The 56,356-nt window shown below is 68.1% G+C and carries 60 protein-coding genes (2 of these 60 running past the window's edge); 52 read left to right on the top strand and 8 right to left on the bottom strand.

The window, feature by feature from the left end; genetic code table 11:
• A protein-coding gene (locus ACLJWH_RS15745) for a DUF397 domain-containing protein (protein ID WP_411142331.1) crosses the window boundary here: on the bottom strand, nt 1–197 show its 5' portion. The gene continues 10 nt to the left of window position 1, outside the view; the window shows 197 of its 207 coding nt (coding positions 1–197); its start codon is at nt 195–197; the stop codon falls past the left edge of the window.
• 32 nt (nt 198–229) lie between these two features.
• Nucleotides 230–1,096 (bottom strand): helix-turn-helix domain-containing protein, encoded by an 867-nt coding sequence (locus tag ACLJWH_RS15740; protein ID WP_411142330.1) that lies wholly within the window; start codon nt 1,094–1,096, stop codon nt 230–232.
• Nucleotides 1,097–2,228: 1,132 nt separating this feature from the next.
• Here ACLJWH_RS15740 and ACLJWH_RS15735 point away from each other — a divergent pair.
• From ACLJWH_RS15735 to ACLJWH_RS15505, 47 genes are all read left to right on the top strand, one after another.
• Complete coding sequence (locus tag ACLJWH_RS15735; RefSeq protein WP_411142329.1) at nt 2,229–2,444, top strand: DUF5999 family protein; 216 nt, start codon at nt 2,229–2,231, stop codon at nt 2,442–2,444.
• On the top strand, nt 2,441–3,295 hold the full coding sequence (locus ACLJWH_RS15730) for an endonuclease/exonuclease/phosphatase family protein (protein ID WP_411142328.1): 855 nt from the start codon (nt 2,441–2,443) through the stop codon (nt 3,293–3,295). The genes ACLJWH_RS15735 and ACLJWH_RS15730 overlap by 4 nt, the downstream gene beginning before the upstream one ends.
• Before the next feature lie 83 nt (nt 3,296–3,378).
• Nucleotides 3,379–3,975: a hypothetical protein gene (locus ACLJWH_RS15725; RefSeq protein ID WP_411142327.1), complete on the top strand. Its 597-nt coding sequence runs from the start codon at nt 3,379–3,381 to the stop codon at nt 3,973–3,975.
• Nucleotides 3,972–4,571, top strand: a complete 600-nt coding sequence (locus tag ACLJWH_RS15720) for a DUF6624 domain-containing protein (RefSeq protein ID WP_411142326.1) — start codon at nt 3,972–3,974, stop codon at nt 4,569–4,571. The genes ACLJWH_RS15725 and ACLJWH_RS15720 overlap by 4 nt, the downstream gene beginning before the upstream one ends.
• A 304-nt stretch (nt 4,572–4,875) precedes the next feature.
• Entirely contained in the window at nt 4,876–5,052 is a 177-nt protein-coding gene (locus ACLJWH_RS15715) for an FxLD family lanthipeptide (RefSeq protein WP_411142325.1), read from the top strand.
• A gap of 86 nt (nt 5,053–5,138) precedes the next feature.
• On the top strand, nt 5,139–8,210 hold the full coding sequence (locus ACLJWH_RS15710) for a lantibiotic dehydratase (protein WP_411142324.1): 3,072 nt from the start codon (nt 5,139–5,141) through the stop codon (nt 8,208–8,210).
• Nucleotides 8,207–9,478, top strand: coding sequence for a lanthionine synthetase C family protein (locus ACLJWH_RS15705; RefSeq protein WP_411142323.1), 1,272 nt, complete (start codon nt 8,207–8,209; stop codon nt 9,476–9,478). Before ACLJWH_RS15710 ends, ACLJWH_RS15705 begins: the two co-directional genes overlap by 4 nt.
• Nucleotides 9,479–9,500: 22 nt before the next feature.
• Nucleotides 9,501–11,582 (top strand): methyltransferase, FxLD system, encoded by a 2,082-nt coding sequence (gene fxlM, locus ACLJWH_RS15700; RefSeq protein WP_411142322.1) that lies wholly within the window; start codon nt 9,501–9,503, stop codon nt 11,580–11,582.
• Nucleotides 11,583–11,683: 101 nt separating this feature from the next.
• On the top strand, nt 11,684–12,805 hold the full coding sequence (locus ACLJWH_RS15695) for a hypothetical protein (RefSeq protein WP_411142321.1): 1,122 nt from the start codon (nt 11,684–11,686) through the stop codon (nt 12,803–12,805).
• A 51-nt stretch (nt 12,806–12,856) separates the two neighbouring features.
• Nucleotides 12,857–13,288, top strand: a complete 432-nt coding sequence (locus ACLJWH_RS15690; protein ID WP_411142320.1) for a DUF6093 family protein — start codon at nt 12,857–12,859, stop codon at nt 13,286–13,288.
• 80 nt (nt 13,289–13,368) lie between these two features.
• Nucleotides 13,369–13,767 carry a hypothetical protein gene (locus ACLJWH_RS15685; protein WP_411142319.1) on the top strand — a complete coding sequence of 133 codons (399 nt, stop codon included), beginning with the start codon at nt 13,369–13,371 and terminating at the stop codon, nt 13,765–13,767.
• A 574-nt stretch (nt 13,768–14,341) separates the two neighbouring features.
• Nucleotides 14,342–14,635, top strand: a complete 294-nt coding sequence (locus ACLJWH_RS15680; RefSeq protein ID WP_411142318.1) for a hypothetical protein — start codon at nt 14,342–14,344, stop codon at nt 14,633–14,635.
• Between the two features lie 127 nt (nt 14,636–14,762).
• Nucleotides 14,763–15,269 carry a hypothetical protein gene (locus ACLJWH_RS15675; RefSeq protein WP_411142317.1) on the top strand — a complete coding sequence of 169 codons (507 nt, stop codon included), beginning with the start codon at nt 14,763–14,765 and terminating at the stop codon, nt 15,267–15,269.
• Nucleotides 15,266–15,871 (top strand): hypothetical protein, encoded by a 606-nt coding sequence (locus tag ACLJWH_RS15670; protein ID WP_411142316.1) that lies wholly within the window; start codon nt 15,266–15,268, stop codon nt 15,869–15,871. The genes ACLJWH_RS15675 and ACLJWH_RS15670 overlap by 4 nt, the downstream gene beginning before the upstream one ends.
• Nucleotides 15,872–15,897: 26 nt before the next feature.
• Nucleotides 15,898–16,203, top strand: a complete 306-nt coding sequence (locus ACLJWH_RS15665) for a hypothetical protein (protein WP_411142315.1) — start codon at nt 15,898–15,900, stop codon at nt 16,201–16,203.
• A gap of 3 nt (nt 16,204–16,206) precedes the next feature.
• Nucleotides 16,207–20,481, top strand: a complete 4,275-nt coding sequence (locus ACLJWH_RS15660) for a phage tail tape measure protein (protein WP_411142314.1) — start codon at nt 16,207–16,209, stop codon at nt 20,479–20,481.
• Nucleotides 20,481–21,377 (top strand): hypothetical protein, encoded by an 897-nt coding sequence (locus ACLJWH_RS15655; protein WP_411142313.1) that lies wholly within the window; start codon nt 20,481–20,483, stop codon nt 21,375–21,377. The genes ACLJWH_RS15660 and ACLJWH_RS15655 overlap by 1 nt, the downstream gene beginning before the upstream one ends.
• Before the next feature lie 15 nt (nt 21,378–21,392).
• A complete protein-coding gene (locus ACLJWH_RS15650) occupies nt 21,393–22,322 on the top strand; it encodes a hypothetical protein (protein ID WP_411142312.1) in 930 nt (309 codons plus the stop codon).
• 2 nt (nt 22,323–22,324) lie between these two features.
• Complete coding sequence (locus ACLJWH_RS15645) at nt 22,325–23,410, top strand: hypothetical protein (protein ID WP_411142311.1); 1,086 nt, start codon at nt 22,325–22,327, stop codon at nt 23,408–23,410.
• A 2-nt stretch (nt 23,411–23,412) separates the two neighbouring features.
• Complete coding sequence (locus ACLJWH_RS15640; RefSeq protein ID WP_411142310.1) at nt 23,413–24,963, top strand: hypothetical protein; 1,551 nt, start codon at nt 23,413–23,415, stop codon at nt 24,961–24,963.
• Nucleotides 24,964–25,125: 162 nt separating this feature from the next.
• On the top strand, nt 25,126–25,485 hold the full coding sequence (locus ACLJWH_RS15635) for a hypothetical protein (RefSeq protein ID WP_411142309.1): 360 nt from the start codon (nt 25,126–25,128) through the stop codon (nt 25,483–25,485).
• 58 nt (nt 25,486–25,543) lie between these two features.
• Nucleotides 25,544–26,389 (top strand): peptidoglycan-binding protein, encoded by an 846-nt coding sequence (locus ACLJWH_RS15630; protein WP_411142308.1) that lies wholly within the window; start codon nt 25,544–25,546, stop codon nt 26,387–26,389.
• A 30-nt stretch (nt 26,390–26,419) separates the two neighbouring features.
• Nucleotides 26,420–26,674: a hypothetical protein gene (locus ACLJWH_RS15625; RefSeq protein WP_411142307.1), complete on the top strand. Its 255-nt coding sequence runs from the start codon at nt 26,420–26,422 to the stop codon at nt 26,672–26,674.
• A gap of 167 nt (nt 26,675–26,841) precedes the next feature.
• Nucleotides 26,842–27,429, top strand: a complete 588-nt coding sequence (locus ACLJWH_RS15620) for a hypothetical protein (protein ID WP_411142306.1) — start codon at nt 26,842–26,844, stop codon at nt 27,427–27,429.
• 215 nt (nt 27,430–27,644) lie between these two features.
• Nucleotides 27,645–27,989, top strand: coding sequence for a hypothetical protein (locus ACLJWH_RS15615; RefSeq protein WP_411142305.1), 345 nt, complete (start codon nt 27,645–27,647; stop codon nt 27,987–27,989).
• Nucleotides 27,990–28,012: 23 nt separating this feature from the next.
• Nucleotides 28,013–29,104 carry an AAA family ATPase gene (locus tag ACLJWH_RS15610; protein WP_411142304.1) on the top strand — a complete coding sequence of 364 codons (1,092 nt, stop codon included), beginning with the start codon at nt 28,013–28,015 and terminating at the stop codon, nt 29,102–29,104.
• A 31-nt stretch (nt 29,105–29,135) separates the two neighbouring features.
• Complete coding sequence (locus ACLJWH_RS15605) at nt 29,136–30,266, top strand: PD-(D/E)XK nuclease family protein (RefSeq protein ID WP_411142303.1); 1,131 nt, start codon at nt 29,136–29,138, stop codon at nt 30,264–30,266.
• A gap of 89 nt (nt 30,267–30,355) precedes the next feature.
• Nucleotides 30,356–31,336, top strand: coding sequence for a hypothetical protein (locus ACLJWH_RS15600; protein ID WP_411142302.1), 981 nt, complete (start codon nt 30,356–30,358; stop codon nt 31,334–31,336).
• A gap of 99 nt (nt 31,337–31,435) precedes the next feature.
• Nucleotides 31,436–31,864, top strand: a complete 429-nt coding sequence (locus ACLJWH_RS15595; RefSeq protein ID WP_411142301.1) for a hypothetical protein — start codon at nt 31,436–31,438, stop codon at nt 31,862–31,864.
• A gap of 80 nt (nt 31,865–31,944) precedes the next feature.
• Nucleotides 31,945–32,598: a hypothetical protein gene (locus ACLJWH_RS15590; protein ID WP_411142300.1), complete on the top strand. Its 654-nt coding sequence runs from the start codon at nt 31,945–31,947 to the stop codon at nt 32,596–32,598.
• Nucleotides 32,598–32,741 carry a hypothetical protein gene (locus tag ACLJWH_RS15585; RefSeq protein WP_411142299.1) on the top strand — a complete coding sequence of 48 codons (144 nt, stop codon included), beginning with the start codon at nt 32,598–32,600 and terminating at the stop codon, nt 32,739–32,741. The genes ACLJWH_RS15590 and ACLJWH_RS15585 overlap by 1 nt, the downstream gene beginning before the upstream one ends.
• Nucleotides 32,738–32,893: a hypothetical protein gene (locus ACLJWH_RS15580; protein ID WP_411142298.1), complete on the top strand. Its 156-nt coding sequence runs from the start codon at nt 32,738–32,740 to the stop codon at nt 32,891–32,893. Before ACLJWH_RS15585 ends, ACLJWH_RS15580 begins: the two co-directional genes overlap by 4 nt.
• A 58-nt stretch (nt 32,894–32,951) precedes the next feature.
• A complete protein-coding gene (locus ACLJWH_RS15575; RefSeq protein WP_411142297.1) occupies nt 32,952–33,434 on the top strand; it encodes a hypothetical protein in 483 nt (160 codons plus the stop codon).
• Between the two features lie 68 nt (nt 33,435–33,502).
• Nucleotides 33,503–34,999, top strand: a complete 1,497-nt coding sequence (locus ACLJWH_RS15570; protein ID WP_411142296.1) for a DNA cytosine methyltransferase — start codon at nt 33,503–33,505, stop codon at nt 34,997–34,999.
• Nucleotides 34,996–35,454, top strand: a complete 459-nt coding sequence (locus ACLJWH_RS15565) for a hypothetical protein (protein ID WP_411142295.1) — start codon at nt 34,996–34,998, stop codon at nt 35,452–35,454. The genes ACLJWH_RS15570 and ACLJWH_RS15565 overlap by 4 nt, the downstream gene beginning before the upstream one ends.
• A gap of 21 nt (nt 35,455–35,475) precedes the next feature.
• Nucleotides 35,476–35,847, top strand: coding sequence for a hypothetical protein (locus ACLJWH_RS15560; RefSeq protein WP_411142294.1), 372 nt, complete (start codon nt 35,476–35,478; stop codon nt 35,845–35,847).
• 39 nt (nt 35,848–35,886) lie between these two features.
• Nucleotides 35,887–36,219 (top strand): HU family DNA-binding protein, encoded by a 333-nt coding sequence (locus tag ACLJWH_RS15555; protein ID WP_411142293.1) that lies wholly within the window; start codon nt 35,887–35,889, stop codon nt 36,217–36,219.
• A 58-nt stretch (nt 36,220–36,277) separates the two neighbouring features.
• A complete protein-coding gene (locus ACLJWH_RS15550; protein WP_411142292.1) occupies nt 36,278–37,078 on the top strand; it encodes a hypothetical protein in 801 nt (266 codons plus the stop codon).
• On the top strand, nt 37,078–37,512 hold the full coding sequence (locus ACLJWH_RS15545) for a hypothetical protein (RefSeq protein ID WP_411142291.1): 435 nt from the start codon (nt 37,078–37,080) through the stop codon (nt 37,510–37,512). The genes ACLJWH_RS15550 and ACLJWH_RS15545 overlap by 1 nt, the downstream gene beginning before the upstream one ends.
• Nucleotides 37,509–37,853, top strand: coding sequence for a hypothetical protein (locus ACLJWH_RS15540; protein WP_411142290.1), 345 nt, complete (start codon nt 37,509–37,511; stop codon nt 37,851–37,853). The genes ACLJWH_RS15545 and ACLJWH_RS15540 overlap by 4 nt, the downstream gene beginning before the upstream one ends.
• A complete protein-coding gene (locus ACLJWH_RS15535; RefSeq protein ID WP_411142289.1) occupies nt 37,850–38,074 on the top strand; it encodes a hypothetical protein in 225 nt (74 codons plus the stop codon). Before ACLJWH_RS15540 ends, ACLJWH_RS15535 begins: the two co-directional genes overlap by 4 nt.
• Nucleotides 38,071–38,760, top strand: a complete 690-nt coding sequence (locus ACLJWH_RS15530; protein WP_411142288.1) for a hypothetical protein — start codon at nt 38,071–38,073, stop codon at nt 38,758–38,760. Before ACLJWH_RS15535 ends, ACLJWH_RS15530 begins: the two co-directional genes overlap by 4 nt.
• A gap of 255 nt (nt 38,761–39,015) precedes the next feature.
• Nucleotides 39,016–40,080 carry a hypothetical protein gene (locus ACLJWH_RS15525; RefSeq protein ID WP_411142287.1) on the top strand — a complete coding sequence of 355 codons (1,065 nt, stop codon included), beginning with the start codon at nt 39,016–39,018 and terminating at the stop codon, nt 40,078–40,080.
• A gap of 101 nt (nt 40,081–40,181) precedes the next feature.
• Nucleotides 40,182–40,529: a hypothetical protein gene (locus ACLJWH_RS15520; RefSeq protein ID WP_411142286.1), complete on the top strand. Its 348-nt coding sequence runs from the start codon at nt 40,182–40,184 to the stop codon at nt 40,527–40,529.
• Nucleotides 40,530–40,736: 207 nt separating this feature from the next.
• Nucleotides 40,737–41,780, top strand: coding sequence for an N-6 DNA methylase (locus ACLJWH_RS15515; protein ID WP_411142285.1), 1,044 nt, complete (start codon nt 40,737–40,739; stop codon nt 41,778–41,780).
• 87 nt (nt 41,781–41,867) lie between these two features.
• A complete protein-coding gene (locus ACLJWH_RS15510; protein ID WP_411142284.1) occupies nt 41,868–42,056 on the top strand; it encodes a DUF4314 domain-containing protein in 189 nt (62 codons plus the stop codon).
• Between the two features lie 69 nt (nt 42,057–42,125).
• Nucleotides 42,126–42,851 (top strand): hypothetical protein, encoded by a 726-nt coding sequence (locus tag ACLJWH_RS15505; RefSeq protein WP_411142283.1) that lies wholly within the window; start codon nt 42,126–42,128, stop codon nt 42,849–42,851.
• A gap of 547 nt (nt 42,852–43,398) precedes the next feature.
• On the opposite strand, the gene ACLJWH_RS15500 is transcribed toward ACLJWH_RS15505, so the two are convergent.
• Nucleotides 43,399–44,394: a hypothetical protein gene (locus tag ACLJWH_RS15500; RefSeq protein WP_411142282.1), complete on the bottom strand. Its 996-nt coding sequence runs from the start codon at nt 44,392–44,394 to the stop codon at nt 43,399–43,401.
• A gap of 1,814 nt (nt 44,395–46,208) precedes the next feature.
• On the opposite strand from ACLJWH_RS15500, the gene ACLJWH_RS15495 reads away from it, so the two are divergent.
• Nucleotides 46,209–46,853, top strand: coding sequence for a LysE family translocator (locus ACLJWH_RS15495; RefSeq protein WP_411142281.1), 645 nt, complete (start codon nt 46,209–46,211; stop codon nt 46,851–46,853).
• Nucleotides 46,854–47,366: 513 nt separating this feature from the next.
• On the opposite strand, the gene ACLJWH_RS15490 is transcribed toward ACLJWH_RS15495, so the two are convergent.
• The 3 genes from ACLJWH_RS15490 to ACLJWH_RS15480 form a co-directional block, all read right to left on the bottom strand.
• Nucleotides 47,367–48,248 carry an alkaline phosphatase family protein gene (locus ACLJWH_RS15490; protein WP_411142280.1) on the bottom strand — a complete coding sequence of 294 codons (882 nt, stop codon included), beginning with the start codon at nt 48,246–48,248 and terminating at the stop codon, nt 47,367–47,369.
• 315 nt (nt 48,249–48,563) lie between these two features.
• The gene (locus tag ACLJWH_RS15485; protein ID WP_411142279.1) at nt 48,564–49,526 is read right to left on the bottom strand and encodes an SDR family NAD(P)-dependent oxidoreductase; all 963 of its coding nucleotides are present in this window, start codon (nt 49,524–49,526) and stop codon (nt 48,564–48,566) included.
• Between the two features lie 331 nt (nt 49,527–49,857).
• A complete protein-coding gene (locus ACLJWH_RS15480) occupies nt 49,858–51,324 on the bottom strand; it encodes a HEAT repeat domain-containing protein (protein WP_411142278.1) in 1,467 nt (488 codons plus the stop codon).
• Between the two features lie 222 nt (nt 51,325–51,546).
• Here ACLJWH_RS15480 and ACLJWH_RS15475 point away from each other — a divergent pair, with 222 nt between their 5' ends.
• The 3 genes from ACLJWH_RS15475 to ACLJWH_RS15465 all read left to right on the top strand — a co-directional run bounded on the left by ACLJWH_RS15475 (nt 51,547) and on the right by ACLJWH_RS15465 (nt 53,930).
• Nucleotides 51,547–52,071: a DUF1648 domain-containing protein gene (locus tag ACLJWH_RS15475; protein ID WP_411142277.1), complete on the top strand. Its 525-nt coding sequence runs from the start codon at nt 51,547–51,549 to the stop codon at nt 52,069–52,071.
• A 223-nt stretch (nt 52,072–52,294) separates the two neighbouring features.
• Nucleotides 52,295–52,609 carry a hypothetical protein gene (locus ACLJWH_RS15470; protein WP_411142276.1) on the top strand — a complete coding sequence of 105 codons (315 nt, stop codon included), beginning with the start codon at nt 52,295–52,297 and terminating at the stop codon, nt 52,607–52,609.
• Between the two features lie 184 nt (nt 52,610–52,793).
• The gene (locus ACLJWH_RS15465) at nt 52,794–53,930 is read left to right on the top strand and encodes a hypothetical protein (protein ID WP_411142275.1); all 1,137 of its coding nucleotides are present in this window, start codon (nt 52,794–52,796) and stop codon (nt 53,928–53,930) included.
• Between the two features lie 137 nt (nt 53,931–54,067).
• Here ACLJWH_RS15465 and ACLJWH_RS15460 read toward each other — a convergent pair whose 3' ends face one another.
• Nucleotides 54,068–54,823 carry an N-acetyltransferase gene (locus ACLJWH_RS15460; RefSeq protein ID WP_411142274.1) on the bottom strand — a complete coding sequence of 252 codons (756 nt, stop codon included), beginning with the start codon at nt 54,821–54,823 and terminating at the stop codon, nt 54,068–54,070.
• A gap of 53 nt (nt 54,824–54,876) precedes the next feature.
• Nucleotides 54,877–55,725, bottom strand: a complete 849-nt coding sequence (locus ACLJWH_RS15455) for a class I SAM-dependent methyltransferase (protein ID WP_411142273.1) — start codon at nt 55,723–55,725, stop codon at nt 54,877–54,879.
• Between the two features lie 216 nt (nt 55,726–55,941).
• Between ACLJWH_RS15455 and ACLJWH_RS15450 the strand changes: the two genes are divergently transcribed.
• Nucleotides 55,942–56,356, top strand: the start of a protein-coding gene (locus ACLJWH_RS15450; RefSeq protein WP_411142272.1) for a N,N-dimethylformamidase beta subunit family domain-containing protein. The gene runs 1,112 nt beyond the window's last position; the window shows 415 of its 1,527 coding nt (coding positions 1–415); its start codon is at nt 55,942–55,944; the stop codon falls past the right edge of the window.

The following is a 56,356-nucleotide window of genomic DNA, read 5'->3' as shown; positions in this document are numbered from 1 at the left end:
ACGTCCGAGTCGACGCTGCCGGAGCAGACAAGTCCCACGAACGACGCCCAGGCCGCCGTCGGCACGACGAGTGCGGGACCACTCTTGTTCTTGGAATCGCGGATAGCTACCTGGCTGGTCAGGTCCGCGATCTCAACGCATGAGCCTCCGGTGTCGTTGCTGTGCGAGGACTTGAACCAAGCGGACTCTTCGGCCACGTCAGGGGCCGTGATGTGTGTATTGATGGCTACTACCACTCTCGTGTTAGTTCTTGCAGGAACCCGGCCGTACGAGCCGGGGGCTGGGCGCTGTCACGCATGGCGTCGAAGCGGCGGACATTCCTCTGGACCTCGCGCTGCTCGTCCGTGACGCTGATGGTGTTCGGCATGTCCACCTGGACGATGGGGTCGAGGGCGTCGGGGAAGTTGAGAATCGCGAAGTTGCTCTCCGAGCGGTAAGTCACGACATCGTGCGTGAGGATCTGGATGGTTACGTTTTCCAGGCGGCTCAGTTCCACGATCTCGTCGTACTGCTCACGCATGACCTCTGGCCCACCCACCATGCGTCTCACGGCCGTCTCGTCCATGATGACGCGTAGCTCCAACGGGCTCTCAGTCCGGGTGATCAGCTCTTTGCGTTCGAGGCGGAGCCGGACGTTCTGGTCGATGTACTCGGTGGTGGTCTCGTCTACGGGCTTCGCGATCACGAACAGGGATCGGGCATAGGCATCCGTCTGGAGGAGACCGAACACAAAGTTCGGCTGGAAGGCACGCATAACCGTGGCGTCTTGCTCCAGCCCTCGGTATGTCGGCATCTTCGACGGCATGAACGCCTTGTAGGGGGTCCACGGTTCCTTGCTCAGTGACTCACGGTGGAGCTGGAGCAACGTCTCCTGGTCCTCCTTGGGGAGGTCCTCGTCGTAGAGGTCCATGAGGGCTTCGAGATCACCCACCCGAGGCAAATCGTTCTCGCCGATCTCGACACGTGCGAGCTTCGTATGCGAGAACCCCAGCTCCTTGGCTACGTCCTGGAGCGTGAATCCGTTCTTCTCCCTGAGCTTCCTCAGCTCCTTGCCCAGCTCTCGGCGCCTGAACGTGGCTCCCCGCTTCGCTGCCACCTTGTCTTCCTCTCCCCGTCTTGTGGGTGCTCGACTGGCACCGTGTTGGTGCTCAACTTGGCTGCTGTCAGGTGTCGGTGTGCCTCGTGCCCCTGAGTGTGCCACTCCTTGTCTCCCCTCGAACAAGACCTTGTTAGAGGTTGGGCAATTGCCAATTTTCAAGCATGTGTTGTTGCGCTTGCACAGTAACTCGCACATGCATCAAGGTGGTTCTACCGGTCAGGCCAGCGCATCTGAAGAGGGTGAGTTGCCGAGCGGCGCCGGGGTGCTGTCTGCGCTGTGCAGGGGGCGGCCCTCACTGGCCGATGAGGCAGCAGCACCCCGGCTTGAGTCTCCCGTACTACCTACTGTGGCAGGTAAGGAGAAGTCGATGTCTCTGCACCCCTTCAAACCGGTGGGAGCCGGCCCCGCAAAGCGTGATCTGGTCGCCCTGCCGACTGGGTACGTCCTCGCGGTTGAGGGGAGCGAGCCGTCGCCCGTCGCTTCGCCGAAGTTGCGGAATCGGGTACAGATCGGAATTTTGCTCAAGGTCGCTATGGCACTGGTTGCCTTCGCTGCCGTGATGGGTGTCGGGGTGTTTCGCAGTCACTCCGTCGCCCCCTAGACCGTCACCTCCGCGGTGCTGTCCCCACCGTGTCGTGGAGGTGACTTTCAGCAGGGGTTTCTCCGATTCCATGAGGCCGCCACGCGGGGTGGGCAGCGGCAGGCCCGTGGTTCCCGCGGAGGAACGGCGCTGCTGTTCACGCTGTCACCTGCCGACGGCGTGAGCTGCGCGTCCCGGTCGCCCTTTCCTGTGAGGGCGGCCGGCCCGATCGCTCAGTTCCATCACCCCTAAGCCGTCACCTCCACGGTGCTGTCCCCACCGTGCCGTGGAGGTGGCATCCAGACGGGGTTTCTCCGATTCCACGAGGTCGCCACGCGGGGTGCGCGGCACGTGGGTCCTCACGTCGGAGGAATGACGCTGCTGCTCACGTTTTCCACTGGCTGGGCGTGAGCAGCACGCCCGGTCGCCCTCATCTCGGTGAGGGCGACCGGCCCTCAGTCCAGGCAGCCGCCCAGCCGCAGCCCGGTGGGCGGGCGGTCCAGCGCCCCCGCATTCGGCTTGTCCCTCTTCTGTGAAAGGACCTTGGCGATGTGTCAGCATGTACCGCCGTGCCCGGCGGCGGAGTCCTCCGACCGGGAAGCCGCGCACCCTGTGGCTCGCCATCCGGAGCAGGGCTGGAGCCTTCTGTGCAACGGTGTCCTTCTCTTCGAGGACACCGGTGAACTCCTGCCGGGCGGCCGGATCATCGCGCCGCACCGTCCGCTTACCGGCTCCGCCGGGGTGCTCGCGGGGCGGTCGGTATGACGGAGACCGTTCGGTTCGGTTCGTGGAACTTGTTCAACGGCGGCATCGACGGCGTCAACGGCCGTGACGAGAGCCGCCGGCACAGCCAGATCGAGATCCTGGCTGCGCTCCAGTGCGACGTGCTGGCCCTTCAGGAGCTGACGGGGTGGGAGGCGGAGGACTGGCGGCGCCTTTTCGAGCTCGCCAATGCCTTGAAGATGGTCCCGCTGCCGCCGGTCACGTCGCACATCGGCAATGGTCGCAATCATCTGGCGCTGCTGTACCGGCCCGAGAAGGTGCGGGTGGTGGGGTACCGGCCGGATCTGGGCAAGGGAGCTCTCCACCATGGGCTCGCCCGTGCCCGCCTGGCCGTGGAGAGCGAGGAGTTTCTCGCCTTCGCCACCCATCTCGCGTGGAGCGAGGGGGAGACGCGGCTCAAGGAGACGCGCTGGGTCACCGACTACGGCGGAGTCTTCCCCGGCTGTCCGCAAGCCGCGGTGTGTCTTGGCGATCTGAACGTACCGAGTAACCAGGACCCGGAGCCGGACTGGAACTTGGTGCCGCGGAACCTGCATTCGCGCTACCGGCTCATGCGGGCGGACGGCTCTTTCGGCGACGTGGATCGCCGCGCGCTGCGGGTGCTGCTGAACTCGGGCTGGATCGACCCGCAAACCCTCGTGAGCGAGGCGAGGGCGGCGACGGTCGGCTACTGGTACGCCAACGAGCCCGTGCCACTGCACCTGGACCACATCCTGACCACCCGGCAGATCAAGGTGCGGGCCTATCGGACCCACGACACCGCCCAGGCCCGCGCGGCCTCCGACCACCTGCCCATCTACCTCGACGCGGAACTGGGGGAGGTCCGGCAATGACGGCACATTTTCCCGGCCTTTCGGGTTTCGTCCGCGGTGCTCTGGCTCTGCTGGGATCCCCGCGTCGGCGTCCGGCCGCCCCGATGCGGGCTGCGTGCGCACCCGCGGCTTCGGGCCGCGCTCTCGCCGAGCGCCGCGAGGGACAGGCACAGGAGCGCGAGGCCGCCGAGGCTCTGGGCGGGGCGCTGCGGGCGGCCGCCATTTCGTGGCCGGTGCGGGCCGTGGATATCCCGTCCGTGTCCGTGGTGACGGTGGGTGTGGGGGGAGCGGACGAAGCCCACCGTCTCGCCGCATTGATCCGTGAGAACCTGCCGGAGCCCTACGCCGCGGCGGAGGCTCTGCGGGTCGCGCTGGATTCCCTGGGGGTACGCGCTGCCGGCCTGCGCCTGCGGGGCGGGTGGGTGGACATCGGGCACATCACGCTGGCCGACGGGGAAGTCCTGTGCGACGTGCTCGGGGTGCCGCAGCCCGGATGCGATCCGTGGGACTGGCACCAGATCGAGGCTCTGGCCCTGACGCTGGGCAAGGCCGTCCGGTCCGTCGTCGGCCAGTCGATCGATGCCGACTTCACGCCGTCCTGCGACGCCTGTCAGCGCAAACCCGCGATCGAGCTGGGGGGCCTGCCGCCTGAGAGCGCCCGCCGCCTGGCCGCGAAACTCACCGGGACGGCCGCATCATGACCGCGCCACAAACGGCAGCTGGAGGGCAGCGGCCCGACATCGGCCGCGATCTCCTGGCGCGCGCGGAGGCGGCCCGCCGCCACTGGAGGCTCCCCGCGCCCCGCCACGCGCATCTGAGCGACGTCGAGGCGGACGCGATGAAGCACGTCGACCGTGCCAATACCCAGGTGCTGCGGCGGATCGTGGCCGAGCACGGATGGCCGGGGCGCACTCTCGTCGGGGAGGAGGCCGCCCGCGCCGCGTGGCTGATCGCCCTGCACGCCGACGACTACGAGGTCCAGAAGGCCCTGCTGCGAGTGCTGACAGAGGCTGTCCGGCAGGGCGAGGCGACCCAGGCGCAGTGGGCCCACTTCTTCGACCGGTGCTGTGTGCAGGAAGGCCGCCCGCAGATCTATGGCACGCAGCACCGGTACGGGCCCGCCGGCATCGAGGTCCTGCCGATCCACGAGCCGGACCGGCTCGACGCCCGCCGCGCCGGCGTCGGACTGCCCCCCTATGCCGTCAGCTCGCAGGCACTGCACCAGCACCACACCGAACCGGACACCGACCTCGACGCCGGCGACACCGAAACGCCTGCTGAAAGGGGCGCCGCGTGAAGGCCACGAAGTCCCCACAGCCGGGCCTTTCCTTTCGTGCGGGCGACGAGGCAGCAGCCTGACTTCTCCGGCCGACTGCCGCCCACAGACTCCGTCTCGGCGGGCCGGTTGCCTTCGAGCCCGGCTTATCGAGGCGGTCAGTCCCCGCACCGGAACGAGGAGCTGACGCGCCCGCGCGATCAGCGCCGAGACCGGTTCGGGTGGCCGGGAATCAGCCCTGCGGCGTTGTGGTCTCCATACGCTCCGCACGTAGGTCCCGGCAGTACCACCATCCGCAATTCGATTCGAAGACACGGGAGTTCGCATGAGTCCCCAGATCACACACACCACGAAGGCGAAGCCCCAGGGCTCGGGTACGGAGTCGGACGGCTTCGACTTGGACGTCACCCTGGTCGAGGTCTCCGACACCGCCGGTCTGATCAGCCTGACGAACGACAACTGCGGCACCACCTGCGGCGCCTGCACCACCAACGTCGCCTGATCTGAGGCGCACGTCATCTCAGGCCGGTGCCTTCGCGACTCTCCGCGCGAAGGCACCGGCCGCCCATCTGGACCACGGAGGTTGTGATGACTTCGAGCACCGCATTTCGCGCCGGGAAGACCGCTCTCCTCCGTGCTGTCGCTCGGCCGGAACTTACCGTTTCCCCGTGCCCTGACCTTGATGACCCGTCCCCTCGCGGCGCGGCTGCCCGGCTCGCGTGGTTGCGCGAGGTGTGGTCCGAGGAGGACGTTGCAGAGGCTCTGGAGCACGCCAGCTCTGCTCTCGCTTCGCAGGTGCGCGCCCTGTGCTCGTCCAGCGCCCCGGCCGCGCGTGACGTGCGGCGTGCCGTCGCCTCAGTAGCGCGCTACGTGCTGCGTGCCGAACACCGGGCGACTCCGTTCGGCCTGTTCGCCGGCGTGGCCTCGGCCGCCATCGGGCCCAGAGCGCGCATGATCTGGGGCTCGGACCACGCGGTTGTCGGCCGGGCGAGTGCGGAGTGGCTGGCTGCCGTGGTCGAGCTGCTGGAATCGTGCCCCGAGCTGCTGGAACGTCTCCTGGTGGTCGTCAACAACACCACTGCGAAACGCGGTGACCGGATCATCGTGCCGTACAAGTCCGACCCCCAGGGTGACCGTCGGCGTGCGGTCGAGGCATCCGTGGCCCTGACCGGGCCCGTGCGGGCAGTCCTGGACGCAGCCCGGGAGCCGATCCCCGTGGGTGTCCTCGCGGACAAGCTTGCTGCGGAGTTCCCCGCGGCGGGCCCCGGGAAGATTCAACGGCTCGTACGGGAGCTGGTTCAGCACGAGGTACTGATCACGAACCTGCACGCACCGAGTACGGAGACCGACGCTCTGCACTACCTGCTGAGCCAGCTCGACGCGGTGAGCGCCGGCAGCGTGGCGCCGGTCGCTGATACGGTCCGCGATCTGCATGCGGTGCAGGTCGACCTCAGCGGTTGCGGTTCCCGCAGCGGCCGGGCCCGCGCCGCCGCGCGGATGCGGGCTCAGGTCCCAGGGTTGAAGCGGCACCCCCTTGCTCTGGATCTTCGGCTGGACGTCCAGATCGAGTTGCCCGAGGCGGTTGCGCAAGAGATCGAGCGTGCCGCCAGTGTCTTGACCCAGGTGAGCGCCCACCCGTACGGGACTGCGGTGTGGAAGGCGTACCAGCGGCGGTTCTACGAGCGGTACGGCATCGGCACGATGGTGCCGCTCAACGAAGTCGTCGCCGACAGCGGCACGGGCTTTCCCGACGGGTACCCAGGCAACCAGGCCGCTGAGGACCGCTCCCGCCTCTCTGTCCGGGACGACACCTTGGTGCGATTGGCTCAGGCTGCCGCTCTCGACGGACGCGAGGAGGTGGTGCTCACCGACGATCTGATCGCCGCGATGGACCTGGGGCCGGAGCGCCCCAGGGTGCCGCCGCACCTGGAGGTCGGTGTCCGGGTGTACGCGGCCAGCGTCGAGGAGCTGCACCGCGGGCGCTTCCGCCTGGAGCTTGCGAGCGTGTCCCGTGGCGTTGGGGTCACCACCGGCCGGTTCCTCGGCGTGCTGGCCCCCGAGGACCGCGAGGGGCTTTCAGCGGAACTGGCAGACCTGCCGACCGCAGACGCCGGCACCGTCGCCGCCCAGTTGTCGTTCCCGCCTCTGCTGTCCACGAGCGCCCACGTCACGCGTGCTCCGCAGGTGTTGCCCACGGTGATCAGCGTCCAGGAGCACCGCGCCACCAGCAGCGACGTACTCACGCCCGACGACTTGGCGGTGGCATGCGACGGCCGCCGTATGTATCTGGCGGCACCCGAGCTGGGTCACCGCGTCGAGGCAGTGGGGATGCACGCGCTGAACCTCAACACGCACACCCCGCCGCTGGTCCGGTTTCTCACCGAGCTGTCCCGCGCTCAGTGCGCGCAGGTCACCTTGTTCGACTGGGGCGCCGCGAGCGTGATGCCGTTCCTGCCTCGACTCCGCTACGGGCGCACGGTGCTTGCCCCCGCCCGGTGGCGGCTGGAGGCAGCCGACTTGCCCGGCCGCGACCGCCCCCAGGCCCAGTGGGACACCGCCCTTGAGGAATGGAGGGCGCGGCGGCGGACGCCGCAGCGGGTCGTCCTGGCCGAGGAGGACCGGCGCCTGCACCTCGACCTTGGCCAGGCCGGACACCGCGCCCTGTTGCGCCAGCATCTGAACCGCGTCCGTCTGGCCGTTTTCGTGGAAGCTCCGGCCGCCGACGCGTACGGCTGGTCCGACGGCCGTGCGCATGAGGTCGTCATGCCGCTCAAGGCGACGCGACCGCCGGCGTGGCCGCTTCTGCCGACCCCCGCACCGGCCCGCACATTCTCCTGGGCGCAGATCCAAACGCCCGGAGTCTCCTCCCTGCTGCTGACCACCTTGTACGGCGACCTGCGCCGCCAGGACACCCTGCTTGCCCAGCATCTCCCGGTCTTGCTGGACCGGCTCGGCGGCCCGCCGTGGTGGTTCATCCGCTTCCGCGACCCGGATCAGCACTTGCGGGTGCGGATCGCCCTGCCGGATCCCGATGCCTTCGCCGAGACGGCCCGCACGATCGGCGCTTGGGCCGATGAACTGCGCACCAGCGGACTCCTGTCGGACATGCGCTTCCCCACCTCCTACCGTGAGATGGGCCGTTGGGGTTCGGGGGTTGCCTGGAACGCGGCCGAGGAGGTGTTCCGCGCCGACTCGCGTGGCATCGTTGCCCAGCTCTCCCAGTCCCAACGACCGCAGCAGCGTGCCCTGGTGGCCGCACATACGATCGCCATCGCCACCGCGTTCCTCGGTAGCACTGGGGAGGGGATGCGCTGGCTGATCGAACATATTCCGCCGGCCGCGCCCGCAACGGTGCCGCGTCCGCAGTTCACCGAGACCGTACGGCTGGCCGATCCGTCCGGCGACTGGGCAGCCCTGCGCGGTGTGCCAGGCGGGCACACCATCGTGGAGGCGTGGGCCGATCGGAACGAGGCGCTCGCCGCCTACCGGCCGCACCTCCCCGGGCCGGACACCCAGGGCATCCGCCTGGACGACGTCCTCTCCTCGCTCCTGCACGTGCACTTCGTGCGGCACGTCGCGGTCGACTTCGCCGAGGAAGAGATCTGCCTCTATCTCACACGTGCCGCCGCCCTGTCCTGGATGTCCCGGAGGGCACGGTGACCCACCCCCTCGCGCTCAAGACGGTGGACGCCGTCGCCGACCTCCTGGCCGACCCCGCCACCGCACCGATGGGGCCGGATGCGTCCCTGCACCGTCAGCACCTCGCGTACGGGCCGACCGGCATTGCCCTGCTGCACATTGAACGGGCCGCCGCCGGCCTGGGGCCGTGGCAGCGCGTCCATGACTGGCTCGCCGCAGCCGTTCGGCAGCCGTTCACCAGCGGCCCCGACAGCCACCCCTTCTACGGCGCACCCGCCCTCGCGCATGCCATGGCCTGCGTCGGCGACCACCTGCCTGGCGCCTACCAGCGCGCTCGGAGCACCCTGGACCGGCAGATGAGCGCCGACAACCGTCGCCGCTTGGAGGCCGCGCACCGCCGCATCGACACGGGGCGCCTACCGGAGTACGCCGAGTTCGACACGATCCGGGGGCTGGCAGGCTACGGTGCCTACTTCCTGCGCCGCGACCCCACCGGTGCCGACGTGAGCGCCATCCTCGACTACTGCGTACGCCTCACCGAGCCGGTGACCTGCGGCGGCGAGGCCCTGCCGGGATGGTGGACCCTCAGCGGACCGTCCGGCCGACAGGACGACCGCTTTCCGGGTGGTCACGCCAACCACGGCATGGCCCACGGCGTCGGCGGCGTGCTCGCGCTGCTGGCCCTCGCCGCCCGACGCGGCACGTTCGTCAGCGGCCACCGCGATGCCGTCCGCACCATCCTGGCCTGGCTGGACCGGTGGCAGGAGAAGACCGGCCAAGGCGAAGCGTGGCCCTACTGGGTTACGCGAGACGAGCTGCGCACAGGCCGCCCCGATCCGTCCCCGCCGCGGCGACCGTCGTGGTGCTACGGAACCGCCGGCCTGGCCCGTGCCCGGCAACTCGCGGCCCTCGCCCTCGGCGACACCGACCGCCAGGTCGAAGCGGAGAACGCGCTCGTGTCCGCTCTCACAGATCGCGCGCAGCTCAAGGCGACCACGGACAACGGACTGTGCCACGGCTTCTCCGGCCTCGCCCACATCGCTGCCCGGACCGCCGACGACGCGCACCCCTCCACCGCCGGACAGCTCCGAGCGGCGATACCGCCGCTTCTCGCCGTTGCCTGCCCGCCCGGCACCATCCCCAAGTACACGGCGGAGGCGGTCATCCAGAACGAAGAAGCAGGACCCGGATTCCTGAACGGCGCCGCCGGTATGGTGCTGGCGCTCCTGGCCCCCGCCACCACCGCCCCACCCGAATCCGCCTGGGACACCTGCCTCCTCATCGCCTGACCACCGACCGAAGGACCCCGCCATGCCCCCGGACCGCTGGCACCAGCACAACGTCACCTTCGCCGACCGCGCGAGCGGCAAGCGCGCCATCGCCGAACACCTCGGCCCCGCCCTGCTCGCGGCCGAGGAAGACGGACAGCTCACCAACTGGTGGTTCATGAACAAGCAGCCCTGGCCGCTGCGGTACCGCTCCGCTGAGCCGTCCCCGCTGATCGAGTCCGTGTTGAGCGATCTTGCCGACAGCGGCACGATCACGGGGTGGCTGCCCGGCATCTATGAGCCGGAGACCACTGCCTTCGGCGGGACGCACGCCATGAACGCCGCCCACGAGCTGTTCCACCAGGACAGCCGCCACCTGCTCACCTACCAGCCCGGCCCCGGCCGGCTGGGCCGCCGCGAGACCGTCGTCCTACTGATCAGCGCCATGATGCGGGCCGCCCGCCTGGACTGGTTCGAGCAGGGCGACGTGTGGGCGAAAGCCGCCGCCCTCCGACCGGCGCCGGAAGAACTGTCGCCCGACCGGGCCGCCGCCCTGGGCACGGCGATCACGAAGCTGATGACCGTCGACACTCGCAGCCTGTGCCGTCCGACCGGTCCGCTCGAAGGACACGACGAGTGGGTGGCCGCCTTCGAACGGACTGGTGGCACGCTCGCCCGCCTTGCTTCCTCAAGCGGGCTCGCACGCGGCCTGCGAGCAGTCATCACCCACCACCTGATCTTCCACGCCAACCGCGCAGGTCTCCTCCCGGATGACCAAAGCGCCCTGTTCAACATCGCACGAGAGGCAGTCATGGGATCGAGTGACAACACCGCGTCGCCCGCCGAGGGAACGCCCGAAACCACTAGCGTCAGGTTGGTGAATACCGACACGCTTGCCGCCTCTGAGGCTGACGCGGCCCAGCTCCGCAACGCCCTAGTCGACAAGATCCGCGAGTCCGGCTATGCCCGCACCTCCGCGGTCGAGACCGCGCTGCGCACCGTGCCCCGCCACCTGTTCGTGCCCGAAGCAACGCTCGAAGACGCCTACGCCAACACGGTGGTCGACGTCAAATTCGACACCGATGGCACGTCGATCTCCTGTGCCTCCCAGCCCCAAATCGTCGCGATCATGCTGGATCAGTTGGACGCCCAGCCTGGCGAACGCATCCTCGAACTCGGCGCCGGCACCGGCTACAACGCCGCGCTGCTTGCTCACCTCGTCGGCGAGACCGGCCACGTCACCACCATCGACGTGGACGACGACCTCGTGGAAGGGGCTCGTGCGCACCTGGCCGCCGCCGGGTTCACCAACGTCGAGGCGCTGACCCGCGACGGAGCCGTCGGTCACGCGGCGGGTGCTCCGTACGACCGAATCATCGCCACCGTCGGTGCGCACGGCGTCCCCCACGCCTGGATGCAACAACTCGCCCCCGGTGGCAGGCTCGTGGTTCCCCAGCGCCTCAAGGGCAGCGTGTCCCGCTCCATCGCCTACGAGGAGCGCGATGGCCGCTGGACCAGCGTCAGCAGCAAGATGAACACCTTCATGCCGCTGCGAAGGGGTATCGCCGACGACGACCGCCCCGTCATCCCGCTCAGCACCGACGGCACCGTACGGCTCCAGACCTCCGCTGGACAGCCCATCGACGCTGCGGCCCTGGCCGGAGCGATGGAGCAGCCGCGCACCGAGGAGTGGACCGGAATGATGGTCCGCGTCATGGAGTCGCCGGAGTGGATGGAGCTGTTCGTGTCCTGCTCCCTGCCCAGCGGCCTGATGCGGATGCTGTTCCCGAACGACGCCAAGGGGACGCTGCTCACGGAGGACCCCTACCCGTCCTCAACTGCTGTCGTCGACAAGGGCGCTGTCACCTACCTCGCCCGCCGACTGTCGGAGAAGAAGACCCCCCAGGGCGGCAAGCTCTGGGAGTTCGGTGTCATCGGCCACGGCCCCGGCAGCGACGAGCTGGCCGCGCGGGTCGCCGACGCAATTCGCACCTGGGACCGCGAGTACCGCGATCGTGAGGCCACGTTCGAGATCCAGCCCCTCGACGCCCCGGCCATCGAGCGGGCCCCCGGCCTGTTCGCTCTCGACACCCCACTGAACCGCATCGTCGTCGACTGGCGATGACGCCCGCCCGGCTGTGAAGAAGGTGGTGCCCGTCGCGTGGCGGACGGGCACCACCGGTTCGCCCCAGCTCCATCCCGTCACCGCTGCTCCAGAGGGTATACATGGACCCGCACGGCCCGATAGCAAGGCGCTTTCCGCTCGTCGCCCGATTCCGGCCCGCCTGCCTGCCGCTGCACGCCCGTGTGAGGGCTCTGGTCGAACTGGCCGCGAAGGCGGTGAAACAAGGCGACCAGGGCGTCGCCTCCGCCGTCTTCAACCAGGCCGCGCTTCTCACCTCCGACATCGACCTGCCTGACCTCGCCCGCTCCATGTGCCACCGCCACGCACAGGCGTACCTCCGTGCCTGCCCTCTGCCCGCCATGAGCGCCATCCGTGGGCTGGAGCCACTGGTCAACCTCGCACGCTTGCAGATCCGCGCCGGCCACAACGACGACGGCCGCCAACGACTCCTTGACCTGTACGAAGCCGTCGGCGCGGGCCGGGCCGCCGTCTTCGAGGGCATCACCGTGCCAGCGAACCTCACCCGCTCCGACGAGGACCGGCGGGAGGTCCACGCCTGGCTGTGGCGCGTGGTACTCGCCGACGGCACGCGCAGTCTCACCACCACGGGCCGGTGGCCCGAAGCCCTGGCACACATCGAGCAGCACCGCGGCGTGGGCACACGAATGCTCGACGGCCGCCAAGTCGCCGTAGTCGCAGCTCTCACCGCAGGCGATACCGAACGCGCTGCGGAACTGCTCAGCAGCACGGCGCCTGGCGATCCGTGGGAACAGGCTGTCACCGCGTGCCTGACTGCGCTATGTCGCCGCGATGCCGGTCAGGACCTCGACGCCTGCGCGACCGAACTGGTGAGCACCTACCTCAACCACGATGCCCAACCAGGGCTGACAGTCTTCGACATCCGCCTCGGCCTCACGGTCTTGGACGCGGTCGGTCCCCAACATCCTGGAGCACACCGACTCGTCGCGAATCTGGTCCGACGGACAACGGACACGCTCGATGGATACGCGGCCCGCGAAGTCCTGGCGCACGCTCTTTTCAGCACGCTCGTTACAGACAACCAGGCTCAGGACCGGCGGGACTTGGTCCGGTCCTGTGGACTGAGAAGTGGAGTCCTGCCTGACGGCCTGTCCGCCGACCTCTCCGCCGCGCTCGACTCCAGCGAAGCGGTGATCACTCGCTCTCTGAGCGCCGCGACGACGTCGCACGCGGCGACGAGGTGAGCGAAGCGCGAGGAATTCAGTCTGTCGGCGGATGCGGCTAGTCTCGAATGCATGAGCGTGCCTACTGAAGGGCTGACTCTGCGGGCCGTCAGCGCGATCGTCGAGAAGAAGATCCTCACTGCCAAGATCCGTATCTACCGGGAGGGGGTGCCGGTCTTCACTCCCGAGACAGGGCAGTACGAGCCAGGCCCTCCCGTCACGGTGTACGAAGGTTCCGGCGCTATCTTTCCCGTGGGCGGGGCGTCCGTTGTTCTTCATCTGGCCGGTCAGCCGTATGTGGATGACACCACGTCCCGGTATTGGCTTCTCACCCCACTATCCGCACCCGTCGCGTCGCGCGAAGACATGGTGACGGTTCTGGAGGCAGAAGACGAAGCCGCTATCGGACGGAGCTGGCGCGTCCTCGACATCGGCCAGACCTCCACGTTGAGTGTCCTCCGCAAGACCTGGGTAGATCAGAACACGCAAAGAGTCGATGCGTGAGACTGCCGCCGATCACATTCGCGTTGGGCCCCTCTGTTGCCGCACTCAGGGATGTCTGCGCAGCGGTTTAGAGTCGAAGGATGGACTCAGACGCTCAGCATCTCGAATTGAAGCGCGTCCGGATCGTCACCGAGGGAGCGAGGGCTTTCCTGGAGATCGATGGCGTCGACTACTCGACAGTCGTGGCGGGCTACACCATGCACCATCAAGCGGGGCAAGTTCCAGAGTTGGTGGTCCAATACACAAGTGCGAGCGTGGTTCCCGAATTCGACGGGTATGCGCGGGTCGCCGTCGGTGTGCCCTACGAGCCTGGGCCGGCAGCTGCCCACTTCCTTTCCGCAATGGACCCCGGCCTACTGGAAAAGGCGGCACTGGCCCGGTCCGACATGAGTGGGGGGCCGCACGGCTACACCGCTGCGGTGCTCGCCCAGCTCCAGCAGTGGGCCTGCGGAGAGCTCGAAAGCTCCCCGGAGAACTGATGGCATCGCCCCATAATTCTCACCCGAACGCACATCCATCCTCCGGCGCTTACTCCAACGCCCCTCAAATTGCGGCAAGTTTGAACGCACGCGCCGCATCTGCTTCACCGACCGTTGCAGCGGTTGTGCAGCACTACGTCATGCTTTTGGAGACCGCTATCAAGGCCAATGCCAGCGGTCGACCAGGGCCCAACGCGCCGACGGGCGATTACCGGCGCTCGTGGAGTCACGAGGTGACTACCTCTGGGCTGACCATCACCGGCATAGCGGGTACCAACAAGCCGCAGGCGCGTCGTCTGGAGTACGGATTCGTGGGTGCCGATTCACTCGGTCGTATCTACAATCAGTCCCCGTATCCTCATGTCGGGCCAGCAGTTGAACGGGTCCGGCCGCTGTTTATGGCCGCTATCCGTGGGGCGGTGGGGGACTGATGGCCGTGTCTGGAAGAATCCTCAGCCTGGCTATCCAAGCCATGCTCATATCTTCAACGGGACGGTCGTGCGGATATGGCACCGCACCAACGGCGAATAGCCCCCCGACGGGCGCAGCGCCCCCGTACAGCGTTCTCTACCCGGTGGGCAGCACGACCTCCGGGCCGCCGTTCGGAGACGCCGATGCCGATGCCCGTGTGATGTACCAGGTGACCTCGGTCGCGACGACCGCTGAGCAGGCCGAGTGGATGGCCGACAAGGTCCGATCCGGAATGCTCGCCCGCACACCATCCGGCGTTTTTGCCCACCCGATCTCCCCTGCTGGCTACGCCGTCATGTCCCGCGACCTGGACACTGAGGAAGGCGTAGACGCGGCCGGCGGCGTATACAGTTATGTTCAGCGGTTCGCGGTCGAGGTCACCAGCCTCAACAGCTGACCCACTCCTCACCGCGGAGGCCCCTCGCGGACGCCCGGCCAGTCGGCACGGGCCGACTCCCCCGAACTGTAGGGGACCGGGCCTTCAGCACGCAGGGCCGTCTGCGTCCCCAGATAGTGAGAGTCGCGTGGCTACCACGCAGCAGCGTTTCATGCGCCGGGGCACCACCGTCTTCTACTTCTTGAAGACGATCGCCGCCGCAGACAATGTGCCTACTCGCGCCGAACTGGCCGCGACCAACGCCACGAACCTGTCGACTGCCATCTCAGACGTCGAGGGCTGGTCGCTGGAGAACACGCCCATCGATACCCCGGACATGGCGTCCACGTTCGCTACGACTATCCCCGGCGAGGACAAGGCAGACAACTCCTCATTCACCTTTTATGAGGACATGGTCGCCGACGCCATCGAGACGCTCCTGTCCAAGGGCGTCGTCGGCTTCATCGTGATTCTCCGGAAGGGCGATATAGCCGGATCGAAGTCCATGGACGTGTTTCCCGTCCGTGTCGGGAGCCGTTCCCCGTCGTACAGCACCGCTTCCGAAGCCGCGAAGTTCAAGGTGTCGTTCGGCATCACCGACGAGCCTGTTCTCGATGCCGCGGTGCCGACGGCTGCCACGGGGGCCAGCGAGTGAATACCCCGATCGATCCGCCGGCGTCCGCCCTCGCTCGTGATGCCCACTGGGCCGCAAAGATGGCTCGCCTCAAGGCCCGCCAGCTCCCCGAGCGAAGCCTTCGTCTGTGCGACGACGAACACGCCAAGAAAGCTGTCACCGACACCGCACTGGCTCTGGCCAAGGCACGTACACAGGCTCGTTCCGAGTCGATCGAGCAAGGCGTTCTCGAAGCAGAGAGAGAGGAATGGATTCTCTCCCGGCCCGCGGTTGTCGCCGAGCAGCTGGAGCTGGACGATGCTGAGCGCGCACTAGAGGAAGCCACGGTCGTGCTCACGTTCCGTGCGCTGCCCCGGCCCGCTTGGGAGCAACTGCTCCGTGAACATCCGCCGACGGAAGCCCAGGCCGATCAGGGCATGGAGTACAACGTCGAGACCTATCCTGCTGCGCTCATCGCCGCATGCCACATCGAGCGTGACGAGTCGGGTGGCGAGGTCCCTGGGATGAGGGGGCAGGAAGCGCAGGAACTCCTGGACGCCTGGCCGGACAGCGAGGCCAAAGCCCTCTTCACGTGCGCGCTCCTCGTCAACCAGACACTGAGGGCTGACCTGGGAAAAGGCTGATCTCCGACCCGGGCTTCCGCACTGAGATGGAGATCTGTGCCTTGTACGGCATCCCGCACTCGCAGTTCACCGGCGCAGGCGACGGCCGGTGGTCGGGGCTCGACCGCGCGAAGGCCATCTCCTACCTCGCCTACTCGCGAACCGTGTGTGAGTCGTGTGGGACCAGGCCGGAGGAGTGGGACGAGCAGACGGGCGGCGACCGGTTCGCGTACGTCTCCGAGACGCACCGGTGTATGGGCTGTGAGCTGATCGCCATGGAGCAGGAGCAGGTCCCGGATGGTCCGGAGGGGCGTGGGGTGAAGGTCGGGCTTCGGCCCAGGAAGAAGGCGTAGCCAATGGCTGGGGCCTACACCCTGTACGTCCAAATACAGGCCGGTGTGGCCGGCTTGGTTGGTGGCCTGCGCACGGCTGCTGGCCAAGTCACCGCCTTCGGTGGGCAGGTCCGGCATCTCGATGGTGATCTGAACCAGCTCGCTGCCCGCTCGGAGCGCACTCGGCGTGCGATGACCACCGGGTTCACGCTTATGGGTGCGGCGCTTGGCGGCGCATTCATTGCGGGCGTGCGCAACGCCATCGAGCTGGAAAAGCAGATGGCGAACATCATGACGATCTCCAAGGAGATCAACAGCACGAACATCGACAGGTTCACCGACCAGATCATCGAGCTGAGCACCCAACTGCCACAGTCGGCCAGTCAGCTCGCTGAGGGCCTGTACCAGGTCGTCTCGACCGGCTTCGACGGCGCTGACGCGATGACGATTCTGAAGGTGGCCGCCCGCGGCGCCGCCGCTGGCCTGACGACCACCGAGACGTCGGCTCGTGCTCTGCTCGGCGTGCTGAAGGCGTACGGCATGGATGCCTCGCAGGCCAACGACGTCATGGACGTCATGTTCCAGACCGTCAACTACGGTGTGGTGTCATTCGAGGAGCTGGCGCAACAGCTCGGCGACGTCGTGCCGATGGCGGCTGCGGCCGGCGTTAAGTTCGAGGACATCAGCTCCGCCATCGCAGCAGTCACCCTGTCGGGCATCCCGGCGGCGGAGAGCGTCACCGCCCTCAACATGCTGCTGACTCGCATGATGAAGCCCACCCAAGAGCTTTCAGACATGATCAAGGGCTTCGGGTACGAGTCGGCCGCCGCAGCCCTCCAGCAGGACGGCCTATACGTCGTCATGCAGAAAGTCCGCAACGCCACCGGCGGCAGCGCGGACCAGTTGGTTCCCCTCCTGCGGGACATCCGCGCGGTCCGTGCTGCCTTGGCGCTATCCGCAGCGGATGGACAGAACTACGCCGCCTCCTACCAGGGCATCAGCCTGGAGGTTGAGCGGGCTGGGGCGACGCAGAAGGCGTACGCGATCCAGCTCGACACAACCGCGGGCCAGTGGAGTCTGTTTCAGAACCAGGCACAGGCACTCGGCATCGACATGGCGCGTGTGCTGCTGCCCGCCTTGCAAACCCTCGGGGAGTACCTGAACGTCCTGGCCGGGGCGATCAATGACCTCCCCGGTCCGGTGAAGTCGTTGATGGGCATCATGATCGCGCTGTCGGCCGCCGCGCTGCTGGGGAAAGCCGCGTTCCTGCGGTTCGGCGCGCAGCTTACGGCGTTCCGCACAGAGCTCGCGGCAGCACGAGCAGGCGGCGCGATGCTGCCCGCCCTCCTCAGCGGCGCCGGGATCGCAGTGGCAGGACTCACCGCCCTGCTGGCCATCGGCGTCGGTGTGTACGCCGCCTACTCGGCCAGCAAGCAGAAGGCCAGGGCGGCGACCGATGAACTGGTCGACGCCCTGCGCAAGGAGCGGGACGAGGGCGAGCAGGGAGCGGGCCTGCGCACCCTCACCGAACAGCTCACCAACAGCGATGACGTGAAGAAGCTCAAGGACGCCGGCGTGGACGTGGCGACCGCCATCGACGCGATCACTTCCGGTGGACAGAAGCTCCAGCGACTCAAGGACGAGCTGGCGACCAAGAAGGCCGCCTCCTGGGAAATCCTCCCCGGGGGCAGCTACACCTACGACATCTCCTTCGACCGAGCCAAGAGTGTGCTGAACAAGCAGCACACGATCTGGTCCGACGCGGTCAAGAAGGAGAACGAGCTTGCCGCGAACATGGCCATCGTCAACAACAAGATCAAAAACAACCGAAAGGAGGCGCTCGGCGCCTGGGACCTGACCCAGTCTCTGCCGACGGACAAAAACGGGGCCCCGCAGTTCACCGACCAGATGGAAGCGATGGGCAAGTCCCTCGCGTCGATCGTCGATCCGGCAAAGGCATGGAAGGCGGCCCAGGACAAGGTCGCCGAAGCGAACCGCAAGGCAGGGCGCTCCGCCGACGCTTCCAAAGCATCGCTCGCTGACTACGTCGAGGAGTTGCGCAAGCAGCTGAAGGCCCAACGGGACTTCCAGAAGAACCTTGGGCTGCTGGCCGCCGAAGGACGACTGAACCTTGCCGATCACTTCTCCAAGCTCGGCCCTGACTCGGCTCCCATCCTGGGCGAGTTGGTGAGACAGCTCCAGAAGGGCAAAGGCAAGGTCGCCGACGAACTCGAATCGATCATCGAGGAGTCCTCTGCCCGGACCACCCCGGCCTTCCGAGCCGGCCTGGAACAGCTACCAGCCATCTCGGCGAAGTACGGAAAAAAGGTAGCCGAAGCGTGGGCCGACGCCGCAGCGACGAACGACCCGGGCAAGCTCGCTCGCGTCATGCGTGACATGACCGTCGCGGACATGTCGAACGCGGCGAAGAAGCTGCCCAAGGCCGCCTCCGCTCAGCTTGAGCAAGGCATGAAGCTGCTCGCGGATGTCTCCGCCAAGTACGGCAAGGAGGCATCCACCTCGCTCGCGCAGTCCTTCCTCAAGGGCGACGTCGAGCAAATCCGCTCGCAGCTCAGCTACATGTACGGCACAGACATGCCGATCAAGGCCCCGGACCTGACCGGAGTTGTGAACGCCTTCAAGCAGGCAGGCGTCCAGTCGAACTCCGAGTGGTCCGGGATGCTCAGCCTCATCGTCGCTGTGGCCCAGTCCAAGGGAACGGAAGCGGCCACCGCCCTCACCAGCGCACTGCTGTCCGGCGACATGGCCGCCGTGCAGAGCCAGCTCGACGGTATCGGCGCTTCCGTGGGGCGCATCCCCGGAACCAAGACAATCACCGTTACCGTCAACAAGCCTGCCGTGGTGACCATCCCGTTTGTCGCCAAGATCCAGGCCACTTCGTGGGACAAGGACGGCAACGGCGTCCCGGACTTGATCCAGGCCCCCAAGAGACAGGCCAACGGCGGACTGCTTGAGTTCTACGCCCAAGGCGGTGTCCGCCGCGAAGACCACACGGCACAGATCGCACCCGCGGGAGCGTGGCGTGTATGGGCCGAGCCGGAAACGCAGGGGGAGGCATACATACCCCTGGCGGGAGCCAAGCGGGCCAGATCCAAGCGCGTCTTGGAAGAGGTCGCCCACCGCTTCGGCGGCGAGGTTACTTACCATGCTGAGGGCGGCCTATCTGGGTTCACGTACCGGCCGCAGACTCTCTACTCCCTGTCGGGAATCGCCAGCGACTCGCAAGACGCGAAGGGCAACTTCAGCCTCGATCTATTCGCCAAGAAGCTCCACCAATCCGTGTCGACGGCCAAGCGTTGGCGCGCCGACCTGGACACCGTGGCCCGGCGAGCCGGACAGGACGTGGCAGACGCTTTGGGAGATATGGGTGAGGAGGGGGTTGCCCTCACTCGCAAGATGGCCACCGGCAGCTCGAAGTACCTGCGGTCTATGGCGAAGGACCTGCGTGACCTGGCTGCTGCATCGAAGGCGAGCCTCGGCGAGTACACCGGGCAGCTCCGCCAGGCGGTGAAGGACCAAACCGGCTTCGAAGGGAACCTGGCGAAACTCGCAGCCAACGGCTTCGGTGATTTGGCGAAGCGTCTGGCCCAGCGGGGTGACCAGGACGCGGCCGACCTCGCCGCCCAGGCGGTGAAGGACAAGAAGAAGGCGCAGGCGGCGAACGACGCGGCCCGCAGTGCCGGCAAGACCATTCCCAGTGATGACCTGCCGGACCTCGTCGCGGTCATCAGCGCGGTTAAGAACACCACGACCGGCCTGCACGCGGTGGCCGACGCCACCGGACTCGATGAGGACCACATTATCGAGATCGCCAACTTGGGCCTTTCTCGTCTCAAGAGCGCGCTGGGCTCGAAGGGCGCCAAGTTCTTCTCCGACCTGAGCCGTGCCAACAAGGGCTTGTCATACGCCGACGGCGGCATCCTCACGCCCGGCCTCTATGCCACCTCCGGCGGCCTGATCAAGTTCGCCGAGCCGGAAACGCAGGGCGAGGCGTTCATCCCGCTCGGTGCTGCCAAGCGCAGCAGCGCCCTCTCCGTCCTGAACGAGGTCGCCACACGGTTCGGGACGCGTTTGACCAGTGGAGCCGCAGCACCCGCATTGCGGCTTGTCGACGCCCGGCCGCCGACCGCCATCAGGGTCACCGTCGTCCAGCAGCAGCCGAAAGCCCTGGTGGAGAACATGCCGATCACTGTTCAAGGTCGTGACGCCTCGCCGCAGGAGCTGACCGGAGAGATTATGCGGCGGCTGCGGAACGCTCAGCGCGGGGGGCGTATCTGATGCTGCCCCTTGGCGAATGGCAGATTGACTTCGCCGGAGTTCTGATCGGCCACAAGACCGCCGTGCCCATATCGGATGTGGAAGGGCTCGGCCCAGCCGAGCTGCGCACACAGGACGTGGTGAACCCAGCCGACGACGGCGCTTTCCCCGGGGTCGACCTGTACGCGCCGCGCACCGTGCGGATCGAAGCCGGCATCCGGACCCCGGGCGACCCGGCTGCCGCCCTGGACAAACTTGCCGAGATCGAAGCGGTCGCTGGGGACGCATCAGTCCGTCGCACGGCGGGTGCGCTCGCACAGCTGAAGCTGCGTTGGCCCGGACGCAGGACCAAGGTCCTCTTTGGACGTATTCGGCGTGGCGAGGCGGTCTCCACAGCTCAGGTCATCCATGGATGGATACCGCTCGACCTGGAATTCACCGCGCTCGATCCGCGCCTGCACGATGACGAGGTCTCCGGCGTCACCCTGCCCTTGGACATCTCCCACAGCAGCGGGGGCTTCAAGGCGCCGCTCGTGGCCCCTATCACCACTGGCATTGCGACTCCGGAGACCAGGCCGGGATGGGTGATCAACGAGGGCAGCACAGGAGCGTGGCCGTCGGTTCGCATCACCGGTCCCGTCGCCACTCCGCGCATCTTGCATGTCGAGTCCGGGCACGTCCTCGACCTTGACATCGTCCTTGGCGTCGGCGAGCGCATCGACATAGAGACTCGCCCCGGCACGCGCTGGGTGCTGCGCAACGGCAGCGGGAACGCCGCCACGGCCCTCTCCGGAGCTTCCCGTCTGGACCTCTTCCAGATCCCGCCGGGCCGCAGCGAGATCCGTTGGACGGCCGCCGACTACACAAACACCACTCGCCTGACCGTCTCGTGGCGGTCGGCGTGGACCGCTCTGTAAGAAGGAGGACCTGCTGTGACGCTCGTCCAGCCGCCCATGCTCACCCACGGCGGCACCCACCCCGCCCGCGCATTCCGCATGATGGTCAGAGACCTGGCCCGAGGTTCGCAGGGTGTGACCGAAGCCAACGACCTAAAGGTGCGGCAGCTCTCCACGCCCGGTTCCGGCGTACGAGTCGGAGACGGGTCATCCGTCATACGTGGCGCTTCGTGGGGCCAGGGTTCTTACACGCAGTACAACGTCGGCGACGCCATCGTGCCCGTCGCGCCGACCGGGGCCTCAGGTCGTTCGGACCTGCTGATGCAGCGCGTCGAAGACCCGGAGTACGAGGGCAACCGCGACCCGGCCAAAGACGACATCGGCTACTTCCAGGTGCTCCCCAACGTGTCGGCAACCACCACGGCGGTGCCGGCCGGCATGACCGCCATCCCACTGGCCCGACTCGACATCCCGCCGAACACCGCGACCATCACCGACGCGATGATCAAGGACGTGCGGAGCATCGCCAACCCGCGGCGGGACCGTCGCCTCTATACCGCGTTCCCAAGCAGCTCATCGAGCCTCACGTATCAAGACAACAAGTGGCACAACTGGCCCGGCGCCGCGCGCTGGACCATTGCCGTGCCGGAGTGGGCCGTCAACCTCAAGGCGGTCACGACGTTCGCCGGACTGCGCATGGACAGCGCGAACGTATTCGCGTCGATGCAGCAGGTCATCGGCACCATCCAGGGACAGGACACCGTCATCGACGACGACCAGGGCAAGGGCGTCCGCCGCTCGACCATCGTCCTCGCCGACAACATCGGCGTCACTGCCGCCATGCGAGGCACCAACCAGGTCCTGTACGTGCAGACCTACATGTCCAAGATCGAGACCGGCAACCTGTCTGTGGACGGTGCCACTTCGATTGTCTGCGACGTGGAATTCAACGAGGGCGTCATCTGACAATGTCGTACCGCTACCTGACCACGCAGGCTCTCACCGGTGACGTCCGCGCCTGGTATCTGCCGCTCACCGAGGTGGAGTTCGGCCCGGAGCTGTGCGGACCGGGGAGTTTGACCGCGGTCGTCGAGCCACGTTTGGCCAACCTTGCCCTCGAACAAGTCGATGCCGGCACCACCCTCATCTACGTGGAGCGCGACAGCACCCTGCTGTGGGGCGGCATCATCTGGCGGGCGGAGCCCGAAGGACAGAAGCTCCGCCTGGAGGCGAGCGGCTTCGGGTCCTACATGTCCAGGCGGAGCGACCTGCACGGCAACCTGGATGGCCGCGGGCCATGGGTCAATGCCGACCCGTGCGAAGTGATACGTGCTGCGTGGGCGTACTGCCAGTCGCAGCCGGATGGCAACGTCCGTGTCACGGTGGACGGGACCAGAAGCAACGCGAAGGTGGGGACGTCCGCCGAGCCGTACACCACCGCGTGGTGGGAGGCTCCCACCCTGGGGTCCGTCATCGATGACATGGTGGCCGTCGAGGGCGGCCCGGAGTGGTCTGAGACGGTCAGCTGGGCCGGCGGCGTTCCTGTCCAACACATACGGCTGGGCTGGCCGCGGCTGGGCAGCAGGCGACAGGACATCTCCTTCACTTCCGGCATCAACATCGCGGCGACAGCCCCTGTCGAGTACGACGCCGACAACTATGCCCAGGTAGTCATCGGGCTGGGAGCGGGGGAGGGGCGCTCACGCCGACGGGCCGTTGACGCGGCGCGCAACGGCCGCCTGCGACTTGAGCACATCCTTGAGGTGCCCTCCGAGAAAGCGGAAGACCGGCTCGCGTCGAGGGTGCGGACCGAGCGCATCAGCCGGTCGGTGATGGGCGAGGTGACGGAGGTTGTTCTACGCGACCACCCCGCTGCCCCCATCGGCTCGTTCCAGGTGGGTGATGACGTGAGGGTACGCATCGATGACGAGTGGTCGGTTTACGACGGCTGGTGCCGCATCACCGGCTGGACTATTAAGCCTCCGTCCGTGGATGAGCAGGAGCAGGTCACTGTGCAGTTGGCGCGGGCAGATCGCTACACCTATGGAGCCTGAATATGACCGATCAGATTGCCCGCCTCGCCGCCCGCATAGCGACAGTGGAGCGACGCCTCGACAGCGCGAGCCGTACCGCCAAACTCGCCTACTCCTCAATTGAGGGGGGAGCAATCGAAGTCTTCGACGAGGACGGATCGCTGCGCGCTGTCATCGGTCAGCAACCTGATGGCACCACGGGGCTCAGCGTCGTCAACAGCGAACCGCCCCTCGCGCCGTCCGCCCCGACTGTTGAACCGATCCTCGGCGGCCTATCGGTTGGCTGGGACGGAACGTGGGCTGCTGACCCCGCTCTTGCGGTCAGGGACCTCGGACGCATTCAGGTCCACATTTTGCCGTCCGCCGAGACAGAGCCGGATGTCCGCAACCCGACCTGCACTATCGAGAGCCAGAGCGGAGGGACAGTTGCCGTGCCCTGCTTCAGCTACGACCCGGTTTGGATCAAGCTCATGGCGGTCAACACCGCCGGCATGCCAGGCCCACCGTCGGATGCAGTCCAGGGAATCGCACGAAAACTTGTCGACTCTGACGTCCTCTCAGGAACCTTGACGGCAAAAGAGATCAAAGCGGGATCACTGACTGCCGACGCCTTCGATGTGAACTCGGTGCGCGCCGGGATACTCACCGCTGGCTCCATCAAATCCGCGATGATCGACGTGGATGCGCTTAAAGGTAAAGTGATCACCGGCAGTGTCGTTCAGACTTCCGAGTCGGGGCAGCGGATTGCACTGGATCCACAGAATTCGGCTCTGACCTTCTACTCAGGCGTCCCGGAAGAGAAGGGGCCTGGAGTAATGGTGGCAGAAATTACGGATCACGGAAGCTGGCTCCAGCCAGCCCTGTTCTTGCGTGCCCCCAGCATTGGAGGGGACAGGCCGGAGGTCGCCCTTACCTCTGCGCAGGAGGGGAAGGGTAACGCACAGATTTCATTGCAGCCGACGGGCAACCTTGATGCACACTGCTACATGCGCCTCTTGGGCGGTACAGACGCCTCCGACACCGCCAAGGTGGAGATGTACGCCTCGCGCGGAGCCGGGGCGGGGGGCGGGTTCACCTATCTTGAGATGACCGGCGGTCAAATTCAGATGAAAGCCGCTGGCTCGGGAATCTCAGCCGTCACTGTCGAAACAAGTGCGATCACTTTGACCGGAGCGGTCAAGGTTCAAGGGAAGCTGCTTTCGGGGACCGGCAGTGACTTGCTCAGCGGAGATGAATACTGGCAGACGCTCGCCCTTAAGTCGGGCTTTTCGCACAGTGGCGGAAATGCTCGATGGCGCGTGATCAGCATACTGGGGATGCGCTTCCTCCAGATGGCCGGAGTAGTGCAGGTGGATACCTCGGGTGGTCTTCTTGTCGACACTGTATTTGCGTCGATTGCAGCCGAGAAGCCCAAGGATGTGGTTCCGTTCGCCGTGGCCCGCAACAACAATGCCGGCGGAGTGTCTTCAACCCGCGTGGATTTCAACACCGCTGGGAATTTCACTGTCTACACATCGGCTACGTACAAAGTCAGTTGGTTTTCTTTGGCTGGAGTCCTTGTCCCCCTCGACTGACAGGTCACAGACCACCAGTCGTCCGTAAGGGAGGCGGATGCAGGCAGGCGGTGGTGCCGTACCGCGCAACCACTGGTATCAGCCAATGACGACCCCTGAGATTCTGCGGAGTCGTAAAATCAAACTGTGGCGCGGGGCCATCGACTGCCGAGGGAGCACGAGGTGAGCATCCCGCCGCCGGGCGCGGAACCTACGCTGTGGGAGCTGCATCGTGCCGTCGTTCGGCTGCGCGAAGATCAGCGTGACGATCTTGCGCAGCTTCGCGAAGACTTGCGCAGCGACATCGCCGCTCTGGCGAGCCGCTTGAACCAGGTGGTCACCGTGGAGGTGTACCGAGCAGATCAGCGCAACCTCTCCCAGCGCATCGATACGCTCGAACGCGAGCTGGAAGCGGTAAAGGCCGAGCGCGATCAAGACCGTGAACAGACGAGCACCAACCGTCGACTGATCCTCTCCGCGTTCATCGCACCCGTATTGCTGACGGTGCTGCAACTCGTGCTCGCTGCCCGCGGCAGCCCATAGATCCAGCTCTACTCACTGAAGATCACTCATGGCGCGGGGGAGAAGCAGGACGCGCCTCATGTCCGATCTCTGGCTGCCCGGAGCCGAGCGACACCCGCTCGGCGACACGGCACCGACCGACACCCACTACGCCCCGCGCGTGATCTGGCACATCACATGGGACAAGAACGGCACGGCGGCCAAGCCCGCCGACCTCGTCCCGTTCGACCAGCTTGTGCGGTACTTCACCGGCGGCGGCAGTGGGGCCGCCCCGCATCTGCTGTGGGACCCGTTCACTGGGAGGACCGCCCAGTTCTACCCGGCCAACAGCCGGTCGAAGTCGCTCGTCGACGCCCCCGGCGGCACCCGGACCAACCGCACGGGGCGGGTCTGCCTTCAGGTCGAGACACTGTTCTTCCCCTACTGCCGGGTGAACGGGAAGTCCTACGCGACCGTTCGCGATACGCCGGCCAGGGGTCTGGGCAAGCTCCTGGACTGGGCCCGGAGCTGGGGAGTCCCCGACACCTGGCCGATGGGCACGCCGACCTGGAACGCGAACCGTAGCGAGCGCACCTGGGAGACCCAAGGCGGGCACTACGGCCATAGCCAGGTGCCTGAAAATCAGCACACTGACCCTGGCCCGATGCCGAAGTGGGCCACTACGGGCCCCGCACCCAAGCCGGGACCGCCGCCGTTCCCCGGCCGTAGCGCCTTCGGGCCCGGCAAGTCGAACGCGTCGATCCTCCTCCTGGGCCAGCAGCTCGTCCGGCGCGGCTTCGGCAAGCACTACCGCGTGGGCCCGTCCCGCGACTGGGGCGAGGCCGACCGCCTGAATATCCGGGACTTCCAGCTCGCTCAGAAGTGGAGCGGTTCCGACGCCGACGGCTACCCCGGCCCCGAGACCTGGCGCCGGTTGTTCATCTGATCCGAGAGCCCAAGCAAGGAGTGCACTTTTATGAACCTCTACGCCTCGCTGCTGCGTACCGGTGTCCCGGCCGCGGTCGGCTGGCTCGTCGCGGTGGCTGTCCGTCACGGCCTCGATCTGGATCCGACGGCCGTAACCGGTGTCCTCACCCCAATCGCGACCTTCGTCTACTACGGCGTCTTCCGTTTTGCGGAGGAGCACTTGTCGCCGAGCTTTGGCTGGTTGCTCGGCTACGCTCGGCCGCCGAAGTACGAGGGATCCCAGCTCCCGCTGCCGAGGACCTGAGCAAGTCGGAGTGATGCCGAGCACGCAAGGAAGAAGGCCCCCATCTCGCGATGGGGGCCTTCGACCTCTTGGAAGCACCCACAGTACCTGCTCTTCGGGGGATCCGGATCCACTTCCATGCTGGTTACAATCTATATGCATACGTACCGTGTTCTGGAGGCACCGGAGTGGCAGGGGATCAAAGGCCGGCGGCAAGGAAGCCGTACCTGGCCGGCGGGGCCGAGTTCGCCGCGTTGTACGGCGTGAAGCGGATCCAAGTCAGTCAGTGGATCAGTCGTGACCATACGCTCGATTACCGATACGCCAAGATCATTAGTGGGTCGCCTTACTGGCTCTTGCAGTTCGCGAAGGGCTTCGGGGAGACCACTCCGCGGCGCAGGAACCTTAATGAGGTCGAGTTGGCGCGAGTGATCAAGGAGCAGGACCCGGGGTACTGGGTCGCGGAAGTGACCCAGCTTCCGCCGCTGGTGGGTCTGGCCGAGGTGGAGGCACTGTTCCAGTTGCCCTCCAACGCGCTGTTGAGGAACGCCATCAGCACGGGCCGGTTCCGACCCGCCGACTACACCTTGTCCGGATCGCCGATCTGGCTTCTTGGGCCAGTGGTGGAGGAGGCGCCCGCGCTACAGGCGGTGGCGCGCGGGGTCGAGTGGGCGATCGATGAGAAGGTCCTGGACGCGCTGTCCGACGGTAGCTATGACGGGCCTGGGGCAAGGATCGTGGCGCGCGGCAAGGCCGCAGGTCGGTCTTCCAAGTAGCCATAGATCGGGGCGACTTGTTCTTGAATCCACCCCTGATTGCATATAGAATAGAAGTGCACTCAAGGGGGTGCGCTTCTTATTCGTTGGGGGTGTGATGCGATATCCCAGAGGGCCGCCGGGTGGCCGTCGACGGTGCTGTCGATCGACAATCGGCTTCGCCAAAGATAGATTCCAACACTCCAGGGTGTGTGTTCTATCTCTAAGGGGGAGCCTTGCTGATCGACCAACCGCCGTTGTTCGGCACTATCCAGCCCGTTCGCCACCCCGCCGACGTTGGCAACCTGACCATCCAGCAGCGGTTCGAGGCATTCCACGCACTCAACCCCTGGGTTCTCAGGGCGCTGGCCCGAATGACCGCTGACTGCGCGGGAAAGGGGTTCGGCCGCATCGGCATCGGGATGCTCTTCGAGCTCCTGCGCTACCAGTACGGCGCGGCGACCCGAGGCGACGAGTTCGCGCTGAACAACGACTACCGCTCCCGGTACGTCCGGCTCCTGCTGGTCGAACACCCGGAGTGGTCCCCGCTCTTCGAAGTCCGTGCCCTGCGCGCGGACTGACCACGACCTCTTGGAGCCAGATCGTGAACGCGCCAGCGGGCGCCGCAAAGCCGCCCGCCATCAAACTCAAGACCCGCAAGCCGACAGGCATCGTCCCGTGGCCCCTCCTCCTCATCGAGGGCGAGGAAGGCGCCGGCAAGACCTACTCGGCGGCACAATTCTCCAGCAGCGACTGCATCGGTCAGATGTACTGGATCGACCTCGACGAGGGATCGGCCGACGAATACGCCGCCATCGCGGGCGCCAACTACCTGATCGTCGAGCACGACGGAACCTACCGAGACATCCTCGAACAGGTCGAAGCCGTGCACGCAGAAGCCCGGCGCGCGGCGGCAGCCGGGGAACCGCCCGTCGTCCTGACCATCGACTCGGGGTCGGCCCTGTGGCGGATGCTCACAAACTGGACGTACGAGCGGGGCCGCAGGACGAGGAAGAACCGGGCACTGCTCCAAGAGGACCCGGACGCCGCCTACGACATCGGCCGGAATCTGTGGAACGACGCGCTGGAGCGGTGGAACAGAATCATCTACCTGCTGCGCACCTTGCCCGGCATCTCTATCGTCCTGGCCCGCGGCAAGCAGGTCAGCGCAACGGACGACAACGGTCAGCCAATCCAGAACAAGAGCGAGTGGAAGGTGGCGGCCCAGAAGGACTTGGGCTTCGACTCGACCTGCTGGGTGCGAATGAAGCGCAACGCTGACCCGCAGATCATCAAGGTCCGGTCGCTGCGGATGCGTGTGGAGCAGAAGAATCCGCTGCGCCTGCGGGACTTCAGCATCGAGGACCTGGTCTTCAACAAGCTCGGCTGCTCTGTCGAATCCCAGCCGCGCATCATGCCCGCGCTCTCCGGTGACCTCGTACAGCCGTGGCTGACCCGTATCGGTGAACTCAAGGACAAGGACACTCTCGGCGCGCTGTGGCGCTCCGTGCCGGACCCGGCCAACCGCCTTAGCCGCGAGGAAGTCGCCACTGTCCGGGCCGCCGCGGAGCAGAGGGCGGCCGAACTGGACAACCCACGCTCGGAGATGGGCGAGGGCCCACTGACCGATGCCGACAAGCTCCGAGCCGCCGCCAAGCGGAAGGCCACGGAGCAGGACGCGGACGCCGAGCAGTGACCGGCCCGTACTCACCTCTTGGAGAACTCCCATGCCCGTAGCCACCATCGTTGACGGTGTCGCGCCTTCTATCTGGGACGCCGCCCACGACGTCGACGCCCGACGCCCTCGCTCCCTTCAGGCCCAGCTCGGAGCATCCGACACCGTGTGCGGCCGACGAGCCGCCTACATCCTGTATGGCGTCACCCCGACCGATCACGCCGACAAGCGCGCCGCGATTCTCGGCACGTTCATCCACTACGGGCTCCTGGAGTCGGCACGCACGGAGTACGGATGGCTGGTGGAACGCAGCGTCCAGGACGACCTGATCCGAGGGCACGTCGATGTCGTCCAGCTCGACGCGGTGACAGCCGCTCGCTTGCCGGCCCGGCACAGACCGGCGATACCCGCCGACACCCTCACTGTGGAGGACGTGAAGACGAAGTCCACATACATGTGGGACCGGGTCCTCCGCTACGGGGCCACGGCCGCCGAGCTGCGACAGGTCCACCTGTACGCCGGAGCACTGTCCGAGGTCGGCTTCGAGGACGTGCCCGGTCAGCGGTATCTCGCTCGTCTCGGCCCGCTGGAGGTGCAGCGGATCCGCTTTCGGTTCATCAACCGCGACAGCGGCGCGGAGCACATCCAAGAGATCGGCTTCGACCCCCGGCGGGCTGCCGAGGCCCAGTGGTGGGTAGAGCGCGTGCGCGAGGCCAGTGACCCCGAAGAAATGCCGCGCGACTTCAACGGGCCGGGCCTGGACGTCATCTGCGACTACTGCCCATTCCGCTCCCTGTGCTGGCCGGGGACGGCCCCTGGCGTACCGGAGCAGACGGCGCTCATTCACAACGACGCGGACCGCGAGCAGGCGCTTATCGACTACGTGAAGGGACACGAACTCGCCAGCGAGGGTGACCGGGTCAAGAAGTTCGCACGCAAGAAGCTGGACCAGTCCCCGGCCGGGGTCTACGGGCCCAACAGGCTCTCCTGGCGTGGGGGGAAGGACGAGGAGAAGGACGACGTGGAGGCGATGGTCGACCTCCACGAGGTCGCCGGCATTCCGGTGCCGATGAAGCCGGACGCCGATCGCATGGTCAAGAACCTCAAGGCGGCCGGGTTGTCCGTCCCGCGGCGGAAGACCGGCAAGAAGACGGCCCCGGTCATCAACGTCGGGCCGGCCTGACCCGGAACCCATGATTCCTCAGCCCCGCCCGCGGACGACGGGCGGGGCGACCCGTCCTGCCGCCGTGCTCGTACCGCCCAAGGGGAACCGTGTCCATCCAACTGATGATCGCTGCGGCGTATTTGCCGCCTGACGTGCTCAGCCAGAGCCAGAAACTCGCCCTCATGAAGATCGCGGACAGTGCCGACGACGAGACGCGCCTTGCGCGGCCCGGCCTGACTCGCCTCGCTGCCTGGGTCGGTGTGACCGACAAGCGCGCCATCACCATCGTCACCGAGCTGATAGCCAAGGCGCTCGTCGAACGTGTGGAGACCGGCAAGGCAGGCCGTGCTGCGGTGTACCGGGTCTTCCCGCTCGGTGTACCGGCCACGCCGACCACGCCGGAACTCAAGGCGGCTGCGGAGGCCCGTAAGGCCGCCCCCAAGAACCCCCGCAAGGCCCGGTCCGGAGTGGCGCGTTCGGCTCCGGCCAAGCCCGTGATGACGTATCAGGACGTTGAAGCCCGTGAGGCTGAACGGCAGCAGAGGACTGAAAAGCCGCAGGCGAAGACAGGGTTCCACGCCGGGAACCCAGGGGGAGAGGCAGGGTTCCACGAGGGAAACCCGGGTGGGCCAGAAGGCAGGGTTCCGCCGGTGGAACCCGATGAGTTTCATGAGGGGAACCCACTGGGTTTCACCACTGGAACCCCTTCCTTTCCTGGTTCTTCCTCTGTCCTTCCTCTCCCCCCTACCCCCACGGCTGACGCCGTAGGGGGCCCCTCGCCCGCTCCGACAGACACCCCGACGCCGGGCCGGGAGGAGCCGAACAAGGGCTGTGCGAGGCACCGTGGGCGCCCCGCTGCCTCCTGCCGTGGCTGCGGCACCAACCCGCGTGCAGGACGCGAGAGGGAGCGGGAGGAAGCCAGGGCAGCGGAGCGCGAGGCGCACGGAGGCTTCTGGGATGAGTGGCACGAGGATGCGGCCAAGCGCCGCCAACAGGTCGAGGAGCGCCCGGAGTCCGTGGACGCCTCCCGCAGGGCTGCGCGTGAGGCGGTGCTCCAGTCCAAGGCCCGCAGGCAGCAAAAAACTTAGGCCCCTGAACGAATATTCCGTCAGGAATCTGGACATGCCCGGCATTGCATATAGAATAGAAGTAGAAGGGGGAAGGTCCCCTCGGACTGAAAGGACGACATGAGCTACCTGCCCACCCTGCGCCGCGAACACAAGGGCGCGCTCGTACTCGACAGCAGCGCCGCGGCTCACGAGCAGATCCGCGCCCTTGCCGACCTCTATCGCGAAGACCCTGAGGGTGTCGGCGACATGCTCATCCGGGTCGCCGACCTCAAGGACCGGGCCGAGCGTGAGCGTGCCCTCGATGGCCTCGGTCATGCCGAGCATGTGCGCGACGAGATCGTCGGCGAACTCCTCAGCGAGATCGGCGGCGGGGAGATCCACCTCGACCCCCGCGACAATCACCACGCCCTCATGCAGGCGCGTAGCCTCGCCCACCAGGCGCGGTGCATCGCCAATGCGGCCCAGCGCCGCGCCGACGAGCTGGCGGTTCTGACTGCCGTCGCCCGAGGGGTGCGAGGGGAGGGGTGGAGGCCCTCCGCCTGCTAGTCAAAGGCGTTTCAATCCATTTCGAAATAGATCCCAACTCTGTACTGTTGGGCGCCTCAAGACCTCTTGGAGAGAAGACCGTGAGCAACGACCCCGCGCAGATGGCCCCGATGCCCGTGCACGGCAACGCCGAAGACCCTCTGTGGCGCAAGCTGTGGAACGCCTACGAGCCGGTCATCACCGCGCTGCGGCGCATCCCGCTCGTCGCCGACGTCGAGATCTCCGGCGGCCTGTTCGGCATCACCGTCCAGCTCACCGACGGTTCGTACCTGTGGATCTCCTCGGTCGAGGAACTGCCCCTCGACCCGACGGAGGTCGAGGGCTGGCACGTCAGGCGCGCCCACGAGGACAATCCGACCGTCGACGAGATGGTCTACAACTCCACCGAGGACGGCGAGCACTCGCAGCACGGCAACAACGTCGTCCCCCTCGTCCAGGCGATCGCTGCCTTCGTCGCCAAGCGGCGCCTCGCGCCCGTGCTGATCGACCTCATGTCCGTCCAGCTCGACGGCGTGACGAAGGACCACAGGCGCATCAGCAAGCTCGTCCAGGGACCCTTCGATGACCGCCACACGGCGGTCAAGGAGTACGGCTACGCCACCCATGAGCTGATGGAGCGCGGCTGGCGGTGCATCTACGAACAGGGCGGCACGGACTGGCCGCTGACCGTCTGGGAGCTGAACGGCGAGATCGTCACCGTCTACCTCGCCCACGTCGGTCAGGTCAGCGTCTGATGCCCAGTGCAGAAGCAGGCCAGCCGGGCGTGGCCGAGAAGTCCACGGAGTGCCCGTGCGACTGCGTGATCAGCCACGTGCTGATCGCCTGCATGCAGCTCATGCAGCCCTGCCCGGCGCGCGACGAGCTGGGGACGAGATGACTGTCACGCTCGCGTTGCTCGCGCTCGCCCTCGGTGCTGCCGCCGGTCTAGCCGTAGTCGTCGTCGACGAACTGCGCTGGGAGGCCCGTGACCGCCTCCCGCGATGCACCACCTGCGGCGAACAGCACCACCGTCACGCAGCCCACCGCTGAACGCTGTCCGGCCCGCTTGCCCCGGGCCGGACAGCCGCAGACCTCTTGGAGAACACCTGTGGGATACGACATGTACATCCAGACGCCCGACGGCAAGCCCGCCGAGGGCGACGAGAACTGCTTCCGCTTCGCGTGGACAGCACTGCCGCGAACCCTCGACACGATGGCCGACTTCGGAATGCTCACCGAGCTGCCCGTTCCCTCCGCCCCGACCCTGTCCGCCTACGGACTGGCGATCCAGGACTTCCACCCCGGCACGCGGCCCGACCAGGCAACGGCCAACCGCATCGCCGAGTACCGCGCCGCGTACCAGGCCGTCATGGATGCTGCGGAGTCCGAGCCCGCCGGCATCCCGGCCTACAAGCTTGTGAACAACGACGGCTTCCTCGTCACCGTGGCCGAGATCAGCGCCGCCCTGACCACCTACGAGTCCCACCCGCACGTGGACATCGCCGAGATGCCCGTGGGCAACCCGACGTGGCGGCACTGGACGGCATTCCTGCGCCGCGCCAAGACACACGGCGGATTCCGCACCCACTGATCCCAGCCATCGCCCGGCCCCGTCACGCGGGGCCGGGCTCCACAGACCTCTTGGAGAACGACCACACCATGGCAACATTCATCGACCTGCTGTGCGGCGCAGGAGGCAGCAGTACCGGGCTTGTCGAAGCCGGGCACGATCTGGTCCTCGGCATCAACCACTGGCAGCTCGCCATCGACACGCACGCCGCCAACCACCGCAACGCGGACCACGCCTGCATCGACATCTCCGGCTTCCCCATGCGCTACCTGCCCAACGCCGATGTCCTGTGGGCGTCGGTCATCTGCACCGAGATCAGTCCCGCAGGCGGGCGGCGGCGCGAAACCCACCAGATGGACCTGCTCGACCTTCTAGAGGAGGGCGAGGACTGGGAGGCCCTGACCAAGGACGCCTTCGAGCGGACCCGGGTCACCGGCTGGTGCGTCGTCCGCGCAGCCGAGGCCAAGCGGTTCAAGGCCATCGTCGTGGAGAACGTGGTCGAGTTCGGTCTCCACTGGATTCTGTTCCCGAAGTGGCTCGAAGCGATGGAACTGCTCGGCTACCAGTACCAGATCGTGTGCGTCAGCAGCGCCCACATCGGCGACGACGTCAACCTGCGCGCCCCGCAGTGGCGCGACCGGATGTACGTGGTCTTCACCCTCAAGACCATGCGGAAGCCGGACCTGGAGCCGAGGCCCCTCGCGCCGTGCGTGGACTGCGGCGAGGACGTGCACGCCGTCCAGTCGTGGAACGTGGCGGGCGTACGGATCGGGAAGTACCGGCGCGACTACATCTACCGCTGCCCCAACAGCCGTTGCCGCCACGCCATGGTCGAGCCGTACGTCCGCCCGGCCAGCGACATCATCAATTGGGACGACCTCGGCACACGCATCGGCGACCGCAAGAAGCCCCTCGTGGACACCACGATGGACCGCATCCGCGCGGGCCTCCTCAAGTTCCCCTACCAGCCCAGCTCGATCACCCTCACGCACGGCAAGGAGGGCGGCGACCGGGCGTACGCTGTTGAGGACCGGCCCCTGCCGACCCGCACGGCCAAGCAGGGTGACGCACTGCTGGTGCCGACCGGCGGCTCGTGGAACACCGACGCCGTTCCCGTCGACGTGCCCCTGCGCACCCGCACCACCCGCGAGAGCGAAGCACTCCTGACGGTGGACCCGTTCATCGTCGAGTTCCGCAACCACGCCACCGCCAGCCCCGCGGCCAATCCGCTGAGCGGAGTCACCGCACAGGGCAATCACCATGGCCTGGTCACCCACGCCGGCCGAGTGCCGGAGCGGGCGAGGAACACCCTCGTCGTGCCGTACCGCAAGGCCGCGGTGAAGACGGCCGCCGAACCCGTCCACACCCTCTCCACCCGCGACTCGGCCGCCTTGGTCCGCTCCGCGCCGGACATCAACGACTGCCACTTCCGGATGCTCAAGCCCCGCGAACAGCTCGAAGGCCAGCGGTTCCCGGCGAAGTACGTCGTCTACGGCAACCAGGCCGAACAGACCATGCAGGCAGGCAACGCGGTCTCCGTCAATGTCGCGCGGTGGATAGGCCAGCGATTGGAGCCCGTCCTGTGACCGGAACTCGCAGTGCCCTCCCCGGCACACACGTCACCCACCACGCCCCCTGCTGGGGCGATTCCGACTTCGCTGTGGCCGACAACCGGTGGAAGACCGGTAAGGACCTGGTCGCCATCTGCGAACCCGTCCTCTACGTCTGCGGCGGCTGCCCCTACCGAGCCGCCTGCATCCGGCAGGTCCTGCCCGCCAAGAACGAGTTTGACGGCGTCTGCGGCGGCCGGATCTGGCTCAACGGCGTGATCGTTCACGCCCTGCCGGACGCCGACCCCTCGGAGCTGCCGCCGGCGGTCATCCGCAAGTCGTGCGGCACCGCCGCCGGGTCCCGCGCCCACCGCCGCGCTGTCGAGCAACAGTGCCCCGACTGCCAGCCCTTTTACCAGCCCGGCCCCAATCCACTCGACGCCGAGGACGAGCCGGACGCGCAGCAACTCGAACTCCCCGACGTCGCCTGATCCACCGAAGGAGTAGGACAGATGAACAACCGATCGATGCGCGAACTCCTCGGCCCCATCGCGGCCGTGGCGCTCATCGCACAGCTCAACCCAGACCTGCCCGCGCCGGGCATCGAGTTCGCCGCCATCTTCTACGACGGCGTGGACTACGGCATGGGCGTCCGGCTGCACATGCACCGGCCCCGGGAGGGCGTCTACGAGCGGTGGGTGCACCTGATCGGCAGCAACGACCCGGACTCCCACACCAACCCGGCCACGACTGCCCAGGGCAACCCGTGCTGCCGCACCTACGGCAGCTACGCGGACATCCCCGTCGAGGCCGTCGCCTACGTACCGCACGCACCCCGAGCCGCCAACCACTGGGTGTTGGCTCTCGGCGAGCCCGCCGCCTGATCTCGGCCGCTTCCCACCCCAACCCACAGAAGGACAGTCATGAACAAGAAGCTCCTCATCGAGGACGTCGCCGCCAAGATCGGCTCCCGGACCGTCGCCGCAGAGGCGGTGGAAGCGGTCTTCGACTCGATCGTCCGCGCGGTGACCGAGGGGAAGCGGGTCAGCGTGACCGGCTTCGGCTCGATCGCACCCGTGGAGCGTCCGGCGCGACTCGCGCACAACCCGCTGACGGGAGAGCGGGTGAAGGTGGAGGCCACCCGGGCGGTCCGATTCCGCCCCGGAGCGTCCTTCAAGGCCCTGGTCGACGGCACCAAGTCGCTCCCGGAAGAGGGCAGCGCCATCAAGAAGGCCCCGAAGACGCCTCGCACCTGACCTGCACGCCGTTGTCGCCCCGGGAGGGACCCGGGGCGGCCCAAACCCGGAGCGCAAAGTGATCGCTCACGTCGTGCAGTTCAGCGGCGGCATCGGCAGCTTCGCAGCCGCCGTGCGCGTCGCCGAGAAGCACGGAACCGACGACCTCACCCTCCTCATCGCCGACACGGGCATTGAGGATGACGACCTGTGGAGATTCGCTGACGACACCAGCCGTCTGCTGGGGGTGCCGCTGACCAAGGTGGCGGACGGGCGCACGCCCTGGCAGGTATTCCGAGACAAGAAGTTCCTCGGGAACGGCCGACTCGCGCCAGGCACACGGGCGTTGAAGCAGATTCCGTGCAGCGCGTGGATGGAAGAGCACGGGGCTCCCGCCCACACGCTCGTGTACGTCGGCATCGAACCCACGGTGCGTGACAGGGCCCGCATACCCGCCATCGCCCGCGCCTGGAAGTCCTGGCGCACCCGCTTCCCCCTGTGCTCGAAGTGGGAACCTCCGCGCACCAAGAACGAACTGTTCCAGGAGGCGCGCGCACTGGGCGTCGCCCGGCCCCGCCTGTACGAGCTGGGCTTCTCCCACAACAACTGCGGGGGGACATGCGTCCGGACGGGGATGCGTCAGTGGAGGCACCTTCTCGACGTCATGCCCGACCGGTACGCCTACGCCGAGGTGCAGGAAGAGGACCTGCGCCGGCTGCTGGGGCCCGTCACGATCCTTCGGCAACGACGCAAGGGCGTTGCCCGCCCACTGCCCCTGGCCGAGCTCCGACGAGCGCACCAGGCGGCGCCCATGCTGCCCGACGAACGAGAAGCGACCACCGTCGACCGCGACGAGCTGATGAACGAAGAGGTGTGCTGATGTGCGAGGAGATAGCCGAGCGAGTCTGGGAAGCGGTCGGACGCTGGGTGGAGGGGCGGCGCGAGGAGTCCGTGCAGATCCTCGCCACGCTGTCGGAGACGCAGACGCCGTCGATGATGTATGGGGTGGCCTTGGGCATCGCCACCGTCGCCAAGGCCGCGCTGACGAAGATGCACGGAAGTCATGGCCACGCCTGCTTCTGGGGGATCAGGACTGCTGACGGGTCGCGGCCGGAGGACACCGTCCCCCCGCATCACCTGTTCGCCGCGCGCTTCATCGCCGCCTACCTCAACGACGACACGGACACCACGCTGGCTCTCTACGACGCCGCCTACAGGTCCGATGACCCGGACCTCTGGCCCGCGTGCATGCACACGCTTCTCGCCGCGACCGGGGAAGCCGTGATCGCGGCCACGCCGGGGGCTGACCGGTGAACGGCGCCACCACATACTCGGCGGACGGGCTGCGCGATGACGTCGCCGACCCGGCGACCTGGAGCGTCCGGGTGTGCGCACACCGCTGCTCGACGTGCATCTTCCGGCCGGGCAACCTCATGAACCTGGAGCAGGGCCGGGTCGCGGGCCTGGTCAAGAAGGCCGTGGCGAACGAAGGGCACATCGTCTGCCACAAGACGCTCGGCACGGACACGCCCGCCATCTGCGAGGGGTTCGCCAACCACCCCAAGGGGCGGGTGACCTCCCTGGCGCTTCGACTCGCCCGAGCCGGCGTGCTGAGGATCGTCCCCGTGGAGCCGGACCAGGAGAGCGGGTCGTGACCGGACTGCTCTGCGCGCTCGTCCTCCTCGGCTGGCTGGCCGGGGCGGTCATCCTGACTGCCGCACTCACCGTGCTGCTCGCCGACGAACCGCTGCTGCGCCTGGCCGCGCAACTGATGCCCGTCGCCGTGGCGCTGTACCTCGCTGTCGTCATCGTCTTCTGGCCTGCGGCCGTCGCCGTCAGGGCCGTCGACGCACTGGTGAACCGGGACCGCTCATGACCCACATACGAACCGGCCGCATCTTCGCGGCCTGCCACCCGCAGGACACCGCTCGCATCCGTATCGTGGAGTACGAAGAGGGGGACACTCGCGCCCTGGTCGCCGACGTGGCCACCGGGCTTCGCCAACGCCTCATCCTCGTGTCGAGCTTGCACCCCACGGCGGTCACCGGGACGGGAAGCAGACGCAAGAGCGGATACGCGCCCGAGGACGTGCCCGCGGTGACCAAGCCGCCGGCGCTGGTCCAACGCGGAGAAGCCGCTGCCGAGACGACGGAATGGTTCGACGGGATGCCGGGGCGCCGCTTCCGCGTGGCGCTGCCCCCGCGGCTGCTGCTCCTCAACTCCAACCAGCGGCTCCACCACCACAGTCGCGCCGACATCACCAGAGTCCTGCGGCGAGCCGCCTGGGCGGCTTCGCGGGCAGTGCCGCATCTGGAGAGGGCTCACATCGTCGGCGTGCTGCACCCCGAGGACCGGCAGCGGCGCGACCCGGCCAACTGGTATCCCAGCTTCAAGGCGTGCGTGGACGGACTCGTGGACCAAGGAGTCCTGGACGACGACGACCACACGCGAGTCGTCGGTCCGGATATGAGGCTCGGGCACGTGGTCAGAGGGTCGCGCCTTGTCCTCCACATACGGGAACTCGCAACGGATGACACACCTCCCGCTGAGCTGCGGAAATAACTCAGGCGCTTAACCAGGAATTTCGCCTAAAATCCCGCAAACCCTCCTAATGCATATAGAATAGAAGCATCAAGAGGGGGAAGCCCCACCCGAACTCCGCCCGGCGGCCGATGACATTGCAACTCGGCCACCGGGCGGACCTACGCCAAGGAGCCCATACGTGTCACGCCCCCCGCTCGGCTGGCCAGCCCCCGCGCCCTTCCCTCCGCCTTCCAACCCCCGGGGTCTGACCCCGCGCACGATTGGACCGCTTCAGTGATCGCCACAACCCCTGCACTGCTCATCCATCCCGACGGCCAGATCGAGGAGATCATCCTCGACTCCCGCCGAGCCGACCAACTGCGCGGCATCAGCTTGCATGTTGACGGCGCGCGACCCTACTCGCTTGGCCGCAAGGCGGTCGTCCACGCCGGCCAGAATCGGGAGACGGTCAACGACATCGCCCAGCAGGTATGGGTGAGCGTCACCGGCGGAAGCTGCCCGCCCATCCTGCGCGGTCCAGTCGTCATTACCGGACCGGCCGACCGCGCCGGCGACTTCACCTCGCTGCCCATACCGAGCGCCGAAGCCGTCCGTCGCGCCTCGCGCCCGCGCGCGGGCGCCTTCACCGTTCCGTTCGGTGTAAGCGTGGCGCAGCGCCGCGGTGGACGCGCCTATCAGTGCGACGCCTACGCAATCTCGCGGGACAAGGTCAGAGGCCATTGGGCCTTCGTCGTGCTCGATGGCGTCGGTGACAGCCTCGAATCCCACCGCTTCGCCCGCAGAGTCGCACCGCGCATCGCCCGCATGGCAACCACGTATGGCGACCCCGCCCGTGCCCTCGCGGCAGTGCGCGTCCAAGCGAGGATCGAGAACCACTGGGGTACCGACCCGATTGCGCCGAGCGCGACTGCTGTCGTTGCGGTGGACGACTATCGATCGCCCCTCATCCGCTTTGCCTGGTGCGGTGACGCGCGGGCCTACCGGCTGACTCCGACCGGTGTGACGGTCCCCCTCACCCGGGACCGCAACCTCGCAGAGGAGGGGCGCGACCGCGTCCCCGGTCGGCGCGACTGGAACTTCATCGCCTCCTGCCTGATGCAGGGCCCGATCGCCGCAGGATACGTCGAGCGTAAGTACGCCCGCCGACTGCTGCTGTGCACCGACGGCGCCTACGCGCCCTTGGGGGAGCGGGGGTGCGGGGTCGGCGACAGCCTCGGCCTCGCCGCAGACGCGAAGAGCGCGGCCATTAGGTGCGTCGAGGGCGCGATGAAGGCTGCCGGATTGGATGACGCCCCCGACAACGCCACGGCTCTGGTCGTGGACTTCCCCCAGAGCTAACCCCCCCCGTATTTGCTCTCGCGAGGGCCGCACCACACCCCGAATGCACATAGAAAAGAAGCATTCGGGAGTGGTTCGCCCACCTTCAACCGGAGGCAGCCATGCCCGCCCGCCCACAGATACCGGTCATCGACACACCGGAACACCACTTCGGCGCCATGTTCCTGATCATCCTCACTCGTTCGCCCGACGACGTCACCCTCCGGGCCGCCGTGCGCCTCGCTGACAACGCCGCGATCGCGTCCTGGGCGCTGCGCCCGGACGACCTCGTGACGCTCACCGTCGAGCAGTACCGGCAGCTCCTCGACTACGCCGCCGCCCCCCAGGTCCTCGACCTGGCCCTGTACCTGGAGGGCGACAGAGAGCACATCCGCACCCTCATGGAACACATCGCCCGCGAGATCGCGGAAGTCATCGCCCACTACCCCCAGCCGAATGCCCAGGGTTGACACGCCCGCCAGCGCCACGACACCCCGAAGGAGAGCCGTGATCAGTCCAACCCAACAGCGGTGGTGGGTCACTTACCGCGAACCGGATCCCCCCGAGCTCCGGCGAAACCAGCGCGCAGTCCGCTGATGCCGTTCCGTGGCGGCTCGCACCCTCTCGGGCCGCCGCGGGGCATCGCGTCCAACACCCACCGATCCAGGAGAAGCAGCATGAGCCAGCTCGACCTGTTCGCCGACGCCCCCGACGAACCGCCCGCCCCCGCGGCGACACCCCGCAGGTACCTCACCGATCTTCCGCCAGCGCCGGATCCCGTCACTATCTCCGCCCAGCCCCGCCCCAGGCTGGCCACGGTCAAACCCAAGCTGGCCCACTATCGTCCCTCGCAGAGGAACCCGCACGAGACCGCGTTCGAGATCGCCGAGGCCGTCAGCTACGCCTGGCACCACGCCCAAGGCGGGGCCGACATCGAAATCCCGATCGGAGTGGTGGCCACCCTCGCTCTGTGGCCCCTGCGCGGCCCAGACGCCTACCTCGCTGCCGACTGGTGGCTCAGCCTCGACGATAGCCAGCTCCTCACCGCGTTCCGCGAATGCTGGGCGCGCTGGTGGATCGTGCGCCCAGATCTGATCGACCGGGCCACGCCACTCCATAAGTGGGTCGACGACGAGAAGCCTGGCCCGAAGCGCGCCCTCGCCGTCAGGGCTGTGGTCGAAGCGGCTCTCACCAGAGGGCTGCTGCACCTGACCGGCAGCAGCGATCCGTACTCTCGCTCCACCACGGACGTGATAGGTGCGCTGCTCACCGTCATGCGCTCGCAAGGCGCCCACGACGCGCTCTCGGAGTTCCACACGCCCCCGGAAGTCGCCGAACTGATGGCGCGGATGCTGCTCGAAGGCATGTCGCTCCAGCCCGGGATGAAGTTCGACGAGCCTGCCGGCGGCACCGGTGGGATGTATCGCGCGACCGTGCAGGTCATGCGGGCAATGAGCATCGACCCACACGACTTTGGATGGTCGCTGGCGGACATTGACGAACTCGCGGCAGCCGGGGCCGCCGTCAACGCGATCCTCTGGGACCTCGGGCCGCACGTCCTGATCGCCTGCGGCGACACCCTCCACGAGGGAAACCTGTCCGCGAAGGCCGCCCAGCAGGCTCGCGAGTCCCTGGAGCGGCGTGAAGAGCTGCACTCGCAGGCCGCCTTCCTCGCAGCGATCCGGAAGGTCGAGGCCCTGGTGCGTGACGCAGCGGCCTGACCAGGGCAGATGCCTCAAAGCCTCTTGCTGGTGATCTTGACCCTCCCCTGAATGCATATAGAATAGAAGTAAGGGAAAGGGGTTTCGATGACCTACAAGAGGGGCGACCGCATCGCGCTCGTCCACACCACCGACTCGCACACCGACTTCACCGAAGGGGACGAAGGCGCCGTCAAGCGGTACGACGCCAACCTCGCCCAGCTCTACGTCGCTTGGGACAACGGCTCCACCCTCTCGATGCTCCTGGGCGACGGCGACGAGGTGCGCCCCGCATAGCACCACCGGGCCCGCCCCCCGCGGGGGCGGGCCCGACGTCCCACCAGCAGACCTCTTGGAGACACGCCCATGCTCATTACCGACGCCGCAGTCCGAGAAGCGGCGGCCACCCTCGCCCAGAGCCTCGGAGGAGACTGGACCCTCGACCCCGAAGCGCCCGCCGACGGCGCAGCCCACCTGATCTACAGCGATGGGCGAGCCATCGGCTTCCGCCCCATCTTCGGCGGGGTGACCGTTCAGCTGTGGATCACCGGCAACGCTGCGCCCACACTCCCCACCGGTGCCACCCCCGCTGAACACGCCGCTCACGAGGCGCGCATCGCCGCGCGCCTTCCCGAAGGCCACCGCTACAACAAGGCAACCACCCTCGTCACCGATGAAGAGGAGGAACCGGCAGTCATCATCCTGCGCGCTCTCGAAGACCTCCTCCCGGCCTTCGAGCACAAACCCCTCTATGTCGGCCACCGGCCATGGGTAGACCTCTTCGACAACGCCCTCGCGGCCGTCACTGCCGAGCGCGACACCTTGCCGGCCACCGACACCGGCGAGGAAGACGGGCCCGAGCCGGAGTCGGCGGCCGGGCCGGATGGCGAGCGCGAGCCCGATCTCGTCGAGGTTGCGAACGAAGCGGACGCCGAGCCGGAACCAGATGCAGAGGCCGAGCCGCCACGTGAGTCCGAACCGGCCCAAGCAGACACGATCAGCGGCCAAGCCGATGAGCAGCCCGGACCCACCGCGAGTCGGCGTCCGCGCAAGCGCACGGCCAAGCGGCGCCCCAAGGCCAGCACCAACTGACCCGTACGACTCGGCAAGGGGCGCGGCCACGCCGCGCCCCTCCCGGAGTGCCATGACCAACGACGCCGGAGCCGTCACCCGCCAACGCCACTACCTCTTCCCGCGCGACGCAGACTGGTGGGCCCACGCAATGGCGACATAGCCCGAAACGTAGTCCGATGCTGGCGGGTCGCTGTGCCTCTACGCGGAACTGCCCTTCAACCGGCACTAGGGTCTGTCTGATGGGTCCTGTGACTGGCGTAGCAGCGGGTCGTTCCGTGCAGTGTGGGGGTGCGGTGCCGTCGTGGCCCGCAGCAGGTGTCTGCGGAGGTGGCGCGTGGGCGGCGCGCTGCAACAGATCTCACTCACGGCCTCACTGGACGCAGCCGCACGCGTCCTACGCCTTGTAACGGCATCCGCGCCGTAGGCCAACGTGTCTGCGGTGGCCTTGGGTGGGGTGTTCCTGGCTCTGTTGGCTCGATGCCGCTTTCCCGGTGAGCGGGAACTTGCGGCCTGGACGGTTGCGGGTGCCCCGGCCGGCCGGGGCACCCCAGTGGCCCGCTGGGTGTCAGTACTGGATGAGCACGGTTCCGTTCGCGCCCGCTTGGCCGGTGCTTCCCCCGCCGAGGGCGCTGTCTCCGCCGCGTCCGCCGGCCCCGTAGGTGTTGCCGGCGATGGTCTCGCCACTGCCGCCGGCGCCGCCGCCCGCAGGCCCGGAGGTGACGTGGCCGCCGGTGGCGCCGTAGCCGCCGATGTTGCCGCTCGGGAGAAACTGGACCTGTGTGCCGCTCGACACGGCAATGCACTCGACCACGAGCCCGGGGGTGCCGCCGAAACCGCCCACACCGGGAAGAAGCACCGGGATACCGTCACCGCCTCCGGCTCCGCCTTCTGCGGGAATGATGCTGCCGCTGCCGTTCCCACCATGGCCTTCGCCTCGTTGCTGACCCGCGTAGGCACCGCCTCCACCGCCCCCACCGCCGCCGACGAGCATCCAGACCGGGCCGGCGACGGGATCGCCGAGCGTAGTGGTCGCGCCGCCCCCGCCGCCCCCGCCGGCGCGGTAGGACCCGGTCGTTCCGGCATGGCCGTTGCCGTCGGTGCCGTTGCCGGTACCGCCCGCGCCGCCCTGCCCGTAGCCGTCGCTGGGCCCGCCGGTGGCGCCCTGTCCGCCGCTGGCGACGAAGAACGGCAGCGTCACCGGGGAGGTGTGAGCGGGCAGGGTGATACGGCAGCTGAACGCGGCCGCTCCGCCTCCGCCACCGCCGCCACCACCGGCCGTGCTGTAGGGAGAGCCGGTGTCGATCAGGTCGGAGCCTCCTCCGCCTCCTCCGCCGCCGCCCCAGAGCGTGGCGGTGACGACGGTGATCCCGGCGGGGATCTGCACACTGCCCGCGCCAGGCGTCTGGAACAACTCCGAAGTGGCCAGGGCGGATACCCGGGTCGCCTGGACAGGGGCGGCGGCGGCGGGGGTGAACGGCGCGGTAGCGAGGACGCTGCTTCCGGCCAGGGCCAGAGCACCGGTGACCGCCGACAGACGGCGGCGTGCTGATGACAGAGTCATGGACTTCCCCTTCGACATCACAGTGGACACGACGAACAGAGCAGTCAGCTCCCGTCCACAGGCACCGATACCTCCGGGTGACCGGCGGTTCGGACCCTCGACCTTGCGATGGCGGAACAGCGGCGTCAGGCCGCCAAGCTGACGAACATAGGCGAACACACACCCGAAACACGCTCCGGGACCGAGGGGGCGACGTTCTCTACCGACCCCCGTCACCGGCGTTCTCCCGCGGACGCCGCGCCCGGTCGCCAACGTAGCCGCCAGGCGACATGGCAGGCCAGGGCCCCAGCGACGGGAGCGCGGGGCATTGGGAGGGCGTGCGGTTGCATTCGGTGAGGGCGGGTGCGGTGGCACCGGCCGCCAGGTCCGGCTGCACGCTCAACTGGCCAACAAGAACACTCAGTAACACGCCCCCGAACTCTGCCGCGTCTCGCCACGAACCATCGGACAGGCCCTAGGCCGGAGAAGCATCCGGCGGAGGGTTCATCCTGTATACGGCACGCCCCAAGCCGCGTCGCTCCAGTGCGCGAAAGTTCCCCTGGAGCAGGGCGGTCGGACCGGATAGGCTGACGAAGCAACGTCTGGCCTGCGGAACTGGCCACAGAGGCTCCGCCCCGGAATCAGGGGCGGAGCCTCTGTGCGTTGGAACGGGAATCCGCTGCGGGCAGGTTCGAAGCAGGGCTCCAAGCTGGCGCGATTCCTCGACAGCCCGCTGTTCCCCGTCCAATCGGGACGGTGTCGGGACGGTGTCGGGACGCAAGGATAGGAAGAGACCGACAAAGATAACGAGGCCGCCACAAGACTCATCCTGGTTGACCAGGCAAAACGTCAAGGACGGACGTTGATCGGCATGGGCCGCCAAGATCCTAAAAGGACTCATAATCCGTCGGCCGTGGGTTCGAGTCCCACCCGCCCCACCACAGCCTGATCGTGAAGAAACGATCTGACCAGCGTCCTAGCTGGTCAGAGGTGAGCACGGAAGGGTCTTGGCGGCCCGGCCTGATCATGCAATCACGCATGTTGGGACAATGTCGGGACGCAGGTCATGCGGCGGGACGGAGTCCCTCGTCCGGCTCATCGCCCTCGGCGTTCACACCCGTCTCGGGCGCCTCATGCTGCTTCTCCGGCGGCATCGGCTCGTCTCGCCGGGGCCGACCTTCTCCGAGCGGGGTACGACCGCGCTGGTGGGCCTCGCCTCGGTGGTCAGGGGCTGCGGCAGGACGCTTGTGGGGGTGTCTGAGGTGCCAGACCGTCACCTGGACCGCAACCATCGAAGAGATCTTGGCCAAGGTCCGCGTCGTCCAGACCGACGTCAAGAAACTCGTTGCAAATAGCTCGAAGTGACACAAACAGGATCACGAGACACTGGTCGACCTCGCGCCGACGGGGATGATCCGACGGTGGCGATCTTGGCGCCGACGAACTTGAGGCTGCCCCTGCGCCCGCAGGGATGATCCGAGCGAGGACGTGCACGGGATCTCCGGCACGTCGTTGCCCCGCGCCCGCACCCGCGGGGATCGTCCGGAGGGGCGTGGAAACCCGCCTTGGCTTCGGCGTTGCCCCGCCCCTGTGGGGGTCATGGCTTCTCAGGTTCTGGGTGTTTCCGCAGGCCAAGTCGTGTTGTCAGTGGTGGCCTCTACGCGCTGGGCCCCCGCGCCCTCGTCCGTCCCACCGTTGGGGGCGCCGTCGTCGTTCCCAGAGGACTGGGCTGGTCCATCGGTGCCCGTTGGAATTGACGGGTGGACGAGCCTGGAGTGGGCGGTCTGCCGTCTGTTTGTATGACCTCCGGAAACAATCCAGGAGGTGGTGGGCACATGGTGTCCACGGAGAGCATTCTCGCGTTCGCGGCGATGTCGCTACTGGTGATCGCGGTTCCGGGGCCGAGCGTGCTGTTCGTGATCGGCAGAGCTCTTGCGCATGGCCGCCGCACGGCGCTCGCGACGGCCCTCGGCAACCAGGTCGGTACGTACCTCCTGGTGACCGCTGTGGCATGGGGCCTCGGTGCGGTGGTGGAGAGTTCGGTGGCGGTGTTCACGGGTGTGAAGCTGGCTGGAGCGGCGTATCTCGTCTACCTCGGTGTGCAGGCGTTCCGGCACCGTAAGGAGATGCGCGTGGCCGATATGGAGGCCCCGGCGGGTGACCGGCGTGGCGATCTGCGCACCGTCCTGGACGGTATTTTCGTGGGCGTCACCAACCCGAAGGGCTTCGTCTTCTTCGCGGCGGTGCTGCCGCAGTTCGTGAACCAGTCGGCGGGCCATGTCCCGCTCCAGATGATGGTGTTGGGGCTGGTCCCGGTCGGCATCGGCCTGATCACGGACAGCCTGTGGGGCCTTGGTGCCTCGGCGGCCCGCTCCTGGTTCGCCCGCTCGGACCGCCGCATGTCGATGGTCGGCGGGGCGGGCGGCTTCGCGATGATCGGCCTGGGCGTGACCGTGGCGGTGATGGGACCCGCCGACTAGCCTCCGGGCTTTCGCCAGGGCAGGGGCGGGGCGGGGACGGAGCTGCGCTGTGGCCTGTGGCCCTCGCCTGACCTTCAACCGGCGCAGCCCAGAAGTGATCCGTCAGTTCTGGGAGCCGCCCCCTCGTACTCCGCGGGGCCGTGGTCGTGTTGGGCGGAGAGAGACCGAAGGCCGCCACGGATGTCGTGGCGGCCTTCGGTTCGGCCTCAGTCTGGGATCAGGTGGCACTGGTGGGGGCCGCGGCCTTCTGCCGTCCCTCGTCCGGAGCTCGTTCGTCGGTGTCGGTGTCGGTGTCGGCGCCGGGGCCGGCAGGAGGTGCGGGGATTGGTGGGCGCCTATGGCCGGAGAGGTGTGGTGACGCGGAGCGTGTGAGGGTGAAGAGGGCGGCGGTGGGAAGCGTGCGCGCGGGCGTTGCGGGTGGCCAGTGTGCTCGTGTGCCTACGGCGTCCGACATCCGACATCCGGCGTTCGACATCCGGTGTCCGGTGTCCGGTGTCCGGGCGCCGCCGGGGCTCAGCCCGTTGCCCAGATGCCGGTGATGTCTGTTGCTGAGGCGGCGCTTCCGGCGTGGGGGAGGCCGTACATGTCCTCGATGGTGCGCAGGAGGCTGTAGTGGTCGTACGTGGCGGATGAGGTGCTGCCGGCGGTGACCGGCTGGCCGTAGAGGACGGTGGGGATCGTGTTCTCGGTGGTGCCCTCGTCCTCGTCGAAGGTGATGGCCAGGACGCTGTTGTGGGTTGCGGCCCAGGTCGCGTACGCGCCGAGGTTGTCCTTCAGCCAGGTGTCGCCGTCCTGGACCGTGCCGTCGTGCATATCGTTGTCCAGGTTCGGGATGACGAAAGACACCTGTGGCAGCTTCGCGTAATCCGTGGGGAATTGGTCGAATGTCTTCGCGGTGGAGACCGGGACATTGTCGAAACCGAACCACGGGTTGTGCTTCTGCGCGTACCTGCCCTTCTTGCAGACCGTGGAGCCCGTGCTCGGCAGGCTTTCGTTGTAGCTGGCCCAGCTCTTGCCCGCCGCGATCAGTTCCGAGCCGAGGTTCTCCGCCGAGCTGAAGCCCGGGGTGATGCACGAGTCGTCGGTGATGTCCTGGGTGTCGCCGGAGAACAGGGCGTAGTAGTTGGGCTGGCTCGGGTGCGTCTCGGCGCGCATGGCGGTGAGGTTCGCGCCGCCGTTCACCAGGGAGTTGATGTACGGGGCGTCCGAACTGCCGATGACCTGGTCGTAACCGTGGTTCTCCAGCATCACGACGATGACGTGGTCGGGAGCGGGGACGCTCGCGGCGTGCGCCGGTGCCGCGCCGCCGATGCCCGCCCATGCCGCGGCCAGGCCGAGCGCGGACACGAGGGCGGTGCGGGTGCGGTGGGGGTGACTGCGGAATCTGCTGTGCACTGCGGGCCTCCGTTGTCGTGGGGTGTTACGGAGCGGTGCGAGGCGGAGCGCGGTGGAGCGGTGTGGGGCGAAGTCAGGGTAGAGGGCCTCGCGTGGTGTGGTCAGTGCCCGGGACGTGAAGAGCTGGGGAAGGGGGGCGGACCGGCGGGTCACCACGTCCTGGTCACCGCCGTCGCGGCGGACGGCGAGCCGCTCGTACGGCGATCCGCTCGTACGGCCTGCCCCGGGGACGATCCGCTCGTACGGGACGATGCGCTGTCCGCCCTCAGGGGCAGGCCCGTTCCGGCCACTGAAACGATGCCCGCCGGATGCCGCCTATCCGAGGCCGAGACCGAGGCCGAGGTCCGGGTCCACGTCGGCCAGGTCGGCGCTGGCGTCCCACAGGCGTGCCGCGACAGCCGCGTCGGCCAGGTGGCCCCGGACGGGTTCGAGGCGGGGCCTGCCACGCAGGCCGAAGGCCCGTGGCCCCCACAATTGCCCGCCGGCCGCTCCCGGATCGAGGACGGCCCGTACCGCGGGCCAGGCACCGGCCTCCTTGCCCTGGAGGAGAAGGCCGGCGGGCAGGCCCCGCAGCCGCTCCGCGGAAGTCCGCGCATGCACCGGCGGACGTGCGGGGGTGAGGGAGTCCAGTGCGCCGCCGGGGTGGACCACCACGCTCCGTACCGTGCTGCCGGCGGCCCGCAGGCGGCGGTCCAGTGCGAAGCCGAAGTACATCTGCGCCAGCTTCGACCGTCCGTAGGTGCGCTTCGGCTGGTAGTCCGTGCGGGACTGGAGATCGTCCAGATCCAGTTGCTCGGACTTCGCCACGAAGCTGCCGACCGTCACGACACGGCCGGCCGGCGCGGCCGACAGGAGCGGCGCCAGCCACCTGGTCAGCGCGAAATGCCCGAGGTGATTGGTGCCGAACATCAGCTCGTGGCCATCCTTGGTCACGCGACGCGGGGGCTCGTCCAGTGCTACTCCGGCGTTGTGTACCACCGCGTCGAGACGAGACAGGCCCAGCGTGTCCACAGCGGCCTTCAGAGACGGCAGATCGGCGAGGTCGAGCCGGAGGTGACGTACCCGCGCGCCGGGGACGCGAGAGCGGATCGACGCCATGGCGGACTCGGCCTTGGTGAGGTCCCGGCAGCCCAGGACGACAGTTGCCCCGGTTCCGGCCAGCTGCTCCGCGACGAAGTAGCCGATCCCCGCGTTGCCGCCGGTGACCAGAAAGGTCTGGCCCGCGGCCCGCGGCAGCCGGTGCACGTCCCAGGATCCGGTGTGGGGTTCGATTGGCATGACAGTGACTCCTGGTTCTCGGACGACCGGACGATTACGGCAGGGGCGCCGCCGCGGTCACCACGGCGTCCGCCCCTCCCCAAAGATCGCGGCCACTACCGACACACCGCCGACAGAGCGCCTGCCCGTACCGACAGCACCCCGACACACCTCGCCAGCAGGACAGCAGGACAGCGGGGCAGCGGGACAGCGGGAGGCGTCGAGGCTCCGTTCCGGGTGCCCGGTCCTGGGGCAGGACCGGGTCCGTACCACCGCGCGGCCCGGACCGGACCGGTCCCTCAGTGCTTGTCCAGGGAGCCGCTGTCGCCGCACCGGTCCGGCGAGAGGCGCCTCAGCCGGCGATGCCCAACTCCCGCTTGTGCCGCCACAGGACATAGGCGCCGATCAGGTGCTCGCAGCGGTCCAGCAGCGCCGCCGCCTCCGCGTCACCGCGTGGTACGCCGTGGGGCGGCAGCCAGCGACGGACGGACTGCTCGGCCCAGGTGCGGAGTTTGCCGTCCGCGTCGTCCAGGAGGCCCACCGCGGTACGAAGTTGCAGGATGCCGCCCTGAGCGTCGAGCAGCCGGAATGCGGCGAGCCTGGTGTGCCGTGGCCGGTGCGGAGCGAGGAGCTGCCGCAGCCACGGCACGGACAGCCGGTCCGCCGAGGGGAGAAGCGCGGTGGCGGTCTCGCGCGCGACGGCCGGGGCGGGGTCTTCGAGGAGCGGCCGCAGACGATCCGTGTCCGTCACGTCCAGGGTGCGCAGTCCGGCCACCGCGCGGGCCCGGACCCCGGACGCCGGGTGCGTGATCAGCGGCCACAGCAACTCGGCGTCCGCGCGCGTGCCGCATTCGGCCAGCCCGATGGGCGCACCGGGTGGCAGCGCCGCATCGTCGGGATGCGCGCACCAGGACCGGTAGAGCGGGAGGGGGTCGGTTCCGTACTGCCGCAGGACGTAGCGGGCGCAGGCCCGTACGAGAGCGGAGCGGTCGGTGAGAAACGGCTGTGCCGCCGCCGGCCGCCCCGCCGGCCGCAGCGCGGTGACTCCGGCCGAGCGGGTGCGTGGGTTGCGCGCGGTGAGCAGGGCGTCGAGCACGTCCGCGTACTCGTCCGCCCCCATCCTCGCGAGCGCCGCCTCGGCGCACAGGTTCTGCACGGCCGTGTCGGGGTCGCCGGCGGCCGTACGGGCCAGTTCGGCGGGGGTGAGCACCTGCTCGTCCACGGCGATGCGGTGGGCGAAGCGGCGGACGGCGCGGTCCGCGTGCGCGAGCAGCGGCGCGAGTCGCCGGTGCGGTGCCTGGCGCAGGGTCTCCCGCAGCAGTTCGACGCCGAACGCACCGCGGTCCCGGTCGCCCACGCGCAGCAGCAGTGGCGCCAGGGTGGCGGTCTCTTCGGTGGTGAGGCGGGGCAGTATGTCCCGCAGCAGGTGCTGCGCCCGATCGCGTACCGGTGGCGCCCAGTCGGCACCGCGGAGGACGATCAGGGGAACGAGTGCCGGGTACTCCGCCGCGCGGCTCAGGGCCGCCTTGCGTACGGTGCCGTTCCGGTGGCACAGGGCGAACGCGAGTCCGGGCTCATCGAGCCGCTCGACGCGGTCACGGATCTCGGACAGCGCGGCGTTCCGGTCGCGGCGCGGACGCAGGCCGCCGAGCTGCCGCTGCGCCGGTATCAACTCGGGCCGGTACGAGGCCACGTGGCGGACGTCGATGTCCAGCCTGATCCAGGCGGCAGGATCGGCGGTGTCCAGTACGTCGGGCAGGGGCGTGCCCTGCCCGAGCCGCACGGCGGCCGTTTCTCCGGTCCTGTCTTCGCTGCTCATCGTCGCCCCGCTGTTCGATCTGTCCGTCTTGTCGGCTGTGCCGGTGATCGTACGGCCCGATGGACGGATCGGTCGCCCGGAATATCTGCCGGTGGTGCGGGTGCCGAGCGGCTCCGCCACCGTCCGGCCCTGCCCGCCGGGCCGGCGGCGGTCCCAGGCGGTGCGGACCCAATACGGCCCCCATCCGCCTCGCCCCGTGTGCCCTGCCGGACAATCGGCCTCATGGTGATGTCGTCTTCTGTACGGCTGTGGTTGGCACCCAGCGTCGTCCTGATCACTTCCCTGGCGATCTGGGGGGTGCTCCGGTATCCGCACCTGCCGGACCGGATACCGGAGCACATCGGTAGCGACGGCGTGGACGCCTGGACGGACCGGTCTGTCGGTAGCGCTTTCGCGCTGGTGTTCGTGTATGCCGGGGTGACGTTGCTGCTGGCCGGTGTCGCGGAGCTGACGCTGCGGGCGGCCCGGCGCGCGGAGCTGCCGGATGGCGGGGCGGTGCCCTCCGCCGGCGGAGAGTCGCCGCCGTGGCGGGTGAAGCGGCCCCTCACCCGTGCCTCCGCACTCCGCAACGCCCGCGCGCTGCTGGTCCTCAACGCATGCGTCGGCATCTCGTTTCTGGTCGGCTGCGGGGTGCTGTGGCGCTCCGCGCCCGTGCGGGAGGTGTCCGGCTGGCTGTTCGCCGCGATGCTGGCGCCGATCCTCGCCGGGACCGCGGTGACGGTGGCGGCCGCGGTCCGGGGCCGATAGCGCGCTGCGCGACGAGAGCGCGGACCTTCATGCGGTCCGCATGCGGTGCGGCGCCGGCGAGCGGTATCCGCCCGCCCGGTGCGCTTCCGGCTCCGTTCCGTGCGGCGGGCGGCTCTCTTGCTTGGCATATGCCAAAACGACGAGGTGGGGTCGGAGGGGTGTCGGCCGGGTGTGCGCGGCGCAGACTGAGGGCGTCAGGGCCGGTTCCGGCGAAGGGTGTCCCTTGCACCGCACCAGGCGCTATGTGCTGATCGCACCTCTGTTGGTCTTGTCCGCCCTGGCCGTCATGGCGGTGCAGGTGTTCCTTGCGGTGGATCTCGTCGTCCAGCTCTCGGTTTACGTGGTGGCCGTGGTCATCTGGGCCGGCTGTGGCTGGGCTGCCGTGCGGGGAGCGGGAGCGGCGGACGAGGGCGAGGCGCCGCGTACGGAGCGGGTGCCGGAGGAACCGGAAGAAGCTGAACGGCCGGCGCGGGCGGTGCGGTTCTCTGCCGACGGTGAGCCGCGGGCCCGGTCCTCCTGGCGCTCGTCGCGCTGGTGAGCGGCGTCCGGCCGGCAGCCCGTGGATTCGGGTCTTCCGACCGTCCGGATCCGGCCGTTGTCCCTTGTGGCAGGTGGGGCAGGCCGGGGCGTCTGCCACGATGGGCCGTCCGGTGACCGGCTGCGGAGCAGAGGGCGTCTCGCCATTCGGCCGCGATCTGACCGCGATGTGAAGGAGTGCCTCGATGACCGCAGCTCGGGTCAGTTCGGCCGTCATGACGCATCCCGTGCGCAAGGCCCAGGCCGAGGAGTTGTCGGCCCGGCTCGGTCTCGGGGGGCTGGCCATGGACCCGGATCCGGACGGCGCTCCCTCGGCCTTGCGGACGGCGCTGGTGGCCTGGTCCGCCGTATCCGACACGGCGACCCACCACCTGGTGGTGCAGGACGATGTGGCCGCGCCCCCCGAACTGCTCGACCTCGTGGCCGGTTCCGTGACGCGGTTCGCGGACGACGCGCTGATCTTCTACACGAACTGGCACGCGCGCAACGGCTCCGCCGCCCGGCTGGCCGCGCTGGCGGGTGCGGGCTGGGTGCGCGCGGTGCCGGAGGAGTTCGCGCCGACGCTGGCCATCTGCCTGCCCGTCGGGACGGCCGAGGAGTTCCGGGAGTTCGCCCGGGACAGTACGGAGCGGCACGACGACGAGCTGATGGCCGCCTTCCTGCGCAAGGCGGGGCGGGCGGGTCTGCTGGCCGTACCCAATGTCGTGGAGCACATCGGCACCAGCAGCATCAACGGGCATGCGTCACAAGGCGTCCGGCGGGCGGTCTGCCCGGTCGGCGCCACGGACGCCCGCCCGCTGCTCTGCCACGGATGGGTCCTGGAGGAACTGGACTGGCTCCCCTACATGCGGTACGGCGAGGGCTATCTGCGCCTGGCCGGTCAGGAGCGGGCCGCCGATCCGCGGCGCCACCTCAGGTGGCAGGAGGCCCTGCCCGCCACCGGGCTCACCGAGGGGCGGATCCGCGATATCGCGCGGCGCGAGCGCCCCGCGGAGAGCGCGGCGGAGGTCGGGCGCCTCTTCGGTGCGCCCTTCGCGGAGGAACTGTGGATCCACTGCCTGCTGTTGGGCAGGCAGGCCGAGGACGCCGCGCGCCGGCACGCGGCGCACAGCGCGGGCACCCGTGCCCGCACCGGCCACGTCGCCGAGCGGCTGCGCGCCGCGGCCGTCTCCACCGTCGGGCCGGCGGGGCTGCCCCCCGAACGGCGTCCCGACATGCTCCCGGCGCATACCGAACTGCTCACGGCGTACGCCTGGAGCGCGATCAGGTGCGGGAGTCTGCTGCTCGGGCCTGATGAGGGAGGGGACGCGGGAGGGGCGTGATCACGTACGGGCGTGAGTGTGTACAGGCGTGAGCGCGTATGGACGTGATCGCGTATATCGCGTCCGGTCACGTCCGCCGCCCGGGATCACATAGGCCGCACGGGTTCACCTGCGCCGCGTCTGATCGCGTACGTACCTCACGTCCGGGCGCGTACCTCGTGGGTGATCCAGACGCACGGTTCCCAGTACGCGCCCCGGTCGCGGGTGCGGTCGATGTGCAGTGTGCCGAGGCCGCCCGGGAAGACGTACTCCCCGTCGTCGGGAAACGCCATTCCGGTCCACGATTCCCAGTCGGCCACCGTGCCGGTGATGCGGGAGGACTCCGTGACGGCCGCCGCGATGACGCCGCCGAGCCGTACCTGGGTGCGGATCCAGGGGTCGAAGGGCGAACCGTCGGCGCGCTTCCAGGCCGCGTACCGCTCGACGGGGACGAGGGGATAGCGGTCCTTCCAGGTGGGGCGGACCGGCACGATCACATGGCGCAGGCCGTCGGCGCGGGCGGCGTCCGTCATCCGGTTCAGCAGGACCTTCGACAGGCCCTTTCCCTGGTGGGCGCGCGGGATCTCGATGCCGAGGGCACACAGGGCCTGGGGCGCGGCTCCGGAGTCGTGGTCGCGGAAGGCCGCGGCGATCGATTCGTCGAGCCCGGTGCCCAGACCTTCGGGGGTGCCGTCCCAGGTGCGCGGGAGCGAGCGGCCCGCTCCCAGAATGTCGTCGCACTCCTTGTCGTAGAGGACGAATTGATGGTCCGGAAATTCGTCGAAGAGGCGTGTCCAGTAGTCTCCGTTGATGTCGCCGTGCAGGTTGTATTCGGGGACCACTCCGGCGAAAAGCTCGGGGATACGGTCCCAGAGTTCGGGGCGTTCGGAGTGGCGCACCATTTCTACGGTCATGTCCGGCCTCTGCTGTTCGTTTCGCGGCGATCCGGGGCGGGGAACGGGGAAAGTCAGGACGGGGCGACGGCTTCCCAGATGATGACGAGGGGAATGCCGTCCCAGGCGGCGCGGGCCGCGTCCGCTATGGACTCCTCGTAACCGCCGGGGGCCAGCCGCCCGTTGAAGACCGGTTCGACACAGGCCCGTACGGTCAGCCCCGCCGCCGCGAAGGCATTCAAATAGCTACTGGGCAGATGCACGTAATTGCGTATGAATGCCAGCTGGTCGGAGCCGTGCACGAAGAGGCACTGTCCTTGCAGCGAGATGACGAACGGGTGCATATCGGAGATGATGACCCGGCCGCCCGGCCGGACGACGCGCGCGAGTTCGGCGACGCCGGTGGTCAGGTCCGGCAGATGGGTCATGGCGAGGGTGCAGAGCGCGAGGTCGACGGAGTCGTCGGCCAGCGGCAGTTGCTCCAGGAACCCACGGCGGTACTCGGCGTCCGGGGCGTTCTTCCGGGCCCGGTCCAGCATTTCCGGTGACTGGTCCACCCCGATCGTGCGGTAGCCGCGCGCGGTGAGCGCCGCCGTCTGCCGCCCGGTGCCGCAGGCCGCGTCGAGGGCGGTGCCCACCGGGCCCTTGTCCAGCAGTTCGTGGACGACCGGCTCCTCGACCTCGATATAGGAGTTCGGCAGGGAGTCGTAGACGGTGGACCAGGCCGCGTAACCGGCGGCGGCGTCGAGTTCGCTCACGGCCGCCCCGCCGTCCGGCAGATCACCGCCCTGCCCGGTGGCGAATGCGCGGATCTCCGCCACCCGCTCTTTCAGGAACTGCTCGTCGCCGTTCATCGCATGGCGCAGCAGGGCCAGCCCCTCAATTCCCAGCATCAGTTCCCGGACCCGGAATTCACTGTCCATCGATATCTCCAAGGAGAGTGGGTGGTCGAAGTCCTTGCCGCACTACCCCCGCCGCCCCGGAAACACGCGCACGGTAAGCGCGCTTGTCCTGAATTCGCCGCAGGAGGGCTGATCTCGCCGTATCCATTGTTGTGGACCGGATGATCTCCTGATCCGGCGCGCCGACAGCGGCCGCAAGTGAAGAGATTTCATTCGGGACGAGGGGCGGGCAGGCACGTGATCGAAGGGTATATGGGCCGGGAAAGTGTGGTGGCCGGCCGGAGTCTGACATTCCATGTCTCGACGGACGCCGACGAATTCCGCGTCCGTTTCTACCGCCTGGGCAGGGAACTGGCCTTCGTGGCGGAGTCGGGGCCGTATCCCGGGGAGCTGCGGAACCCGCCGCCGCATCCCGACGGCGTCGCCGCGCACGCGTCGCCCGCCGTGGACTGGGACTGGCCGCCCTACGACGTGCCGATACCGGACGGCTGGCGGCCGGGCGTGTACCTCGCGCACTTCGTCGAGGGTGACGACCGCCGGGCGGCGGCCACGCCCCTGCTCACCGACACGGACATCGAGGGCTACGCCCGGGAGTTCTTCATCGTCCGGCCGCGGCACCCCGGCCGTACCGCGCGCATCCTGTACAAGAAGT

Source organism: Streptomyces sp. x-80 (genome assembly GCF_046549095.1).
Taxonomy (GTDB): domain Bacteria; phylum Actinomycetota; class Actinomycetes; order Streptomycetales; family Streptomycetaceae; genus Streptomyces; species Streptomyces celluloflavus.
Note: the sequence above shows the minus strand (reverse complement) of the source record. Positions and strands in the feature narration are given on the sequence as shown.

Bases quoted from the DNA above. Each gene is read 5' to 3' on its own strand.
- ACLJWH_RS15735 (WP_411142329.1), top strand. From the start codon at position 2,229: ATGTGTCAGCATGTACCGCCGTGCCCGGCGGCGGAGTCCTCCGACCGG.
- ACLJWH_RS15730 (WP_411142328.1), top strand. From the start codon at position 2,441: ATGACGGAGACCGTTCGGTTCGGTTCGTGGAACTTGTTCAACGGCGGC.
- ACLJWH_RS15725 (WP_411142327.1), top strand. From the start codon at position 3,379: ATGCGGGCTGCGTGCGCACCCGCGGCTTCGGGCCGCGCTCTCGCCGAG.
- ACLJWH_RS15720 (WP_411142326.1), top strand. From the start codon at position 3,972: ATGACCGCGCCACAAACGGCAGCTGGAGGGCAGCGGCCCGACATCGGC.
- ACLJWH_RS15715 (WP_411142325.1), top strand. From the start codon at position 4,876: ATGAGTCCCCAGATCACACACACCACGAAGGCGAAGCCCCAGGGCTCG.
- ACLJWH_RS15710 (WP_411142324.1), top strand. From the start codon at position 5,139: ATGACTTCGAGCACCGCATTTCGCGCCGGGAAGACCGCTCTCCTCCGT.
- fxlM (WP_411142322.1), top strand. From the start codon at position 9,501: ATGCCCCCGGACCGCTGGCACCAGCACAACGTCACCTTCGCCGACCGC.
- ACLJWH_RS15695 (WP_411142321.1), top strand. From the start codon at position 11,684: ATGGACCCGCACGGCCCGATAGCAAGGCGCTTTCCGCTCGTCGCCCGA.
- ACLJWH_RS15690 (WP_411142320.1), top strand. From the start codon at position 12,857: ATGAGCGTGCCTACTGAAGGGCTGACTCTGCGGGCCGTCAGCGCGATC.
- ACLJWH_RS15685 (WP_411142319.1), top strand. From the start codon at position 13,369: ATGGACTCAGACGCTCAGCATCTCGAATTGAAGCGCGTCCGGATCGTC.
- ACLJWH_RS15665 (WP_411142315.1), top strand. From the start codon at position 15,898: ATGGAGATCTGTGCCTTGTACGGCATCCCGCACTCGCAGTTCACCGGC.
- ACLJWH_RS15660 (WP_411142314.1), top strand. From the start codon at position 16,207: ATGGCTGGGGCCTACACCCTGTACGTCCAAATACAGGCCGGTGTGGCC.
- ACLJWH_RS15655 (WP_411142313.1), top strand. From the start codon at position 20,481: ATGCTGCCCCTTGGCGAATGGCAGATTGACTTCGCCGGAGTTCTGATC.
- ACLJWH_RS15645 (WP_411142311.1), top strand. From the start codon at position 22,325: ATGTCGTACCGCTACCTGACCACGCAGGCTCTCACCGGTGACGTCCGC.
- ACLJWH_RS15640 (WP_411142310.1), top strand. From the start codon at position 23,413: ATGACCGATCAGATTGCCCGCCTCGCCGCCCGCATAGCGACAGTGGAG.
- ACLJWH_RS15630 (WP_411142308.1), top strand. From the start codon at position 25,544: ATGTCCGATCTCTGGCTGCCCGGAGCCGAGCGACACCCGCTCGGCGAC.
- ACLJWH_RS15625 (WP_411142307.1), top strand. From the start codon at position 26,420: ATGAACCTCTACGCCTCGCTGCTGCGTACCGGTGTCCCGGCCGCGGTC.
- ACLJWH_RS15605 (WP_411142303.1), top strand. From the start codon at position 29,136: ATGCCCGTAGCCACCATCGTTGACGGTGTCGCGCCTTCTATCTGGGAC.
- ACLJWH_RS15595 (WP_411142301.1), top strand. From the start codon at position 31,436: ATGAGCTACCTGCCCACCCTGCGCCGCGAACACAAGGGCGCGCTCGTA.
- ACLJWH_RS15585 (WP_411142299.1), top strand. From the start codon at position 32,598: ATGCCCAGTGCAGAAGCAGGCCAGCCGGGCGTGGCCGAGAAGTCCACG.
- ACLJWH_RS15580 (WP_411142298.1), top strand. From the start codon at position 32,738: ATGACTGTCACGCTCGCGTTGCTCGCGCTCGCCCTCGGTGCTGCCGCC.
- ACLJWH_RS15570 (WP_411142296.1), top strand. From the start codon at position 33,503: ATGGCAACATTCATCGACCTGCTGTGCGGCGCAGGAGGCAGCAGTACC.
- ACLJWH_RS15560 (WP_411142294.1), top strand. From the start codon at position 35,476: ATGAACAACCGATCGATGCGCGAACTCCTCGGCCCCATCGCGGCCGTG.
- ACLJWH_RS15555 (WP_411142293.1), top strand. From the start codon at position 35,887: ATGAACAAGAAGCTCCTCATCGAGGACGTCGCCGCCAAGATCGGCTCC.
- ACLJWH_RS15545 (WP_411142291.1), top strand. From the start codon at position 37,078: ATGTGCGAGGAGATAGCCGAGCGAGTCTGGGAAGCGGTCGGACGCTGG.
- ACLJWH_RS15530 (WP_411142288.1), top strand. From the start codon at position 38,071: ATGACCCACATACGAACCGGCCGCATCTTCGCGGCCTGCCACCCGCAG.
- ACLJWH_RS15520 (WP_411142286.1), top strand. From the start codon at position 40,182: ATGCCCGCCCGCCCACAGATACCGGTCATCGACACACCGGAACACCAC.
- ACLJWH_RS15515 (WP_411142285.1), top strand. From the start codon at position 40,737: ATGAGCCAGCTCGACCTGTTCGCCGACGCCCCCGACGAACCGCCCGCC.
- ACLJWH_RS15510 (WP_411142284.1), top strand. From the start codon at position 41,868: ATGACCTACAAGAGGGGCGACCGCATCGCGCTCGTCCACACCACCGAC.
- ACLJWH_RS15505 (WP_411142283.1), top strand. From the start codon at position 42,126: ATGCTCATTACCGACGCCGCAGTCCGAGAAGCGGCGGCCACCCTCGCC.
- ACLJWH_RS15500 (WP_411142282.1), bottom strand. From the start codon at position 44,394: ATGACTCTGTCATCAGCACGCCGCCGTCTGTCGGCGGTCACCGGTGCT.
- ACLJWH_RS15495 (WP_411142281.1), top strand. From the start codon at position 46,209: ATGGTGTCCACGGAGAGCATTCTCGCGTTCGCGGCGATGTCGCTACTG.
- ACLJWH_RS15485 (WP_411142279.1), bottom strand. From the start codon at position 49,526: ATGCCAATCGAACCCCACACCGGATCCTGGGACGTGCACCGGCTGCCG.
- ACLJWH_RS15480 (WP_411142278.1), bottom strand. From the start codon at position 51,324: ATGAGCAGCGAAGACAGGACCGGAGAAACGGCCGCCGTGCGGCTCGGG.
- ACLJWH_RS15475 (WP_411142277.1), top strand. From the start codon at position 51,547: ATGGTGATGTCGTCTTCTGTACGGCTGTGGTTGGCACCCAGCGTCGTC.
- ACLJWH_RS15465 (WP_411142275.1), top strand. From the start codon at position 52,794: ATGACCGCAGCTCGGGTCAGTTCGGCCGTCATGACGCATCCCGTGCGC.
- ACLJWH_RS15460 (WP_411142274.1), bottom strand. From the start codon at position 54,823: ATGACCGTAGAAATGGTGCGCCACTCCGAACGCCCCGAACTCTGGGAC.
- ACLJWH_RS15455 (WP_411142273.1), bottom strand. From the start codon at position 55,725: ATGGACAGTGAATTCCGGGTCCGGGAACTGATGCTGGGAATTGAGGGG.